Source organism: Aeromicrobium sp. WCS2018Hpa-31 (genome assembly GCF_031843905.1).
GTDB lineage: Bacteria > Actinomycetota > Actinomycetes > Propionibacteriales > Nocardioidaceae > Aeromicrobium.
Genome location: NZ_JAVTJF010000002.1, coordinates 216711 through 272815 on the forward strand (window position 1 = coordinate 216711; position 56105 = coordinate 272815).

Below are 56105 nucleotides of genomic sequence, written 5' to 3' on the forward strand. Positions count from 1 at the left end.
GCGCGGCGACGTCGGGCAGCATCGCCATGGGGAACACCTGGGCACCGGCGTAGCCGATGCCGACCAAGGCCGCGGCGGGGTAGACGACGAGGGCCGTGGCGTCGCGCGCGGCGAGCAGACCGAGCGCCCCGACGACGAGCAGCAGCGTGGCGACGGTGTACCCGGCACGCTTGCCGCGCTCGGCGAACAGGCGCTCCCAGAGCGGGGTCACGAGCAGGGCCGGGCCCACGAACGACGCGAACAGGAACGTCGAGGCGGCCGCGGAGTCGAACAGCTCGTCCGCCACGTACGCCACGCCGGCGAGCATGGCGCCGATGCCGAGCGCCTGGAGGACGAAGCAGCCGAGCAGTGCGCGGAAGTCGCGGTCGCCCGACACGAGGGCGAGCTGCTCGCGCAGACCCCCTGCCGGTGGCGCCACGTCGAGCTGGGGCGCCTCGCGGGTGCCGCGCCACGCACCGACGACACCGAGCACCAGCAGCACCGCCACGTAGACGCCCATGACGCGGTACCCGGCAGCGTCGGAGTCGCCGTCGCCCACGGCGTCGACCACCATCGGCGCCGTGGCGCCCGAGAGCAGGATCGCGAGCGCCAGCACCGCGACCCGCCACGTCATCAGGCGCGTGCGCTCGGCGTAGTCCGACGTCATCTCCGCCGGCATCGCCACGTACGGCACCTGGAAGAACGCGTACGCGCTCGCGCAGCCCAGGAACATCACCACGACCCAGGCGCCCGCCAGCGCCGTCGGCTCGGTGGGCCCGGCGAACATCAGCGCGAAGAACACCGCCAGCAGCAGCCCGCCCCGCAGCAGGAAGGGCCGGCGTCGGCCCTGGGGGTGGGACGACGCGTCGCTGATGCGCCCCGCGATGGGGTTGAGCACCACGTCCCACGCCTTCGGCAGGAAGACGATCACCGCGGCGACGACGGCGGCGATGCCGAGCGTGTCGGTGAGGTACGGCAGGAGGAGCAGCCCCGGGACCGTGCCGAAGGTGCCCGTCGCCACGCTGCCGAGCGCGTAGCCGCGCCGGACCCGCGGGGGCAGCGGCGTCGACGTCATGGCGGTCAGGCTAGGCGAGGCCGGGGCCACCGGCGGCCCCACGCGTCTGGACGATTCCCAGGTCGACCTGGGAATCTCCCGCCCCGCACGGATTCCTCACCCCTGCACGGATTGCTCTCCGTGCGGGGGTGAGATCTCCGTACCTCCGATCACCCGTGCAGGGTGGGCGGACTCGGCCCGCACGGCGGGACGGTGGGCGAGATGACGTGACGCGATGTGATGTGGCACGGTCGGCGTGGGGCGCGCGACGTGGCGCGCGGGAGGGGGAACGCATGACGTGGGCGGAGCTCGCGGGCCTGGCTGGTCTCGCGCTGGTGGACAGCACCAGCTTCGGCACGCTGCTCATCCCGCTCTGGATGCTGCTCGCGCCGCGAGTGCGGCCGGGTCGGGTGCTGCTGTTCCTCGGGACCGTCGTGGTCTTCTACTACGCGGTCGGCGTCCTGCTGCTCCTCGGCATCGACGTCGCCGTGGAGGCGGCGTCCGACGTCGGCGGAGCACTCGCCGACAACCGGCCGCTCACGATCGCCCAGCTCGTGGTGGGCGTGGGGCTGTTCCTCTGGAGCTTCCGCGTCGAGAAGAAGGCCAAGGAGCAGCCCGGACCGAGTCCGCGCGCTCGACGCTGGCGGGCGGCGCTGCAGGGTGACGGCGTCCCCGCGCGGACCACCATAGGCATCGCGCTGGTGGCCACCGTGCTCGAGGTCGCGACGATGCTGCCGTACCTGGCCGCCATGGGCCTGCTCTCGCGTGCCGACGTCGACCGTCCGGTCCAGCTGGTCGTGCTCGTGGGCTACGTGCTCGTCATGGTGCTGCCGGCACTCGTCCTGCTGGTGCTGCGGCTCGCGGCCGCCCGGCTCGTGGAGCCGTGGCTCGAGCGGGTCGACGCCTGGATGTCGGCGCGCACCGGCTCGATGATGAGCTGGGTGATCGGCATCGTCGGCTTCTTCGTGGCGGCCGACGCGCTGCAGCGGCTCACCGGCGGGTAGACCGCCGGACCGTCAGCGCCGACGTGTGCTGGTCTCCGGGTTGCTGCGCGCCGGTCGGGGCGTCTTGTCGTGCGTGCGCCTGACGTTGCGCAGGTCGTCGAGGAAGCTGTTGGCCCAGGTGTCGATGTCGTTCTCGACCACCTGCTTGCGCATGGCCTTCATGCGGCGGTGGCGTTCCTTCTCGGGCGCCTGCATGGCCTCGACCAGGGCCTCCTTGAGGCCGTTGATGTCGTACGGGTTCACCCGGTAGGCGTGGCGCAGCTCGGCCGCCGCGCCGGCGAACTCGCTGAGCACCAGCGCGCCGTCGTCGTCGTAGCGGCAGGCCACGTACTCCTTGGCGACCAGGTTCATGCCGTCGCGCAGCGGCGTGACGACCATGACGTCGGCGGCCCGGTAGAGCGCGGCCATCTCCTCGCGCGGGTACGACGCGTGCAGGTAGGTGATCGGCTGGGCGCCGATGCGGCCGACGTCGCCGTTGATGCGGCCCACGAGCCGGTCGATGTCGTCGCGCAGGATCTTGTACTGGCCCACCCGCTCGCGCGACGGCGTGGCCACCTGCACGAACACCGCGTCCTCGACGTCGACGGACCCCTCGGTGATGAGCTCGCCGAAGGCGCGGAGCCGCTGCCGCAGACCCTTGGTGTAGTCGAGGCGGTCGATGCCGAGCAGCACGCAGCGCGGGTTGCCGAGGCTCTCGCGGATCTCCGCGGCGCGGGCCGCCACCTCAGGACGTCGCGCCATCTCCTCGAAGCCGGCGGAGTCGATGGAGATCGGGTAGGCGCGGGCCGTCACGATCCGGCCGTCGTCGAGGTAGACCGTGTCGCGGTGGGTCTTGTTGCCGACGCGCTGCCGCACGAGCCGCACGAAGTTCTGCGCGGCGCCGGGCAGCTGGAAGCCGACGAGGTCGGCACCGAGCAGGCCCTCGAGGATCGAGCGACGCCACGGCAGCTGCTGGAACAGCTCGTTCGGCGGGAACGGGATGTGCAGGAAGAAGCCGATGCGCAGGTCGGGGCGGAGCTCGCGGAGCATCTGCGGCACGAGCTGCAGCTGGTAGTCCTGCACCCACACCACGGCGTTCCTGCGTGCGACCTTCGCGGCCCGCTTGGCGAAGCGCCGGTTCACCTCGACGTAGGAGTCCCACCACTCGCGGTGGAACTCCGGCGGGGCGACGACGTCGTGGTAGAGCGGCCAGAGCGTGCCGTTGGAGAAGCCCTCGTAGTACTCCTCGTACTCCTGGCTCGTGAGGTGCACCGGGACGAGCGTGATGCCGTCGTGCTCGAAGGTCCGCAGCTTCTCGTCGGGAGCGCCGTGCCACCCGATCCAGGCTCCGCCGTTGCGGCGCATCACGGGCTCGAGAGCGGTCACCAGGCCGCCGGGTGAGGTGCGCCAGGTGGTGCTGCCGTCGGGCTGGACCACCCGGTCCACGGGCAGCCGGTTGGCGATCACCACGAAATCAGCCGTTGCCGCCATGGCTCCACCCTAGGCGAGCGGCGGGACCGCGCCCGTCGACCGCGCCGGTCGGGCCGGGTCGGTCAGCCCCGGCCGGTCAGCACTGCTCCGGTCAGCGATGGGCGTCCGTGCCGATCTGCTCGAGGATCGTGTCCATCAGCTCCTGGATCTGCAAGGTGGCCTCGAGCGGCAGCAGCGCCGACGCTGTCCGGCCGTCCCGCAGGCACGCTGCGACCTCCTCGGCCTCGTGGGCGTACCCGCGTCCGGTGACGGGCACGTCGATCCGCTCGCGCTCGTCGCCGCGCACGAGCGTGAAGGACGTGGGGTGGTGGAAGCGGCCGTCGATCTCGATCCGGCCGTCCGTGCCGGCGATCGAGGCCGTGCTGTCGGACTGCGCGAGCTGCGTCCACGCGATGCTCGAGACGGGCTGGTAGCCATCGGACCCCCGAGCCTCGTGCACCAGCGTGGCTCCTCCTGCCACGTCGAATCCGCGCGCGTGCAGCGCGCCGGCGGCGGTGACGGTGTGCGGGTGGCCGAGCACCAGGTGGGCGAAGGTGAGCGGGTAGATGCCGATGTCCAGCAGTGCGCTGGCCCCGAGCTCGGGGTCCCACAGGCGCGCGACGTCCGGGCTGGCCGCGAACCCGAGGGCTGCCCTGAGCTCGCCGACCTCCCCGATCGCGCCGGAGTCCACGAGTCGCTTCACCTCGCGGATGACGGGGTTCGTGCGCATCCACATGGCCTCGGCCAGGAACAGGCCCGTCTCACGTGCGCGGGCGACGAGCTCGCGCCCGCTCGCCACGTCCAGCGTCATGGCCTTCTCGCACAGCACCGGCTTGCCGGCGTCGAGGCACAGCAGCGCGTCCTCGAGGTGGCGGCTGTGCGGGCTCGCGACGTAGACGACGTCGACGTCGGGGTCGGCCACGAGCTCGTCGTAGCTCCCGTACGCGCGGGCCGTCGGCGTGCCGTGCTCGTCGAGGAAGGCCTGGGCCCGCGTCCGGTCGCGCGAGCCCGCGGCCACCACCTCGTGGTCGGGCAGCAGGGCCAGGTCCCGCGCGAAGCTGCCGGCGATGTGTCCGGTGGCGAGGATGCCCCAGCGCAGCGGCCGGTCGGCGGGGACGGCCGCGGCGGTGTGCTGGTCGGTGCTGGGCTGGATGCTGCTGGGGGACTCGGCCATGCCTCCACGCATACCAGAGCAGCAGTCCGCCGAAGCGAATGACACCACTGTCATTCCTGGGTTAGGGTGACGCCATGAGCGCAGTGGAGCAGTCGAGCCACGACCCGGCACGTCCGGGCAGCACGTTGACCGACCGCGACCTCGACATGCTGTCGATGGAGCGGCTGTGGTGGCAGTTCGCCGGGGCCAAGGAGCAGGCCATCCGCGAGAAGTTCGACATGTCCGCCACGCGGTACTACCAGCTGCTGAACGCCCTCATCGACAGCGACGACGCCCTCGCCTTCGACCCGCTGCTGGTCAAGCGCCTGCGTCGTCTGCGTGCTCAGCGCCAGCGCAGCCGCTCGGCGCGCCGCCTCGGCATCGATCTCTGAGTCGCGGTCGCGGGTGTCCGACCACCGCCGCACGGTGACCCGCCGGGCGCTCGTGCTGCCCACCTGGGCGCTGCTCGCGGTCGGCGGGGTGGTCGTGCTGGCAGGAGCCTGGCTCGCCTGGCTCCTGGTCGCCGGCCCCGGCGACGACGCCCCGGTCGCGTCGGCGAGCTCGAGCCCTGCTGCGACCGAGCCGTCCGCCACGCCCACGCCGGAGCCCACCGAGACGACCGAGCCGGAGCCCAGCGAGACGCCGGAGCCCGAGCCCACCGAGACCAGCGAGCCCGAGCCCACCGAGCCCGCGGTCGACCGGTCGTCGATCCAGGTCTCCGTCCTCAACGCGTCGCGCACCCAGGGCCTGGCCCGCACGGTGGGGCAGCGGGTCACCGCCGAGGGCTGGACCGTCGGCGCGGTGGGCAACTGGCGCGGCTACTCGGCGGCCAACACCGTGCACTACCCGCAGGGCCGCGAGGCGGAGGCGCGGCAGCTGGCCGACGACCTCGGCATCCAGGCCGTGGCCCCGATCGTCAACGGGATGAGCGGCCAGCGGCTCACGATCGTGCTGGTCGGTCCCGTCGCCTGAGCCGCGCTCCGCGGCTGCCATGATGCTCGGGTGCCCGCGGCAGACCACCCCACGCCCGACGTCCCGGCGTCGCTGCTCGTCGACCCCCGGCAGATCCTGCTCGGACTGGACTTCGACGGCACCCTCTCGCACGTCGTCGACGACCCGACCCGGGCCTTCGCGCACCCCGACGCCGTCACGGCCGTCGCCCGTCTGGGCCACGTGCTCGGGCAGGTCGCGATCGTCACCGGCCGTCCGGTCGAGCAGGCGCTGACGCTCAGCGGGTTCCGTGGGCTCGCAGGCCTCGAGCGGCTCGTCATCTGTGGGCAGTACGGCGCGGAGCGGTGGGACGCCGAGGTCGACGTGCTCGAGCGTCCCGACCGTCCGGACTCGGTGGAACGGCTCGCGTCGATGCTCCCCCAGTGGCTCGCCGACCACCACGCAGGTCACGTCCGCATCGAGGACAAGGGCCTGGCGGTCGCGATCCACACGCGGGGCCTCGACGCGGACCTGATCCACGAGCTCGAGGGCCCGCTCCGGGCGCTCGCCGCGGACCTGGACCTCGAGGTCGAGCCGGGCCGCCAGGTGCTCGAGCTGCGCGGTCACGCGATCGACAAGGGGGTCGCGCTGCGCGACCTCGTGGAGACGACCGGCCTGCGGAGGGTCGTCTACGTCGGCGACGACCTGGGCGACCTGCCGGCCTTCGAGGCGGTGGAGAACCTGCGCCGCAGCGGTGGTGACGGCGTCCTGGTGGCGTCGGCGTCGGGCGAGCAGGACGCGCTCGTGAGTCGCTCCGACGTGGTGCTGCCCGGACCCGACGGCGTCGCCGCGTGGCTCACGGCCTGGGCCGACGCCCTCGACGCCTGAGTGCCACGCCGTGAGCATCCCCGGGGAGCGCCTGCCGGCCCACACGCCGTGGACGCGGGTCCGAACGGTTCTGAACTGGGTCAACCTGAGCACCGTGGCCGGCCTCGTGCTCGCGCGGCTGGGCGGCGCCACGGTCGAGCGGAACGGGCGCGGCACCTACCTGGCGGGCGGCTACCGCTGGCGCTTCCCGGTGGCGAGTGCCTTCACGCTCGGCTCCGTGGTCGTGAGCACCCACGACCACGCCTGGCTGCGCGACCGGCCCCGGCTCCTGCAGCACGAGGACCGGCACGTCACCCAGTACGCCTGGCTGGTCGGTCCGGTCATGGTGCCCCTCTACCTGCTCGCAGCAGCCTTCTCCTGGGTGGTCGCGGGCGACCACTCGTCGTACAACCCGTTCGAGCGGCTCGCGGGCCTGGACGACGGCGGCTACCCGCCCGTGACGACGCGACGTCGGCGTCGGCACGGGTGAGCGGCACTCAGTCCAGGCTCCGGGCCGGCCGCCCCGGGACGAACAGCGCGGCGACGAGCGCCACGCCGACCGCGCCCGCGGCGGCGAGCAGCGACGGGCCGATCGCCCCGTCGTAGCCCTGGGGCGAGATGGAGCCCCCGGCGCCCTGGAAGACCGCGACGATGACCGCGATCCCGAGCGCCACGCCGAACTCGCGGACGGTGTTGTTGGCCGAGCTCGCGATCGCGAGGTCGTCGTCGGGCAGTCCGTCGAGCACGGCGGTCGACATGGGGGCGAACGTCAGGCCCATGCCCACGCCGGCCAGGACCAGGGGGACCACCAGGTCGCCGTAGCCCGACCAGCTCTCGACGACCGACGCGAACCACACGAGCGACACGGTCTGCAGGGAGAGCCCCACGACCAGCAGCGACCGGGCGCCCAGGCGGGGGACGAGCGCTCCGGCGATCGGCGCGACCACCATCGGGGCGGCGGTCCAGGGGAGCGTGCGCAGGCCGGCCTCGAGCGGGGAGTAGCCCTGCACGACCTGGAGGTACTGCGACAGCAGGAACACGCTGCCGAACATGCCGAGGCTGAACATGAGGCCGATGACGTTCGCCGCGCTGAACGCCCGGCGGCGGAACAGGCGGAGCGGGAGGACGGCGTCGTCACCCGGGCGGGTGGATCGGTCGAGCCGTGCGGCCCACGTCAGGTACCCGAGCGCGAGGGCCGAGGCGGCCACGAGGGTGCCGACGACGCCCGCGGAGGACCATCCGTCGTCGTTGCCGTGGACGATGCCCCAGACGCCCGCGAAGACCGTGCCGCCGAGCAGGAACGTGCCGACCACGTCGGCGCGCCCGGGCGCGGAGCTGCGCGACTCCGGGGTGGCGAGCAGGAGCAGCGGCACGGCGGCCAGGGCCACGGGCACGTTGATCCAGAAGATGGCCTGCCAGCTGAGTCCCTCGACCACCGCCCCTCCGATCACGGGCCCGACGGCGACACCCAGCCCGGCCACGCCGCTCCAGATGCCGATCGCCGCGGCTCGCGCCGCGGGGGGCACGGCGGCGACGAGGAGGGTCAGCGACAGCGGGACGATCGCCGCGGCACCGACGCCCTGGAGGGCCCGCGCCGCGATGAGGGCCTCGGCCGACCCGCTCAGCGCGGCGGCCACGGACCCGAGCGTGAAGACGCCGATGCCGGCGAGCATCACGCGTCGGCGTCCGAGCCGGTCGCCCACGGCGGCCAGCGCGAGCATGAACGTCGCGAACGGCAGCGTGTAGGCGTTCATGAACCACGACAGCTGGGTGTCGGTGGCGCCCAGGTCGGACTGCACGACCGGCAGGGCGCTCGTCATGACCAGGTTGTCGAGCGTGGCCATGAACATCGGCAACGACGCCGCCGTGAGGGCGAGCGCCGTGCGTCGGCGCGCGGAGGTCGCGGTCGCCGTCGGCGTGCTCGTGGGCGGTGGGGCCGAGGCGGGGGAGTCGAGGGTGTCGGTGGTCATGGGAGTGCTCCTGGGGGGGCGAACATGGAAGGCATCGAATGATTACTTAAAGGTCGACTCTAAGTAATCGAGTGATAACCTGTCAACCATGACGACCCGCATGAGCGCCGACGCCCGCCGCGAGCTCGTGCTCGAGGCCGCCACCCGCGCCTTCGCCCGGACGGGCTACGCCGGCACGAGCACCGACGCGGTGGCCAAGGAGGCCGGTGTCTCGCAGCCCTACGTCGTGCGGATCTTCGGCACGAAGCTCGAGCTGTTCGTGGAGGTCTTCGACCGCGCGACCCGTCGCATCATCGACGCCTTCGAGCACGTCATCGCCACGCAGGTGATCGACCCCGACTCCGAGGAGGGCCTCTCGCCGCTCGGCCAGGCCTACGCCGACCTGGTCCTGCGCGACCGCGACGCCCTGCAGCTCATGGTCCACGGGTTCGCCGCCGCCACCGACCCCGAGATCGGGGCGTTCGCGCGGTCGCGCATGACCGAGATCTTCCAGGTCGTCCGCGGGACCGGGATCGACGACGACCGGGCCCGTGACTTCGTGGCCCACGGCATGCTCATCAACGTGATGCTGGCCATCGGCGCCCCGGAGCACGTGGCGGGCGACCCCGCGCTGCTGGCCCTCACCGACTGCGTGTTCGGCGACGTCGCCGACTCGCTCACCGAGGCCTCGTAGGCCTGCCGCGGGAGCCGGGGTCGGGTCCCGTGCGTCACGCGCGCGCCCGGTTCACCGGGGGCCTGGACCCCCGCGACGCCCCGCTGCCCAGCGCAGGCTGAGCTGCACGTCGGCGAGCCCCTCGAAGCGGGTCTCGACCTCGGCCACGCACACCGCGACGTCGGTGGGGTCGTCGTACTCGTGGCACTCCGCCGTCGACTCCGAGAGCGTCGGCGGGTGCTCGCTGCTGCCGTCCAGCCGGAACGCGCTGAAGCCGTTCTCGGCATCGCCCTCCACGGCCACGATCGTGTGCCCCGGCAGGCGGTGCCGGCTGGACGGCGGGTCGGCGAGGACGGCACTGCTCAGCAGCCCGGCGGTGACGGCGAGCGCGGGCGCAGCCATGAGCGTGGCGGCACGGGTGGGGAGTGAACGGATGGTGAGCGGCATGGTGAAGACCTCCGACATCGGCACCGGTCGGTCCGGTGCGGTCGACGGGACATGGCCCTCGTGGCCGGCGCGACGCCCAGGCACGCCGAAGGCTGTGGACGACCACGGGCGGCGCGCTCGCCTGCGGCTCGATCTGTGGACGCCCGCTCCGTGGACAGTCGCGTCTCGCATCGCGGACCAATTGGACACATGGTGAGACGCCTGCCTACGCTGGACCTGCTCATCCAGAGGGGTACAGGGACACGGCCCGACGACGCCCCAGCAACCAGCTCCACCGTCCACCCAGGACGCCGGAGCCAGGTGCTCATTCCGTCCCGACCAGAGAGGTCGGGAAAGATGACCAGGAGGCTTTCGTGAGCATCACCACCGCCCCGTCCACCACGTCCGCGGCATCCGACGCCGTCCCGTCCGACGTCGACCAGGCCGAGGTCGCCCAGCGCGGCTCGCTGCGCGACGGCGCCTTCGGGTCCGCCACCGGGCTCGTCTGCCGCGAGTGCGGCGCCACGCGACCGCTCGGCCCGCACTACGCGTGCGACGACTGCTTCGGCCCGCTCGAGGTCGACTACGACTTCGGGACGGTCACGCGCGAGCAGATCGAGAGCGGCCCGCGCAACATCTGGCGCTACAAGGCGCTCCTTCCGGTCCCCGACGACATCGAGTCCAGCCCCAACACCGAGCCCGGCTTCACGCGGCTGCTCGAGGCGCGCAACCTCGCCGCCGAGCTGGGCCTGACCAGGCTCTGGGTCAAGGACGACAGCACCAACCCCACCAACTCCTTCAAGGACCGCGTCGTCGCGTGCGCCCTGAGCGCCGCCACCGAGCTGGGCGCGAAGGTCTTCGCGTGCCCGTCGACCGGCAACCTCGCGAACGCCGTGGCCGCCGCCGGGGCGCGCGCCGGCATCCGCACCGTCGTGTTCATCCCGAGCAACCTCGAGACGCCCAAGCAGGTGAACTCGGCCGTCTTCACCGACAACCTCGTCGCCGTCGAGGGCAACTACGACGACGTCAACAAGCTCGCCAGCGAGATCGCCGGCGAGGAGGACGGGTGGGCGTTCGTCAACGTCAACGTCCGACCGTTCTACGCCGAGGGCTCCAAGACGCTGGGCTACGAGATCGCCGAGCAGCTGGGCTGGCGCCTGCCCGACCAGATCGTCATCCCGGTGGCCTCCGGCTCGCAGCTGACCAAGGTGCACAAGGCGTTCAAGGAGCTCATCGACCTCGGCCTCGTCGAGGACAAGCCCTACAAGGTCTTCGGCGCCCAGGCGCAGGGCTGCAACCCGGTGGCCACGGCGTTCGCCGAGGGTCACGACGCGATCCGCCCGGTCAAGCCCGACACGATCGCCAAGTCCCTCGCCATCGGCAACCCCGCCGACGGCATCTACGTGCTCGACATCGCGCGCGCCACCGGCGGCGCCGTCGAGCAGGTCAGCGACGACGAGATCCGCGACGCGATCGTGCTCCTGGCGCGCACCGAGGGCATCTTCACCGAGACCGCCGGCGGCACGACGCTGGCCGTCCTGAAGAAGCTCGTCGAGACCGGTCAGCTCGACCCGGACCTCGAGACGGTGTTCATCAACACCGGCCACGGGCTCAAGACCCTCGACGCCGTCTCGGGCCGCGTCGGCCCGGCCGCGACGATCGCCCCCACGTACGACGCGTTCGTCGCCTCCGGCCTCGCCTGAGCCGACGACCGCTCCCGCCCCTCACCCCTCGATCGACTGGAGACCACCGTGTCCGTGTCCGTCCGCATCCCCACCATCCTGCGCAGCTACACCGGCGACTCCTCCAAGGTCGAGGCCGACGGCGCGACGCTCGCCGAGGTGCTCGACTCGCTCGAGTCGTCCTACGCCGGCATCAAGGCCCGCATCGTCGACGAGGACGGCAAGCTCCGCCGCTTCGTCAACGTGTACGTGGCCGAGGAGGACGTGCGCTTCGCCCAGGGCCTCGAGACCCCCGTCAAGGACGGCGCGCAGATCAGCATCATCCCCGCCGTCGCCGGCGGCTGATCCCTCCGCCTCGTCCTGAGGCTGCGCTGCTGTGGCGCGGTCCCTTCCTGCGGCTGCGTCGCACGGCGGGTCAGAGGTAGGTGACGCACGTGTCGAAGCCGTCGGAGGTAGGTCTCGTACCTTCCGGGCCGCGGACAGGTGCGTCACCCACCTCGACGGCCCGGGCCGATGCGGCGTCGACGCAGCGCACAGGCGCACGGATTCCTCACGCCCGCACGGGGAGCAACCCGTGCAGGCGTGAGGAAGCCGTGCGTGGCGGGAGATTCCCAGGTCGACCTGGGAATCTCCGAGCTGCGTCAGCGGACGAAGCGGGGGGTGAGCGGCGGGTTCCACCACTCGCCGTTGCTGGCGCGGACCGCGCCGACGACGTGCAGCACGACGGCCCAGACGATGACGATCCCGTACGTGACGAAGCCGATGAGCACGAGCATGAGCGGGACCGAGAGCAGCAGCAGGATGCCCGTGGTGATCTGGACGTTGAGGGAGTTGGCCGCCTGGCGGCGGGCGTACTCGCCACGGTCCTTGTAGACGAGGTAGATCACGAGGGACGCCACGAAGCCGAGGGTGCCCGCGCTCAGCACGAGGGCGGCCGCCGGCACGGCGTGCACGACGACGCCGATGCTGCGCTGGGTGTCGTCGGACAGGGGCTCGCCCTGCCCGGTGCCCTGGCCGGGCGCGGGCTCGTGGGGGTAGGCGGTCATGAGAGTCCAGCTCCTCGATCGGGTGTACGTGTGCCTCCACTGAAGCACGCCGACCGAGCGTCCCACCCTGTTCCCGGGGTGCGGCCAGGGTGTGGTCAGGGTCGATCGGGGTCGATCCCGAGGGCCTGCCCGGGGGCTGGGTCGAGGGCCGGGTGGCGCGTTGGGTGACCAGCGGGTGAACCGCGCTCTTCTGCGCCGCGACCGGCGCGTATAGGCTCGGCGTCAGATCGGTCCGGGCAGGTGGTTCGATCGCGTCACCAGGTGGGAGTTCGTCATGGTGCAGGGCACCGTCAAGTGGTTCAACGCCGACAAGGGCTACGGCTTCATCGAGGTCGAGGGCCAGGGTGACGTCTTCGTCCACTGGTCCAAGATCAAGTCCGACGGCTACAAGACGCTCGAGGACGGCCAGGCGGTCGAGCTCGAGGTGGTCGACGGCCCCAAGGGCCGGGAGGCCCAGGAAGTCATCGGGCACTGACCCGGTGACGGGCGCCGTCGCTGCCCGTCGTGACCACGCGCACCGCTCGCTCGTCGACGTCGAGCAGCCGGGTGTGACGCACCTCATCTGACACTTGCGGTGTCACATGGCGCGCTGACATACTCCCGGAATGTTCCCCGCCATCCTCGTCGCCGCAGAGCCTGCCCCCGTGGGCGGAGCGGCCCTCGACCAGGTCATCGGACTGAGCGTCGGGGCCGGACTCGTGACCGCGGTCCTCGTCGCCATCGCCTGGGCCCACCGCACCCACCGCATCGAGTGGTTCCAGACCCTCGGTGACCGACTGCACGAGCGCACCGGCGAGCCCGGCTGGGCGTCCATCCCCTCGCTGTTCGTGGCCAGCTCCCTCGTCGTCGCGCTGCTCGGGTTCCTGTGGGACGTGAGCCTGCACGCCGGTCGCGGACGTGACGAGGGCCCGCTCGCGAACCCCGCCCACTACCTGATCCTCTACGGGCTCTTCGCCCTGTTCATCGCCGGCATGAGCGCGATCGTGTTCCCGCGCGACGGGCAGCGTCCCGGCATCGCGTCGGTGCGGATCACCCGCAGCTGGTACGCCCCCGTCGCCGGCATCTTCATCGCCGCGTGCGGGCTCTACGCCCTCATCGGCTTCCCGCTCGACGACGTGTGGCACCGCCTGTTCGGCCAGGACGTCACGCTCTGGGGCCCGACGCACCTCATGCTGATCGGCGGCGCCGGCCTCTCGACGGCCGGCATCATCCTGCTGCACCGCGAGGCCGAGTTCTCCGAGGAGTGGAAGCGCTCGGCCGACAACCACGGCGCGCGCACGCTGCACAAGCTGACCCTCTCGATGGCGTTCGGCGGCCTCCTCATCGGCCTGTCGGTCTTCCAGGCCGAGTTCGACTTCGGCATCGCGCAGTTCCGCATGGTCTTCGCGCCGCTGATGATCGCTGCGGCCGCCGCACTGACCCTCGTGGCCGCGCGGCTGTACGCCGGTCCGGGGGCGGCCCTGTTCGCGGCGTTCTTCTTCGTCATCACGCGCGGCGTCGTCTCGTTCATCGTGGGCGACGTCTTCGGCCAGGCGTCGCACGTGTTCCCGCTCTACCTCGGCAGCGCCCTGATCATCGAGCTGCTGGCGCTCAGCCGGCTGAAGGACAAGCCGCTCGTGTTCGGCGCCGTCGGCGGGCTGCTGATCGGCACGGTCGGCACCGTCATCGAGAAGTTCTGGAACGACGCCGTCTTCCAGTTCCCGTGGCCGCAGGACATCTGGCTCGAGAGCCTGGTGACCGTGGTGCCCGTGGCTCTGGGCGCCGGTCTGTGCGGTGCCCTGTTCGCGATGGGCCTCGACGGCCGCCTGCCGAGCAACCGGTGGGTGGGTCGCTCGATCGTGGTCGGGTCGATCGTCGTCACGTCGGTGGCCGTCGGCAACGGGCTCAACGCCACGGTGCCCGAGAACGCCGAGGCCACGTTCGCCGTCCAGCAGGTCGGCACGGAGGCCCAGCCCGAGATCATGGTCGAGGTCACCACCACCGAGGGCCTCGTCGACGAGAACCCGACGTGGGTGCAGATCACCGCGTGGCAGGGCGGCGGCGCTGGCGTCGTCACGCAGTCGCTGAGGCGCACCGGCCCGGACTCGTGGGAGACCACCGAGCCCATGCCGATCGGCGGCACCTGGAAGACGCTGCTGCGCGTTCAGGACGGCCGCATGCTCACCGCCGCGCCGATCTTCCTCCCGGCCGACGAGGCGCTCGGGGCCGAGGAGGTCCCGGTCGAGTCGCAGATGACCCGCGAGTTCGTCCCGGAGATCGAGATCCTGCAGCGTGAGCGCGAGCTCGACACCTCGCCGTGGATGTGGGGGGTGGCGAACCTCGTGGTCCTGATCTGCAGCCTCGCGATCCTGGCCGGCATCAGCGCGGCCGTGGCGCGCGTCTCCGGGGCCATCGCCCGTGAGGGTCGTCGTCGGCGCGACGAGCTGGAGCACGGCCCGGGCGGCGGCTCGGGCCTGGACCAGGGGAGCGGAGCCGGGACGGCGTGACCCCCGACCCGGCGGTCCTCGGGGTCGCCCACGGCGAGGTGCTGTGGGCGCACCACGCCGCCCTCGTCGCGATCCCGGCCTTCGTGCCGGCGATCGTGGTCGTGGGGGTGGTGCTCTACATCGCCCGCAAGGACCGCCAGGACGAGCAGCGCGAACGAGACCTGATCGACCGGGCCTTCGAGCCCGACGCCGGCGAGACCCCCGACGACGGGGAGGAGAGGAACCCGACATGAGGACGACTCCGACCGCGCGGCTGACCGCCGCCCTGGTGACGACCGTGGCTGCCGGGCTGCTGCTCGCCGGGTGCGGCGACCCGGACCCGGGCACGGACGCCCCCAGTGCTGCCCCGAGCAGCGCGAGCGCGTCGCCGTCGGCCGAGGAGAGTGCCGACGCGAGTGCCGATCCTGGCGTGGTCGTCGACGTCACCCTGTCCGCCGACGGCCCGACGCCGCAGGGCGAGCGGGTGGAGGTGAAGGTCGGGGAGCCGATCACGCTGAACGTCACGGCCGAGGTGGCCGACGAGGTGCACGTGCACTCCGACCCGGAGGTGAGCATCGATCTGGAGGCCGGTGACGAGACGTCGAGGACGTTCACGATCGACCGCCCCGGCCAGGTGGCGGTGGAGTCGCACGCCACCCACGCCGTGATCGTGCAGCTCGTCGTCCGGCCCTGACCCGTGCTCGATCCGTTCGTGGGAGCCGTGCTGCCGCTGCCGATGCACGGCGTCGGCGGCTCGACGGACCTGCCGATCCCGTTCCTGTACGCGATCGTCGGTGCGTCGTGGGCGCTCACCATCTCCTTCGCCGTGCTGGCGTTCGCGTGGAAGGAGCCGCGCCTCCAGGCCGCTCCTGCCACCGCCGGGCCGGGGGCGGCGGAAAGCTCCGGCGGGGGTGCCGGGCCGGGGGTGGCGGGGAGCCCTGGCGGGGGTGCCGGGCGGGGGGCGGCGAAGAGGGCAGAGCCGTCGCGGCGGCCGTGGCTCGCGGTGCTGGGTGCGCTGCTCGCCGCCTGGTTCCTGGGTGCCCTGTTCCTGGGGCCGGACGACGCGACCAACCCGGGCATCGCCGCCTTCTACATCCTCGTGTGGGTGGGGCTGGTGCCGTTGGGACTGCTGGCCGGGCACGTGTGGAAGGACCTGTCGCCGTGGCGATCGCTGCAGTGGCTGGTGGGTCGCGCCACCGGTCGTCCGGAGGGCTTCGTGGCCTACCGCGACGTCTGGGGCTACTGGCCGGCGGCGGTGGGGCTGTTCGCCTTCGTGTGGCTCGAGCTGGTCTCGCCCGACGCCGGCGACGTGACCACGGTGCGCACCTGGGTGGCCGCCTACGTGGGCGTCACGGTGCTGGGCGGTGTGCTGTTCGGCCCGCGCTGGTTCGACCGCGCCGACCCCTTCGACGTCTACAGCGCCTTCGTGGCGCGCCTCGCCCCGCTGGTGCGCGACCGCAGGTTCGACCCGCACGACCCGTTGCGCTCGCTGCCGCTGCTGCCCGTCGCGCCCGGCCTGGTGGCCGCGATCGCGGTGCTGCTGGGGTCCACGGCCTTCGACAGCTTCTCGGCGTCCGAGCGTTGGCAGTCGGGCTCGCACTCCACGCTCACGACGTCGCTGGTGCTGCTGTTGTTCTGCGTCGTCGTCGGCGTGGCGTTCGTCGCGGCGTCGGTGGCCACGGGCGGGGTCACGCCACGCCAGCGCCGGGCGCTGCCCGGACTCATGGCGCACTCGCTGGTGCCGATCGTCGTGGGGTACATCTTCGCCCACTACCTGACCTACCTGCTCGAGCGCGGCCAGGCCGCGGCGATCGACCTGCTCCAGCTGCTGGGGGTCGGCAACGGGCTGGAGGTCTCGTACTTCCTGTCCGAGCACCCGGACGTGCTGGCCGTCTACAAGGTCGGGTTCGTGGTGGCCGGGCACGTGGTGGCCGTCGTCGCGGCGCACGACCGGGCGCTCGCGCTGCTGCCGCGTGCGCACCGGCTCACCGGCCAGCTCGCCATGCTCGTGCTCATGGTCGGCTACACGTTCACCGGCATCTACCTGCTCTTCTCGGTCTAGGGTCGACGGATGGAGCCGACGGTCGCGGGAGAGGTGCTGACGACGCACCCGGTGGCCGTGCTGGCCATCCCCGCGTTCATCCCGGTCGTGGTGATCGTCGCGACGGTCCTGTGGATCGCGCGGAAGGACCGGCTGGCCGAGGCCGCCGAGCACGAGGCCGCCGACCCCGTCGCCCCAGTCCCGCCCGTGCCGGTCCCCGTGCCCGCCGCCGATCCCATTCCCGGTGAGACCCGCGGCCGGCCCTGGCGCGACCGCCTCCCCCGCCTCGTCATCGGCGACGAGGACTGACAGGTCGTCCCGCGGGGCGGACTGGCACTCTCGGGACCCGATTGCCAGCCGTTGGTTAGCACTCCTATAGTGAGAGTGCTAGACATCAGACCGGCCCGGTGAGGGTCACGGCCGCAGCGGGAAGGGTTCGCCGCGGCGCAGGGCTCGTCCGTCGCGGGCACCGACCGGTCACACCCACCACGTCGAACCGGAGAGTTCCACATGGCCAAGACCATTGCGTTCAACGAAGAGGCCCGTCGCGGCCTCGAGCGCGGCATGAACCAGCTTGCCGACGCAGTCAAGGTGACGCTCGGCCCCAAGGGTCGCAACGTCGTGCTCGAGAAGAAGTGGGGCGCGCCCACGATCACCAACGACGGTGTCTCCATCGCCAAGGAGATCGAGCTCGAGGACCCCTACGAGAAGATCGGCGCCGAGCTCGTCAAGGAGGTCGCCAAGAAGACCGACGACGTCGCCGGTGACGGCACCACCACGGCCACCGTGCTGGCCCAGGCGCTCGTGCGCGAGGGTCTGCGCAACGTGGCCGCCGGCGCCAACCCGATGGGCCTGAAGAAGGGCATCGAGGCCGCCGTCGAGGCCATCAGCAGCCAGCTGCTGAGCATGGCCAAGGACGTCGAGACCAAGGAGCAGATCGCCTCCACCGCGTCCATCTCGGCCGCTGACCCCACGGTCGGCGAGATCATCGCCGAGGCCATGGACAAGGTCGGCAAGGAGGGCGTCATCACGGTCGAGGAGTCGAACACGTTCGGCCTCGACCTCGAGCTCACCGAGGGCATGCGCTTCGACAAGGGTCACCTGTCGGGCTACTTCGTCACCGACCCCGAGCGCATGGAGACGGTCCTCGAGGACCCCTACATCCTCATCGTCAACAGCAAGATCAGCTCGGTCAAGGACTTCGTCCCGGTGCTCGAGAAGGTCATGCAGTCGGGCAAGCCGCTCGCGATCATCGCCGAGGACGTCGAGGGCGAGGCCCTGGCCACCCTGATCGTCAACAAGATGCGCGGCACCTTCAAGTCGGTCGCCATCAAGGCCCCCGGCTTCGGTGACCGCCGCAAGGCCATGCTGGCCGACATCGCCATCCTCACCGGTGGCGAGGTCATCAGCGAGGAGGTCGGCCTCAAGCTCGAGAACGCCGACATCTCGCTGCTCGGCACGGCCCGCAAGGTCGTCACGACCAAGGACGAGACCACGATCGTCGAGGGTGGCGGCTCGCAGGACCAGATCGCCGGACGGGTCAACCAGATCCGCGCCGAGATCGAGAACAGCGACTCCGACTACGACCGCGAGAAGCTCCAGGAGCGCCTCGCGAAGCTGGCCGGCGGCGTGGCCGTCATCAAGGTCGGCGCGGCCACGGAGGTCGAGCTCAAGGAGCGCAAGCACCGCATCGAGGACGCCGTGCGCAACGCCAAGGCGGCCGTCGAGGAGGGCATCGTCGCCGGTGGTGGCGTGGCGCTCGTCCAGGCCACCAAGGCCGCGTTCGAGAAGCTCGAGCTCGAGGGTGACGAGGCCACGGGTGCCAACATCGTGCGCACCGCTGCCTCGGCCCCGCTGAAGCAGATCGCGATCAACGCCGGCCTCGAGGGCGGCGTCGTGGCGGAGAAGGTCGCCGGCCTCGACGCCGGTCACGGCCTGAACGCCGCCACGGGCGAGTACGTCGACCTCATCGCCGCGGGCATCATCGACCCGGCCAAGGTCACGCGCTCCGCGCTGCAGAACGCCGCATCCATCGCGGCGCTGTTCCTCACCACCGAGGCCGTCGTGGCCGACAAGCCGGAGCCGGCTGCCGCCGGTGGCGGCGCGCCGGACATGGGCGACATGGGCGGCATGGGCTTCTGAGACTCGCTCTGCGAGTCCAGGTCGAGTAGACGTCGGTGGCCACGCGAGCTCTGCGAGCGTGCCGCGGACGGCGTATCGAGACCTGAGCCCCCACCCGCACCACCTCTGACGAGGGCCCCGACCGGTTCGCCGGCCGGGGCCCTTCGTCGTCCCGCCGCCCCTCTCGGCGACTAGGTTCGCGACGTGGACAGGTCGTGGACGATTCCCTTGGTGCTGGTCGGGCTGACCCTCGCGTGCACCGTGACGGGGTGGACGACGGAGGTGGCACTGCCGCTCGTCCGCGCCGCCTGCGTCACGCTGCTCGTGGTCGCCTTGGCCGGCGTCGTCGTCGCGAAGGGGTGGACGACCCGCCTCGGCATGCTCGCGGTGGTGGTGATCGCCGTGGGCGCCCTGGTCGCGACGCGAGGTGGCGAGACCGGGGAGTCCGGTGAGTTCTCGGCCGAGATCGTCCAGCTCGTGGTCGGGCCGCTCGCCTTCGTGCCCTCGTTCGTGGTGCTGCTGTGGGTCGTCACCCCTGATCGACGCTCCCACCGGGACGTCGGTGGCTCGTGAAACCCTTGGGTCGTGGCACGTGCACCGGTACCCGAGGCGTTGCTGGCGCAGGTGGCCGCCGTCCTCGCCGACCTGCCCGAGACGCGCCGCGAGCGAGCCTGGACGGGGACCCGATGGGTGGTGCGGGGACACAACGTCGCCCACCTGTTCGGGGGTGAGGACGGCCTCGTGCGGGTCACCTTCCGGGCGCCGATGGACGAGGTTGCCGCCTTCGAGCACCTCGGCCATCCCTACTTCCGTGTCGGGCGCAGCGGCGACGTCGTGGGACTGGTGCTCGATGACGCGGTCGACCCGGCGGAGCTGCGCGAGCTGCTGGTCGAGTCGTACTGCGTGCAGGCTCCGGGGGAGCTCGTCGACCGCGTGGACCGCCCGGCGACCTGATCGGCAGCCGGGCTAGGCGCCCGGCGGTCCCTCGGGCGATCCTCCGGCGCGCCGGGCCCGCAGGACCAGTGCGACAAGTGCCACCAGCGCCAGGGCGGCCGCCGTGCCGAGGATCCACGGGAACGCGCGGCTGCCCTCGTCGGTGGACTCGGACGAGCCCTGAGCGGCATCCGGGTCGGCTGCCGCCTCGGTGTACTGCGGGGCCCCGTTCGGCTCACCGACGAGACCGATGCGCACGGTCACGGGGATCAGGTAGTCCTCGCCGTCCGGATCGTCCTCCAGCCCGACCACGACCGTGTAGCGCCCGGCGAGCGCGGCCGCGCCCTTCGCCCCGCCGACCTCGCGGTTGAGGTAGGCGATCGGTGCGGTGCTGTTGCCGAGCGTCTGGCCCTCGGCGCCGACGAGCGACTGGTTCGACGGCGCACCGGACGCCTGGGCTCCCAGTCCGGCGCGAGCGCGGGCCGGATTGACGATCGAGACGGTCCCGATCTGGCCCTGGTTCCCGATCGCCTCCGCCAGACGCCCCGAGGCCTTCGGGTACTCGACCGTCGCGACGACCTGCTGGCCCCACTCCGCGTCGACCTGGTAGGTCAGGGCCTCGCCGGGGACGATCGTGTCGGTGTACGTTCCCGGCTCCAGCAGGGGGGCGTCGTCGAAGGACGCGCCGCCGACGGTCTCGCTCTCGGTCCCGGACGCCGGGTCCTCCCAGGTCACGGGCGAGGCCGGCGTCGGCAGCGAGTCGGCGTCGGTCAAGGACGGCTCCTCCACCACGCGCAGCTCGAGCGGAGTGGCGGCGACCCCGTTCTGCCGCGACACGGAGACGAGCACGTCGCCTTCGCGCAGGTGTCGGAGGCGATCGCCGAGGCCGTCAGGAGTGCGCCCTCGGTGCGCTCGGCGGTCACGCCGTCACCTCCGCAGCCCTGGCCGTCGGTGGTGCTCAGCTCGATCTTGACCACGTCGTCGGCCTGCGTGTCGCTGCGCAGGGTCGCGCCGACGTGGATGGTGGAGTCGGCGATCTCCCGCCTCACGCGGTAGGTGCGGGTCGACGACGGTGGAAGGGCGTCCACCCAGTCCCCGGCCCGTACCTCGGGTGCGTCGACTGCCGACTCGGTCCCGGCGACCGGCGTGCCGATCGCGGTGTAGTCGCGCGAGGCGCGAGTGGCCAGCTTCTCGAGGCTGGACGAGAGCTCGTCGGAGGAGTCGACGTCGTAGTACGAGCCGTTGCCCTGGCGGGCGATGCACTGCAGCGCGTCACGTGCCGGCCCCGACACGTCGAGCCCCACGACGTCGATGCGGACGTCGACGCCGTCCTCGGTGAGCTCCGCGGCCACCTCGCACGGGTCGGGGTCGCACGTCGGCTCGCCGTCGGAGACGAGGACGATGCTGCGCCTGCCCTCGTCGCCGAGGTCCTGTCCCGCCTGCTGGAGGGCATACCCGATGGGCGTCTCGCCGTAGGGCTCGTAGTCGTCGATCGCGGCGCGCAGGTCGTCGCGGTTGCCCGTCTCCACCGGGACCACCAGCTGGGAGTCCTCGCAGGCGCCGGGCTCGTCGCGGGAGAACACCTCGGCGCCGTAGACCCGCAGGCCGACCGGCTGCGCCTCCGGCAGCGAGGCGACGACGTCGGCGAGCGCGGTCGTGGCTGCCTCGATGCGCGTCTCGCCGCCGGGCGTCCGTTCCTTCATCGACCCCGACGAGTCGAGCACCAGCACGAGCCGGCCGGTGTCGTTCCCGGACTCGGACCCGTCGGTGGCCGCGGCCGCCGACGGGAGGCAGAGCGACACCACGGCCGCGAGCAGGAGCGTGATGGTCCGACTCCGGCGTCCCGGTTCCCCCGTCATGGCGGCGAGGGTAGCGGCGCTGGCCCTTCGGGGTCCACCCGCGCGACTGCGTACGGTGGGGTCGTGCCGGACCTCGCCCTGCCCCTCGTGCTCGGGATCGTCGCCGTGCTCGCCGTCGTCGGCGTGGGACGCGAACGACGTCGGGCCCGACGCTGGCGCACCTGGCCGCGCGTCGACGGCGTCATCGAGGAGCGTCGTGCCGACCGTTCACGCGACCACGCCTTCCGGGTGCGGGTCAGGTTCCGCACGGCACGGGGCGAGGAGGTGGTCGCGTGGTCCGCCAACGCCATCGGGATCGAGGTCTCGCCGACCGTCGGCAGCAGCGTCGTCGTGGTGCACGACCCGGACCGGCCGACGCTCCTCGAGGCCCGCCCGACGGCGCCACCTCCGCCGGTGTCGGTGTGGTGGTGGGTCCTGGTCGCTGGCATCGTGGGGTTCCTGGCGCTGATGCTGTGGGCGTCCTGGGGCTGAGCGGCCCGGGTGCACTGCGGGGAACGGGGGGACACGACCATGATCGGACGACACCGACTGACGGCGGTCTGCGCGACCGGGCTGCTCGTGCTGCTCGGCGCGTGCAGCGGCGGCGACGACGGTGGTGATCCGCCCTCGGACGAGCCCACGGCGAGCAGCGAGGCGTCGCAGCCCGGGGCCGACCTTCCGTCGGGGTGGACGGAGCAGCAGCTCGAAGATCTGCGCCTCGGCATCCCCGGCGGGTTCGAGGGGGCGCCGGCGCAGCGGACCGACGAGGGCAGCCAGACGACCTTCACCGCCACCGACGGGTCCGAGGTGCCGGCCAGGATCGACGTGTTCGTCGAGTCCGGCCGGGTGGGCACGCTCGAGATCCGTGGCGGTCTGCTGAGGTCGCGGGCGGAGGCCGAGCTGGGTGCGGACGTCGAGGACCCGACACCCATCGACGTGCGAGGTGCGTCCGAGGCGGAGCAGTTCTTCTACACCTACGACATCGAGGCGTCCGAGGGCAGCACGTCGATCCGGCAGGTCGACCTCCTCGTCGACCCGCCCGGCCTGCCGAAGTACGGCGTCCGGTACGCGGCACCGGCCGACGCCTTCGACGACGACCTGTGGGAGCAGCTGCGTTCCAGCGTGTTCGTGGAGGACGCCCCGGACGCGTGAGCCGACCGCACGCCCTCGGTCCTGCGTGATCCTGGCAGGATGCACGGGTGGACACCCGGGACGACATGGCGCCCGAGCACCGTGAGCGCCTGCGCACCGCGGGCGCCGAGGCCGACGCGATCGACGCCCTCACCTGGCACCGTGCGACCGAGGGTGTCCCGCAGTGGTGGCACGACTGCGACAACGCCCTCTACCTCGCCGACGGTGCCTTCCTGCCCGAGAAGGTCCTCGCGCAGCTGACGCTGTTCCCCGTCCGCGACGTCGTGATCGCCGTCGGGTCCGCCCTGCGCACCGTCTCGACCCTGCTCGTCGGCGGCGACGGGGCCACCGTGTTCGTCGACGCCGGCTGCGAGATCACCGCCGGCGAGCTGTTCTGCGGCGGCGGGTCCAGCATCGTGCTGCACGGCCCGCTCATCGCCACGCGGTGCGCCGTGGTCGACGCCCGCAACGGGGGGAGCATCGTGGCCGGCCCCGAGCAGCTGTGGGCCTCCGACGTGTACGTCGCGACGGACGACATGCACCGGCTCGAGGACCGCGGCACGGGCGAGCGGATCAACCCGTTCGGCGCCGACATCCGCCTCGGCCGGCACGTGTGGCTGTGCAAGGACGCCGTGGTGACCGGTCACGCCGACGTCGGCGACGGCGCCGTCGTGGCGATGCGGTCGGTGGTGCGTGGCCAGAAGGTCCCGGCCCACAGCGTGGTCGCCGGGGTGCCGGCGCGGGTGGTCCGCGACGACGTCGCGTGGTCCTACGACGACCAGCCCTGAGGTCGAACCACCGCGAACCCGCCCGATCGGCCGGCTGCGTCGGCGCAGCGGGGTCCGGCGGCGGCCTCCGAGAGGCCTCGACGGAGCAGGGGCGCCGGGCCGCCCGAGCTCCCCGGGCCCGGCCTCCGCGGTTTGACGCGTTGATGTCGATCTCTGCGCCGGAAATCGACCTCAACGCGTCAGAACGCCGGCGACCGCCGTTTCGGACAGTTCCGGGGCACTCTGGTCGCACGAAACGCCCCGGAAGTGTCCAAGAACTATGCCGAAGCCCGGCAAGGCCCGCCAGCCCGCTGGTCCCGCTCCGGTCGAGGCCCTTTCGGAGGCCGCCACGACGAGGACCGCAGCCGACGCAGCCGCAGGGCACCCCTGCAGCCGACGCAGCCGAAGGGCACCCCCGCCGCCGCTCGGTCAGAGCGCGGTGCGGACGTCCTGCAGCTCGGGGAAGAACGTGAGCTCGAGCGCGCGCTGCAGGAAGGACGTGCCGCTCGATCCTCCGGTGCCGCGCTTGTGGCCGATGATCCGCTGCACCGTCTTGAGGTGGCGGAACCGCCAGAGGTGGAACCCCTCCTCGACGTCGACGAGCTCCTCGCACGTCTCGTAGACCTCCCAGTGGCGCTCGGGGTCGGCGTAGACGCGACGGAACACCTCCACGACGCCGGGGTGCGGCTCGTAGGGCTGCGCGAGGTCGCGCTCGAGCACCGCGGCCGGCACGTCGTGGCCCTGGCGGGCCAGGTGGGCCAGGAAGGCGTCGTAGAGGCTCGGCGCGGCGAGGTCGGCGGCCAGCTCCGCCTGGGTCTCGGGCTCGTGGTCGAACACCTTGACCATCGCCGGTGTCTTGTTGCCGAGCAGGAACTCCACCGTCCGGTACTGCGCCGACTGGAACCCCGACGCCTTGCCGAGCGCGTCGCGGAACTGCAGGTACTCGACCGGCGTCAGGGTCTCGAGCACGCCCCACTGCTCGAACATCTGCCGCTGGACGGCCTTCACGCGAGCCAGCCGCTTGAGCGCGTGGGCGAGCTCGTCGGCGTCGATCAGCGCGATGGCCGAGCGCAGCTCGTGCACCAGCTGCTTGAGCCACAGCTCGGTCACCTGGTGCTGGACGACGAAGAGCATCTCGTCGTGGTGGTCGGTGACCGGCTGCTGTGCGGCGAGCAGCAGGTCCAGGCGCAGGTAGGAGCCGTACGTCGACTCGCCCGCCAGGTCGGTGGCGACGCCGTCCTCGACGGGTCGGTGGGTGGGCCTCATGCCCTCGATGGTGCCCCAGACGCGGGTCGGGCCGCGCCGCGGTCAGGGCAGGGTGTGCCGGCGGAAGCGCACGGTCTCGCCCGGGCGCACCTGCGCGAGGCGGTCGAGGCCACGGCCGGTGACCACCCCGATGACCGGGTAGCCGCCGGTGACGGGATGGTCGGGCCCGAGCACGACCGGGAGCCCGGCCGACGTCACCTGCACGCTGCCGCGCACGCACGGCTCGCTGGGCAGCTCCCCGTCGACGGCCCGCTCGAGGCCGGTGCGGCCGGGAGCACGGTGGTCCAGCCGGACGCCGATGCGGTCCGACCGCTCGGACACGACCCAGCCGGTGCCGAGGAACGCGGCCAGGGCGTCGGGCGTGAACCAGTCGTCGCGCGGCCCGAGCACCACGTCGACCGTGGTGGTGCCGGGGGTCAGCAGGCTCGGGACGGGGGCGACGTCGGGCGGGTCCTGGAGCGGTTCCCCGACGGCGAGCTCGTCACCGGCGGACAGCGCCGGTGGTCCGAGCCGGCTGAGGGTGTCGGCGCTGCGCGAACCCAGGGTCGAAGGCACGTCGATGCCACCGGCGACCGCCACGTAGCCGCGCAGGCCGTGGCCGAACGGGGCGACCGCCAGGTGCCGCCCGGCGCCCAGGCGCACCGCACGACCGTGCTCGACCGGAGCACCGTCGACCAGCACCGGCCCGACCGCCCCCGTCACGGCGACGACGTGCTCGGACGTGGCCCGCAGCTCGAGGCCGCCTCCGAGCGCCTCCAGGACGGCGGTGCCGGACGCGTCGCCGACGAGGGTGCGCGCCTGGTGGAGGGCGCGCCGGTCGAAGGCTCCCGCGGCGCCGACTCCCTGCGCCGCCATCCCGGGTCGGCCGTCGTCCTGCACGAGCGTGAGAGGCCCGGGGTGCACGACGACCAGGCTCACGGCGGACTCCCGGGACCGACGGCGCGGAAGCGGACGGTGTCGCCCGGTGCGAGCAGTGCTGCAGGGGAGCGCTCGACGTCGAACAGCACCACGTCGGTGCGTCCGACCAGCTGCCAGCCGCCGGGCGACTCCCTCGGGTAGACGCCGCTGAACCCGCCGGCCAGGGCCACGGCACCGGCGGGAACCCGTGGCCGTGGCGTGTCCTTGCGGGGGACGGTGAGCCTCGGGTCGCCGTCGACGAGGTAGGCGAACCCGGGCGCGAACCCGCCGAACGCGACGGTCCAGGGTGTCGCGGTGTGCGCGCCCACCACGGCCTCGACGCTCATCTGAGTCGCCTCGGCCACGGCGTCGAGGTCCGGCCCGTCGTAGACGACGTCGACCACGTGCTCACGCGCGCCGGACGTCGCCGTCGTGGGCGCCGGAGGGACGCTGCGGGCCAGCGCTCGCATCGTCGACGGCCGACCGCGCAGGAGCACGGTGCGCGCCCCCAGCACGGCCTCCACGACGTCGGGGTGGTCGACCAGCGCCGCATGGCGACGGCGTGCCTCGTCGAGGTCGTCGCAGTCCAGGACCACGGCGTCCTCCCCGCACGCGAGCACCCTCACACGAACGGTCCGACCTCGTGCCCGGCCTCCGCCAGGGCGGCGCGCACGGCCCGGACGAGGGCGAGCGCATCGGGGGAGTCGCCGTGCACGCACAGCGAGTCGACCTGGCCGGCGAGGCGCAGCGCCTGGGACACGACCTCGTCGACGTCGCCCAGCACCGCGCCCGGCTGGTCACGCGGGACGAGGGTCCCGGCGGCGGTGTACGCGCGGTCGGCGAAGCCCTCGGCGACGGTCGGGAGCCCCTCGGTGGCGGCGAGCCGCAGCGAGACGGCGCCGGGCAGCCCGAGGAGCGGAAGTCCGTACGGTCCCACGGCCTCGACCACGGCCGTCGCCTGCCGCTCGTCGTGCACGACGGTGTTGTACAGCGCGCCGTGCGGCTTGACGTAGGCCACGCGGCCGCCCACGGCGTCGGCCACCTCGGCGAGCAGGTCGATCTGGGCTCGCAGCTCGTCGACGAGCTCGTCCGTGGCCGGCTCCTGGGGGCGTCGGCCGAAGCCCTCGCGATCGAGGTAGCCCACCTGCGCACCGATCGCGACGCCACGCTCGACCGCGCGCTCGCACGCATCGAGCATGAGCTCCTCGCCGCCGGCGTAGGCGCCGCAGCACACGTTCGCGCTCGTGACGACGTCGAGCAGGGCCAGGTCGTCGGCCGACTCCGCGACGTCGGCGTTCAGGTCGATCCGCACGCCTCCACCCTAGGACCCGCGCGGGGTGCCGGACGGCTCAGCGGGGGAGCGGGTCGACCAGCAGGGCGACGGCCTTGTCGTCCACCCGGGTCAGCACCACGGTGGCGCGCACGGACCCCTTGAGCCGCAGGCGGCGGACCAGCTGCTCGGGCACCACGTCGACGCCGCGCTTCTTGATCGTCAGGGTGCCGACGTCGAGCGCCACGAGCGCGGCCTTGAGCTGCTTCTCGCGGTAGGGCAGTTCCTGCAGCACGCGGAACGAGCGGGCGAGCGGGTGGCGCACGTCGACGTCCGTGGTCACCCACGCGATGCGCGGGTCCACCAGCTGGCCGTCGATCCGCTCCGCCAGGCCTCCGACGAGACCGGCGCGGATCACCGCGTCGTCCGGCTCGTGCAGCCAGCCTCCCAGCTCGCCGACGTCGCCGGGTGCGCCGTCGCCGGCCAGGTCGTCTCCGCCGGGCAGGGCCGTGGCGCGACGCGGAGCGCGGTCGGCCAGGTCGAGGCCGGCGCCCCACAGGCACGCCTCCACCAGGTCGCCGCCGTCGCTGACCCACTGCGCCTCCACGCCGGTGGGGACCAGCGCGTGCGGGATGCCCGGGAGGGTCTTCACGACCGCGTGACCGGCCAGGTGCGCCGCCACGACCGACCACGGCGGGCTCATCGCCTCGGGGTCGAACACCCGGCCCCGGTCGTCGCGTCGGGCGGGGTCGAGGAACACCACCTCGTCGTCCATCGGGTCCACGTCGGCGGCGTCGGCGCAGAGCACCTCGCCGTCGAGGTCGAGGGCGGCCAGGTTGGCGCGGGCGATGGCGGCACGCACCGGGTCACGCTCCACGCCCCGGACCCGCAGGCCGGCGCGAGCGAGCGCGAGCAGGTCCGAGCCGATGCCGCAGCCCAGGTCGAGTGCCGCCGGGGCACCCGTGCCGGCGAGGCGCTCGGCACGCAGCCGGGCCACCGAGCCGCGGGTGGCCTGCTGCAGCGCCTCGTGGGTGAAGAACATCCGAGCCGCGTCGTCGCCCAGCTTGGTGCGCGCGAGCCCGCGCAGGTGGTTCTGCGTCACGGCGGCCGCCACCAGCTCGACGTCGTGGGTGCGGCGCAACCGCGTGCCCAGGGCGAGGTCGGACTCGACCCCGGCCCGCTCGTGCACCTCGGCCACCAGCGCCCGTCCCTCGTCGGTCTGCAGCCGCTCGAACGTCGCCAGGTCCACGCGCCCATCCAACCAGCCGCGACGAACGGCGCTCCCTCGTCGCAGGTCGGCGGAGGAACGAGCGTCCGCCGACGGCGAACACCCTTTAGCACTCAGTAGGGGTGAGTGCTAGATTCGGAACTGGCACTCGGGTACCGAGACTGCCAACCGTGCACGACCCCCGCGACGGCGTGCACACCCATCACGTTCCATCCGTCATTCCACCAACGTTGAAGGGGAGGTCGACCAGTGTCGGTCACCATCAAGCCGCTCGAGGATCGTCTCGTCATCAAGGCCGTCGAGGCCGAGCAGACCACCGCATCCGGACTCGTCATCCCGGACACCGCCCAGGAGAAGCCGCAGGAGGGTGAGGTCGTGGCCGTGGGCCCCGGTCGCATCGACGACTCCGGCAACCGCGTCCCGCTCGACGTCAACGTCGGCGACAAGGTCATCTTCAGCAAGTACGGCGGAACCGAGGTCAAGTACTCGGGCGAGGAGTTCCTCATCCTCTCGGCCCGCGACGTCCTCGCCGTCGTCTCCTAAGGTGCCTGGGCTCCCGACCGGCGGCGTTGCTGCTCGCTCGGCGACCAAGAACGGGTCGCCGTCGCTCGCGCGCCTTGCCGGTCGGGTCCCATCCACCTCAGGACCGTGGCTGCTGAGCCCCGGTCGCTGACTCTCTGTCCGGCACTCGCCGGGCACCCCATCTGATCCATGCGTAGGAAGGCATCACATGCCCAAGATCCTCGAGTTCGACGAGGACGCACGCCGCGCCCTCGAGCGGGGCGTCGACGCCCTCGCGAACACCGTCAAGGTCACCCTCGGCCCCAAGGGCCGCTACGTCGTGCTCGACAAGAAGTGGGGCGCCCCCACGATCACGAACGACGGTGTCACCGTCGCCCGTGAGGTCGAGCTCGACGACCCGTTCGAGAACCTCGGAGCCCAGCTGGCCAAGGAGGTCGCCACCAAGACGAACGACGTCGCCGGTGACGGCACCACCACGGCCACCGTGCTCGCCCAGGCGATGGTCCACGAGGGCCTGCGCGCCGTGGCCGCCGGCGCCAACCCGGTCGGCCTGAAGAAGGGCATCGAGGCCGCGGTCAAGGCCGTCAGCGAGAAGCTGCACGAGATCGCCCGCGACGTCGACGACATCAAGGACATGACCGACGTCGCCACCGTCTCCTCGCGCGACGCGCACATCGGCGAGCTCATCGCCGAGGCGTTCGACAAGGTCGGCAAGGACGGCGTCATCACCGTCGAGGAGTCCAACACGCTCGGCACGCAGCTCGACTTCACCGAGGGCATGCAGTTCGACAAGGGCTACCTCTCGCCGTACATGGTCACCGACACCGAGCGCATGGAGTCCGTCCTCGACGACCCGTACGTGCTCGTCAACCAGGGCAAGATCAGCTCGGTCGCCGAGCTGCTCCCGCTCCTGGAGAAGGTCATCGGCGCGGGCAAGAGCCTGTTCATCATCGCCGAGGACGTCGAGGGCGAGGCGCTCAGCACGCTGGTCGTCAACAAGATCCGCGGCACCTTCACCTCGGTCGCCGTCAAGGCGCCCGCGTTCGGTGACCGCCGCAAGGCCATGCTGCAGGACATCGCGACGCTCACCGGCGCCACGGTCGTCACGCCCGACGTCGGCCTCAAGCTCGACCAGGTCGGCCTCGAGGTGCTCGGCACCGCCCGTCGCGTCGTCGTCACCAAGGACGACACGACGATCATCGACGGCGGCGGCGAGACCGCCGAGGTCGAGGGCCGGGTCAACCAGATCAAGGCCGAGATCGAGCTCACCGACTCCGACTGGGACCGCGAGAAGCTCCAGGAGCGTCTCGCGAAGCTGGCCGGCGGCGTGTGCGTGATCCAGGTCGGCGCGGCCACCGAGGTCGAGCTCAAGGAGAAGAAGCACCGCATCGAGGACGCCGTCTCGGCGACCCGCGCGGCCATCGAGGAGGGCATCGTCGCCGGTGGCGGCTCCGCCCTCGTCCACGCCGTCTCGGTGCTCGAGGGCGACCTCGGGCTCACCGGTGACGAGGCCGTCGGCGTGCGCATCGTGCGCAAGGGTGCCGACGCCCCGCTGGAGTGGATCGCCCGCAACGGCGGCGTCTCCGGCGAGGTCGTCGTGTCGAAGGTCCGCGAGTCCGGTGAGGGCTACAACGCCGCCACCGACCAGTACGGCGACCTCATCGCGCAGGGCATCCTCGACCCGGTCAAGGTCACGCGCTCCGCGCTGGCCAACGCCGCGTCCATCACCGCCATGCTGCTCACCACCGAGACCCTGGTGGCCGAGAAGCCGGCCGACGACGAGGGTGACGCCCACGCCGGGCACAACCACTGAGTCGTCGCACCGACGCGCTGTCGACGGCGCCCGCCCCCTCGGGGGTGGGCGCCGTCGTCGTTCCCGCCCGTGCTTGACGCGCCGCCGGCCAACCCGCACCGTGATCGCATGGCCACCGTCGAGGACGTCGAGCGTCTGTGCCTGGCACTTCCGGAGGTCGCCGAGCGCACCAGCTGGGGCAACCGCGCCTGGTTCGTCGAGAAGGCGATGTTCTGCTGGGTGCGACCGTTCAGCAAGGCCGACCTGAGGCGGTTCGGCGACGACCCGGTGCCGCAGGGCGAGATCGTCGGGCTGCGCACCGAGGACCTCGCCGACCGCGACGCGATCCTCGGCGAGGGCGTGCCGGGCTTCTTCACCATCGAGCACCTGGCGAACCACCCCGGCTTCCTGGTCGAGCTCGACCTGGTGGACCCCGCCCGGCTGGAAACCGCGGTCGAGGACGCCTGGCTCGCACGCGCACCCGCCCGCCTGGCCGAGTCCTGGCTCGCCGAGCGCCCCTGACCCGTGCCGCGGATTCCCAGGTCGACCTGGGAATCTCCCGCCGCGCACGGGGATTCCCCGCACGCCCGGAAAGCTCGCCGTGCCCGGGTGAGGTTCCCGTGCGCGGTCCCGGTCCGCCCTGCCGATCGCGATGAAGGGTGACGGGCATCTCTTGCGGAGCGAGCGCGCTCCACATACCGTGGGTACGGATATGACATTCCCGATGTCACATCATGTCTGTCCCATAGTCGAGGAGCCCCGCCATGACGATCACCGAGACCCGCCCCACCACCCCCGACGCCGCCGCGTTCCGCGCGGAGGTCGAGCGTGACGGCGTGCTCGAGCGACTCCTGTCGTCGTCGGCCCAGCTGTCCTACGACCCCGAGAAGGAGGTCGACTGGGACGCCCCGCTCGACCCGCTGCACGACGGCGTGAACCCCGAGTGGTGCACGCTCTTCGGCACCGACCTGTGGGAGCGCATGACGCCGGAGCAGCGCGCCACGCTCACGCGCCACGAGGCGGCCAGCGTCGCGAGCATCGGCATCTGGTTCGAGATGCTCCTGCAGCAGATGCTGCTCGTCGACATCTACGACAAGGACTACGCGAGCAGCGAGTTCCGGTTCGCGCTCACCGAGATCGCCGACGAGTGCCGCCACTCGATCATGTTCGCCAAGGGCGCCCAGCACATCGCCGGTCGCTCCTACCTGCCCCACCCGCTGCTGCACAAGGCCGCCAAGCTGCTCAAGCTGACCGCGCGCGGCGAGGTCGCCTACACGTCGATCCTGGTGGCCGAGGAGGTCCTCGACGTCATGCAGCGTGACTGGATGCGCGGCGCCTCCGTCTCGCCGCAGGTCAAGACGATCTGCAAGATCCACGTGGTCGAGGAGTCGCGGCACATGAAGTTCGCGCGCCACGAGACCCTCGAGGCGATGAAGGGCATCTCCGAGGCCCGCCGCCGCGCCAGCGCCCTGCAGATCGCGAGCGTCGGCTACTTCATCGTCAAGAGCCTCGTCCGCCCCGAGGTGTACGCCGAGGCCGGGCTCGACGTGAAGGAGGCCGTCGAGGCGGCCAGGAACAACGAGCACCACCACGCCCTCATGCGTCTGTCGTGCGTGCACCTGATGGACTTCCTGGCCGAGGCCGGGCTGCTGACGCCGACGGCCAAGCGGCTGTACCGCCGCGTGCACATGCTCTGAGGCCGCCATGCCCTTCGCCATCACCCAGAGCTGCTGCTCCGACGCCTCCTGCGTGGAGGTGTGCCCGGTCGACTGCATCCACCCGACGCCGGGGGAGCCCGACTTCGGCACGACCGACATCCTCTACGTCGACCCGCGCTCGTGCATCGACTGCGGTGCCTGTGCCGACGCCTGCCCGGCGTCGGCGATCAAGCCGATCGAGATCCTGCGCGGCGGCGAGGCCGTGTTCGCCGAGCTGAACGCGGCCTACTACGAGCAGCGGCCCGAGCGCGAGGTCGCGAAGCAGCAGACCCACGCCCGCGTGCGCCCCGGTGTGCCCACGGGCCTGCGCGTCGCCGTCGTCGGGACCGGCCCGGCCGCGACCTACACCGCGCGTGAGCTGCTCGCGGCCTCCGACGCGCACGTGTCGTTCTTCGACCGGCTACCGGTCCCGGGCGGTCTGCTGCGCGGCGGGGTGGCGCCGGACCACCCGGAGACCAAGCGGGTGCAGGACACCTTCGGCTGGACCTACGACCACCCCCGCGCGCGCCTGTTCATGAACGTGGAGGTCGGTCGGCACCTCTCGCACGAGGAGCTGCTCGAGCACCACGACGCGGTGGTCTACGGCATCGGGGCTCCCGAGGACCGACGGCTCGGCATCGAGGGGGAGGACCTCGACGGTGTCCACGGGTCCACCGAGGTCGTCTCCTGGTACAACGGCGATCCCGACGTCCCCGGCGACGCCGTCGGCGTGCAGGGGTCGAGGGTGTTCGTCGTGGGCAACGGCAACGTCGCGCTCGACGTCGCGCGCCTGCTGCTCAGCGATCCCGGTCGACTGGCCGGCACGGAGATCGCCGACCACGCCCTGGAGGCGCTGCGTCGGGCCGACGTGCGCGAGGTCGTGCTGCTGGGGCGTCGCGGCCCCGAGCACGCCGCCTTCACCCGGCCCGAGCTGCTGACGCTGCCCGACGGCATCGAGCTGTGCGTCGAGGACGACGAGGCGACCGCGACGACCCTGGCCGCCCCGGAGACGGGGACGAACGCCGCGCTGCTGGCCGGGTTCCCGCGCGTGCGGAGCGACTGGACGTCCGAGCCCGGCGGGGGTGCCGGCGCAGGCAAGCGGCTCGTGCTGGCCTTCGGCCGCCGGGTCACGGCCGCGCACGGGGACGGGGTGTTGACGTCGGTGACCGTCGCGGGCCCCGACGGCGAGGTCGAGGCGCCTACGCAGCTGCTGGTCAGCTCGATCGGCCGGCGCGGACGCATGGTCCCCGGGCTGCCGTTCGACGAGGAGCGAGGCCTGATCCCGAACCACGACGGCCGGGTCGTCGACCCGGCGACCGGCGAGCCCGTCGCCGGCGCCTACGTCGTCGGCTGGGCCAAGCGCGGGTCGACCGGCGGCATCGGTGCCAATCGGGTGTGCGCGGGCGAGACCGTCACGACGCTGCTGGGCGATGCGGCCGACGGCCGGCTCCGGTCCCCGTCGCGGTCGGAGCGGGCACTGTCCCGGCTGGTGCAGCGGCGTCAGCCGCAGCTCGTCCGCGGTGCGGGGGTGCGGGCCATCGAGCGCCGCGAGATCGACGCCGGCCTCGCGAGCGGACGGCCGCGGGTCAAGCTGACCACCGTCGAGGACCTGCTCGCCGCCGGACGGTGAGGGCGTGGGACCGCCTCAGGCGACCGCGGCCGCTAGGTTGGCCAGGGTCGACTCGAGCGCCTCGTGCGGCACGACGGGGAAGTGCAGCCGCTTCAGGACGGCCGGGTCGGAGACCTTCGACCAGTCGTAGGTGACGCTGACCTCGGTCGAGTCGCGCCCGAGAGGGGTCAACCGCCACACCCACTCCCAGCCGGCCGGGTCGGCGTCGACCGCTCCGGTCTGCCACGCCAGCAGGGAGCCCTGCTCGAAGCCGGTCACGTGGTTGTCGGTCTGGTAGTCGCCGGCCCTCGGGTGGTGCATGTTCATCCTGAACGACTGGCCCGCGGCGGTGATGCGGTCCGAGCGGTCGTCGCTGCGCACCATGTCGGAGCCGTCGATCTCGTGGTGCCGCTGGGGGTCGGACAGGATCGCGAAGACCTCGCCGGCCGGTGCGTCGATGGCGCGGGTGGCGGTGATGTGCGTGTCCATGCCTCCACCTTGCCTTCCACGGAGGTCGGCGCAACCGGGTCGGTGCGGTGCGCTGGTAGCGTCGCGGACGTGTTCGAGACGCTGCGCCGAGAGCTCGACCTGCCACCTGCCGAGCGTTCCGACGACTTCCCCGACGACGTGCTCGTCGAGGCCGACGAGGTCGCGGCCCGCGGCCCGCTCGCGACGACCGATCGCACCGACCTGCCCTTCGTCACCATCGACCCGCCGGGGGCCATGGACCTCGACCAGGCGGTTCACCTCGAGCGTCGCGACGGCGGGTTCCGGGTGCACTACGCCATCGCCGACCTGGGCGTGATCCCGCTGGGGAGCGCGATCGACACGGAGGCCCGCCGACGCGGGCAGACCATCTACCTGCCCGACGGTCGCGTGCCGCTGCACCCGCCGGTGCTCTCGGAAGGTGCGCTGAGCCTGCTGCCCGACCAGGTGCGGGGCGCCGTGCTGTGGAGCATCGACCTCGACGCAGACGGCACCGTCGTGGACCATCACGTCGAGCGTGCGCTGGTGCGGTCCGTCGCCCGCTTCGACTACGAGACCGTGCAGGCCGACGCCGACGCCGGCCGACTGCACCCGAGCATCAGCGCGCTGCCCGACGTCGGCCGGCTGCGGCGCGCGGCCCGCGTGGCCGCGGGTGCGCTCGAGCTGGGCCTGCCCGACCAGGAGGTCGTGCCCGACGAGGCGACCTCGGGCGGGTGGCGCGCGGTCTGGCGTGTCCGGCGCGAGGCCGACGACTGGAACGCGGAGATCTCGCTGCTCACCGGCACCGTGGCCGCGTCGATCATGCTCGAGGCGCGGGTGGGGCTGCTGCGCACCCTGCCCGACCCCGACCCGCGCGACGTGCAGCGGTTCCTCGACCGCGCCCGCGCTCTCGGCGTGGACGCAGGCGACGACCCGGCGGCGCTGCTCGACCGCCTCGACGCCGACGACGTCACCCACCTGGCGGTCATGACCGACGCCACCCGTCTGCTGCGCGGAGCCTCGTTCACCGCCTTCGACGGAGAGCCGCCCGCGGCCCCGGGTCACGCGGGCGTCGGGGCGCCGTACGCCCAGGTCACCGCACCGCTGAGGCGGCTCGCCGACCGTTTCGCGAGCGAGGTCTGCCTGGCGGTGTCGAGCGGGGGTGAGGTCCCGAGGGCGCTGCGCGAGGCGCTGCCGTCGGTCCCCGACGCGATGCGAGCCTCCGACGCCCTCGCGTCCCGTGCCACCCGCGGCGTGCTGGACCGGGTGGAGGCGTCGATGCTCGCCCCGCTCGTCGGCCAGGAGGTCGCGGCGCTGGTGGTCGACGTCGACGGAGAGGATGCGGACGTCATGCTGCTCGAGCCCGCCGTGCTGGTCGCGACCGACGCCGGCGCGGGGTCGGCCCGGCTGCGCGAGGGCGAGCGGCGCCAGGTCCGGGTGGTTACTGCCGACCCTGCGGCGGGCGTGGTGCACCTCACGCCGACCGAGTGATCTGACCTCTTGCTCAGGTAAGGCAACCTTAAGTTAGGCTGCCCTGCATGACACGACGTTCCCCCCTGCTCCGCCGCACGGTGGCTGCTGCCGCCCTGGCCCTCGCGCTCCCGCTCGCCGCCTGCGGCTCGTCCGACGACGACTCCGGCTCCGACCAGGCCTGGACCTACACCGACGACCTCGGCACGAAGCTCGAGCTCGACGCCGCGCCCGAGCGCCTCGTCGTGCAGTCGTCGGTCGCGGCCGCCCTCACCGACCTCGGCCTCGGCGACAAGATCGTCGGAGTCTTCGGACCGGTGAAGAACGCCGACGGCGAGCTCGACTCCCAGGCCGCCGGACTCGACGCCGACGCCGTCGAGGACGTCACCGGTGGCGGCGAGTACGGCGACATCGACCTCGAGAAGCTGGCCGGTCTCGAGCCGGACCTGGTCGTCACCAGCAGCTACCTCGAGCCCGACCTCTGGTACGTCAACGCCGACGTCAAGAAGAAGCTCGACGCGCAGTTCCAGACGCTCGTCATCAGCTTCGACGGCAAGACGCTCCCGCAGATCATCGACTCCACCGAGAAGGCCGCCACGGCGCTGGGTGCCGACGAGGCCGACTTCGCCGAGGGCCGTGAGGCCTTCGAGACCGCGCAGGCGCGGCTCGAGAAGGTCGCGCAGGACGCGAAGCCGTCGATCCTCGCGGTCTCGTACTCGCCCGACCTGTTCTACGTCTCCAACCCCGAGGTCAGCCCCGACCTCAAGTACTACCGCGACGAGATCGGCCTCGACATCGTGACGCCGAAGAACCCCGACGAGGGCGGCTACTTCGAGTCGCTCAGCTGGGAGAAGGCCGACACGTACGACGCCGACGTCGCCTACTGGGACGACCGCATCGGCAGTGCCGGCCTGGCCGCGCTGAAGAAGGAGCCGGTCTGGGGCAAGACCACGGCCGCCGAGAACGACGCCTACATCCCGTGGACGTCCGTGGCGCCGCCGTCGGCGCAGGCCTACGCCGACGTCTTCGGCCGCTTCGCCGACGGTCTCGAGACGTTCACGTCCTGACACCTCGGGCAGCGACGGCCCCGACCCAGGGGTCGGGGCCGTCGTCGCCCGACCCGGCCGACCTGGAGCACACCGTGTCGAAGACGCCCACCCTGCTCGCGAACTACGTCGAGGCCCAGGCCCACGGGGCCACCGTCGGCGCGAACAAGGTGATCTCGCCGGGCCTGCGCCGTCTCGTCCTGCGCTGCCCCGACTTCGCGTCCGCCACGATCGAGCCGTGCGACGTGACCGCGTTCCGCGTGTCCCGCAACGAGTTCCGTCACTACACGCCGGCACTGATCGAGGGTGACGCCCTGACGATCATCGTGCAGCGCCACGACCATCCCGGGCCGACGCCCGGTCACGACCTGGTCGAGGGGTGGGCCGAGGGTGACGCCGTGAAGGTCTGCCGGTGGTCGTCCGCGCGGGCCTTCACGTGGGACCCGGCGGGGGTGCCGGGCCGTGGGCGGCAGACGGCGACCGGTGACGGACGACCCGCCGTGCTGCTCGGCGACGCGACCGTGATCAGCCTCGCGCTGTGCATGGCCGAGCGTGCGGCCCGCGACGGACGCGACCTGGTCACCGTGCTCGAGGTGCCCGAGCTCGACGTGGACGCGACCCGGGCGCTCGTGCCGGAGGCCACCGTGCTCCCGGCGGTGGAGACGCCAGGTGCGGTCCTGGACGCCTGGATCCGCGCGAACGTCGAGGCGCTGCGCGTGCTGCCCGACCCGGTGGCCTACCTGGCCGGCAACGGTCCGGCCATCCAGCGCCAGCGCACCCTCCTGCGCGACGTCGTGGGGCTGGACCGCAAGGCCGTGAGGACGCAGCCCTACTGGGCCGAGGGGAAGTCCGGTCTCTAGACCCGGGGCCGCCGGTCAGTGACCAGCCGGCGCCGTGGTCGGGGGTCGCAGCACCAGCACGACCACGACGGCCACGAGCACGATCGCGGTGACGGCGAACGGGATCGGCAGGACCGGGTCGAGCAGCACCAGCAGCGCGCCGAGCGGCACGACCGTGTTGACCACGCGGTCGGCGTGGTCGCGCAGCGCGATCCACCAGATCCCGAGCACGAAGAGCGCCACCGGCACCGTCACGGTGAACGCCGCGGCGAGGTCGGACAGCTTCGAGTGGTCGGTGAGCACGTCGATCTCCACCTCGATGCCCGCCGACAGGGCGCCGGCGGCGGCGAAGACGACGTAGTGGACGTAGCCGTAGCGCAACGAGCTCGCGAGCGAGGTGATCGCGCGGTGGTGCGGCGGCCAGAAGTAGATCCACCACAGCGCCGCGGTGACCACGAAGGCCAGGGTGGCGACGGCCAGCAGTGGACCGAGGTCGGCCTCGTCGTGGAGCGCCTCGAGCACGGCGTTGGCCGATCCCAGCAGGCTCTCACCGAGCAGGATCAGCGTGAACAGGCCGTACCGCTCGGTGATGTGGTGCGGGTGCCACGGAGTCGTGCTGCTGCGTTCGGCGACGACAGGCACGGCCAGCTCGGCCAGCACGAGCACCACGAAGGCGACCGGCAGGACCGACTCGGGCAGGGCGAGCATCGCGATCCACAGGACCTGGACGAGCGCGATGCCCGCGGCGTAGGTGAGGCAGGTCCGGCGCGCGTCGCCGGCCTGGCGGGAGGCGCGCAGCCACTGCGCCACCATCGCGACACGCATGATCACGTAGCCGACGATCACGATGCGGAAGTCCTGGTCGGCGAAGACCGGCTCCACCCCTGCAGCCAGCACGAGCACGCCGGCCATCTGCACCAGGGTGAGCACGCGGTAGAGCCAGTCGTCGACCGCGAACGACGTGGCGAACCAGGTGAAGTTCATCCACGCCCACCAGATCGCGAAGAAGACCATCGCGTACGACACGAGCCCGTCGACGACGTGGTCCTCGGTGAGCGCGTGGTGCAGCTCGACTGACGCGGTGCTCACCGCGACGACGAAGACGAGGTCGAAGAACAGCTCCAGCGTGCTGGCCGTGCGACCCGACTCGCCCGGGTCACGAGGGCGCATCGGCAGCAGCCGCAGGCTGGACGTCGCTGGGTTGGTGCTCATGCTTTCCTCCCGAGGGCAGCCGGCACGCCCGGCCCCGGCGGACATCCTGCCAGCGCCGGCCGGCACCGGTCATCCCTGCCGGACCTCTGCCCCCGGTCGGGTGGCTCAGCCGAGTCCGGAGTACCGGTCGAAGAAGGTCCGCAGCTTCTCCAGCACCGTCCGTTTCTTCGCCGCGTGGTTGCCCGCCTTCGCGAATCGCGAGGTGGGCGGCAGGATCCGCGTCACCGCGGTGCCCGTCTCGGTGAGGACGCCGTCGCGGAACGCCGCGTCGACGAACGTGCGCGTCTCCTCCGGCTTCAGGTTCTCGGTCTCGATAATCGCGTCGAGCTCGGACTTTCGCTTCGCCGCGACGAAGGCCTCCCACTCCTCGTCGACCTCGGCGCCGACCGTGAGGGAGTCGACGAACTGCTCGATGAGGTCGCGCTTATTCCGCAGGCTCGGGCTCGCATCGACCGCACGGGTGATCTGCGCGCGGATCTCCTGGTCGTCCGCGGGGCCGTGCTCCTCGAGGTACCGGCGCACGAGCATGAGCACGTAGTCGACGTTGACCTCGACCTGCTTGATGAGCTCGATCTCGAAGACGAGGTCGTCCTCGATGGCCTCCATCTCGGCGGCCTGCTCCTGGCGGAACGAGCGGTAGAGGTCGAGGTAGACGCTCTGGTGGTTCTGCAGGTCTCTCGCGGACAGGATCTCCTGGCCTGCGAACTCGTCGAAGGAGACGAGGATGTTGCGCAGCCGCAGGATGGCGCCGAGCAGGGCGATGAAGTCCTTCTGCGCCTCCTCGCCGATCGGCGTGACGCCTGGTTCGAAGTGGGCCTGCAGCTCGGCGACCTTCGCGGCGTACTCGGCGTGGTACTCCGCGAATGGCGCCATGAGCACGATGCCCTGGGCGTCCTTGTTGCCGAACAGGGCGAGGGCGTCGTTGGTGGCGTCCTCGAGGTCGCGGAAGCAGACGATCGTGCCGTACGTCTTGACTGAGTTGAGGATGCGGTTGGTGCGGGAGAAGGCCTGGATGAGTCCGTGCTGGCGCAGGAACTTGTCGACCCACAGGGTGTTCAGGGTGGTGGCGTCGAAGCCGGTGAGGAACATGTTGACGACGATCACGAGGTCGATCTCTCGGTTCTTCAGCCGTTGCGAGAGGTCCTTGTAGTACCCCTGGAACCCGTCGGCGGACGTGTCGAAGGAGGTGGCGAACAGGTCGTTGTAGTCGGCCACCGCGTCCTCGAGGAAGTCGCGGGAGCCCTGGTCGAGCGCGTCGGTCTCGAAGTCCTCCTCGGCCAGCAGGCCTCCGCCGACCTCCTGGTTGGCGGCGTAGCTGTAGATGATGCCGATGCGCAGCCGCTGGTAGCCGGGGTCGGTCTCCTCGCGTCGGCGCTGCTCGGCCTCGAAGGTCGTGTAGTACCGCTTGGCCGCGTCGATGGAGGCGGCGGCGAACAGGGAGTTGAAGCCAGAGACGCGCTTGTCGCCGAGCTTGTAGTGCTGGGCGCGTCGGGTCTTCTGGTCGAAGTGGTCGAGCACGTAGTCGACGACCTGGCTGATGCGCTGCGGTGACAGCAGCGCCCGTTCGGTGTCGATGGCGGAGACCTGCTTGTCGACCACGCCGTCGCCCACCCTGACGGTATTGACGTAGTCGATCCGGAAGGGAAGCACGTTCTTGTCGTGGATCGCGTCGACGATCGTGTAGGTGTGCAGCCGGTCGCCGAAGGCCTGCTCTGTGGTGCGCAGGCCGGGTGAGCCGCTGGTGCCGGCGTTGTCGGCGAAGATCGGCGTGCCGGTGAAGCCGAACAGGTGGTAGCGGCGGAACGCCTTCGTGATCGCGGTGTGCATGTCGCCGAACTGGCTGCGGTGGCACTCGTCGAACACGATCACGACGTGCTGGTCGTAGACCGGGTGCTGGGGGTTGCGCTCGATGAACCGGGCGAGCTTCTGGATGGTGGTGACGAGGATCCTCGAGTCGGGGTTGCCGAGCCGCTCCTTGAGGTGGTTCGTGTTGCGGGTGCCGTCGACCGCACCCTTCTCGAACCGGTCGTACTCGCGCATCGTCTGGTAGTCGAGGTCCTTGCGGTCGACGACGAACAACACCTTCTCGACGCCGGCGAGTCCGCTGGCGAGCTGCGCGGTCTTGAAGCTGGTGAGGGTCTTGCCCGAGCCGGTGGTGTGCCACACGTACCCGCCGGCGGAGACCGATCCCCAGCGCTTGGCGTGGCTCGACGTCTCGATGCGCTGCAGGATCCGTTCGGTGGCCACCACCTGGTACGGCCGCATGACGAGGAGCTTGTGGTCAGAGTCGAGCACGCAGTAGCGGGTGAGCAGGTTGAGAAGCGTGTGCTTGGCGAAGAACGTCTTGGTGAAGCCGGTGAGGTCGCCGATGCGGGTGTTGGTGGCGTCGGTCCACCAGCTGGTGAACTCGAAGCTGTGCGACGTCTGCCGGCGTCCCTTGCGGCCGGCGGCCTTGGCCACCTCGCCGACGTGGGACTCACGCGTGGTGTTGCTGTAGTACTTGGTGAGGGTGCCGTTGCTGATGACGAAGAGCTGCACGTACCCGAACAGTCCGGAGTCGGCCCAGAAGCTGTCGCGCTGGTAGCGGGCGATCTGGTTGAAGGCCTCGCGGATGTCGACGCCACGTCGCTTGAGCTCGACGTGAACGAGCGGCAGTCCGTTGACGAGGATGGTCACGTCGTAACGGGTAGCCTTGGCGCCTTCGGCCTCGTACTGGTTGATGACCTGCAGGCGGTTGCGGTGGATCTTCCGCTTGTCGAGCAGGCTGATGTTCTTCGCGGTGCCGTCGTCGCGGGTGAGCACCTGTACGTGATCGGTCTGGATGCGGACGGTCTTCTCGACGATCCCGTCGCCGGCGGCGGCGATCTTCTCGGTGAAGAACCGCTTCCACTCGGTGTCGGTGAACGTGTAATCGTTGAGCCGGGCGAGCTGCTCGCGCAGGTTGGCGACGAGGTCGGCGTCGCTGGTCAGAGGTAGGTACGCGTAGGCCTGGCGCTGCAGTTGGTCGACGAGTGCCTTCTCGAGAGAGGCTTCGCTCTGGTAGCCGGCGTCGTCGCTCGCGTCGGCGAGGTACTCGGCGACGACGGTGCTCTCGTCGCTGACGGCGACGGGCGCGTAGGCCGGGGGAGTGCCGGGGGTCTGGGTGCCGCTCACCGTTCGACCCTAGAGGCTGCGAGGGACGGAACTCGGCTGATCGTACCGGTTCACTGCTCTCGCGCTTCGGCCGTGATCACGCGTTCCGCTACTGCGATCAGGTCGGCGAGGGCGGCACTCCAGGCGGGGACGTCGCGGGTGAGCGTGGTCCAGGCGATGGAGCGGTCGATGGTGTCCTACTGGTGGATGGGCCAGTTGCGGGTGGCCACGGCGTCGGGCCAGCGCACGCCGTCGGGCGCCTCGAGTCCTGCACGGCTGAGCCGGTTGGCCGTCTCGCCGATCTTCATGAGCAGCGAGTCGCCTGCTTCCTGGAGCAGGGCGTCGTCGAGGTAGGCGTCCCGTCCGGCCGCGACGACGGTCTGGGCGCGGGTGAACCAGTCGCGCAGGTGCAACAGCTCCTTCGCCGTGCGCCGGTCCATCACAGTGCCTTCGCGTCGGTGAGGATGTCGGCGTCGCGGGCAGGGTGGAGTCCGCCGTAGGTGACGAGGTCGACGGGCCTCCCGAGCACGGTCTCGAACGTCCCTCGGAGACGCATGACGTCGGCGATGCTCGCGTCGATGGGTGGGTCGACGAGGAGGTCGATGTCGGAGTCGGACGTGGCATCGCCCCGTGCCACGGAGCCGGAGACCGCGAGACGGGTGAAGCCGCGGTCGTGGGCGACCAGGACGAGGACGGGCGCAGCGGCTTCGACGAGTGTCTCGACGTCGATGTCGTCGAGACGTCGAGCGACGGACAGCTGCTGACTGACGGCCGGCTGGCTGATGCCGAGCGCGGCGGCGATCTCCCGCTGGCTCGTCCCACCGGCCACCAGTGCCCGCAGGGCGAGGGCGCGACGGAGTCGCGCGACGTCCTCGTCGCGCCGCGCAGCGCGGTAGTCGTCCAGTAGAGTCATAAGGCCACCTTATTGCGCGTGATCAGGGTCGCCAGCGGGTGTTGCGGATCCAGGGGTCGGCGCCGGCGACCTTCCACTCGACGTGTCCGTCGTCGGGGTTGATGCGGCCGGTCCAGCCCTGGTCGTGGACCCGGTGGTGGTGGAACGAGCACAGCAGCGCCCCGTCGCGGATGTCGGTGGTCTTGCTGATGGCGTAGGGGGTGAGGTGGTGGGCCTCGCACCCTCTGCTCTCGCGGTCGCAGCCGGGTGCGGTGCAGCCTCCGTTCCCGCGTTCGAGGGCTCGTCGGGATGACCGGTTGAAGAGCCGATTCGTCGACCCGAGGTCAAGCGGCAGTGACGTGCCGTTCAGGACCATCGACACGACCTGCGCGCTGCACGCGAGCCGCCTGGCCTCGCCGGCGCTGATCCGGGTCCCGTTGGACAGGCCCGCGGCCTTCAGGCCGTCCATGAGGGTCTCGTAGTCGAGGTTGACTGTCACGACCGCGTTCACGCCGCCGTTGGACGGGAGCTCGTCGGCGGTCAGGTGCTCGATCAGGCTGGCGAACGCGTGGCCGGACCTTCGGCGGAACAGGTCGGCACCACTGGCCGGAGCCTTCCGCCGATCTCCTGCTGAGGTGCCGGTTTAGGCAGGCTTGAACGAGAGCAGCCGGTCGCGATAGTGCTCGTACTGCGTCCTTCGAGCCGCGATCTCGGCCGGCAGTCCGGAGCCGAGGTCGTTCACCAGCGCGTCGAGGGCGTCCAGCGTCGAGGCGATGCGCTGCTGGTCGGCGATCGACGGAACGGGGATCTCGAGGCGCCGAAAGCGATCCTTCGAGATGTTGAATCGCGTGACCCCGCTGGCGGTCTTCGCGATCGCCCACCGTATTGGCGTGGATCGGAAGAGGTGCCGTGCGAATCGAGGATCGATGTTGATGTCGTCGTTGAAGCGCAGGCCGAAGCAGAAGCTGTTCAAGTAGAGGGGTTCGTCCGGTTCGATCATCACGACCGACGACATGCCGACCTCTGCTGCGCTCTCGGAGGAGGCGGTGAACAGGACGTCGCCGCGTACGACGCGGTTCTGTCGTTCGCCGGGCTCCACCCGGACGAGGTTCGATGGAAGCGCTCGGAGGGTCGGTAGAGCGAAGACGTCGGTGTAGGAGACGAATCGACTGTCGCCGCCGGAGAAGTCCTGCTTCGATTTCCCGGTCAGTCCCCCGTAGAGGACGGCGACGTCACTCAGTCGGATCCTTCGGGGGGGGTCTCCGTCTGGAAGCTCAGCAGCGAGTCACGGTAGAACTCGTATTGGCGACGTCTCGCTTCCAGCTCCGCTTCCAGCTCCGCTTCCAGCTCCGCTTCCAGCCGTTCCATTTGCTTCAAGACCTGCGCGATCGCGACCTGGGTCTCCACCGCTGGGATGGGGGTCAGAATAGTCGCGAGGTTCGCGCCCGAAATGCGAGCCAGCTTGGACTCGGAGGCCAGCCGCGTTTTTTGTTCATGGAAGTGGGTCGACTGGAAGAAGTAAGAGAGGAACTCGGGATCCATGCCGTGATCCGTGAGGATGAAGCAGTCGTCGTGCACCGCGACCGGCTCATCTCCCATCCAGGCGACGGCCTTGCCGACTTCGGAAACGTTTTCACCCGTGCCGGCGATAACGATGTCGCCTTTGCCTGCCAGCCGCAGGGTACTCCGAAGCTCCGGACGAACGAAACGCCGCGCTCCAAACGCCACGGTCCCGTAGGTCGTGTAGATCTCGCCGTAGTGGATCGACGGCAACCCGACCTCGACATAGTCAGCCTTCGTGAACCGCCGACCTCGGATGAACGTCCCGATCTCCCCGAGCGGTTTGCGGTCGACGTCTTCGGGGGTGAGGTCCCGGAGGAATGTGCCAGCATCTGTCATTCGAAGAAGTCCTCATCCACCTCGACCAGCTGATAGGTCTGTTTCACCTGCACGCCTACGCCGTACCTGACCATGAGGGAAGTCATCCGTTCGCCGTCGACGAGGATCAGTCGGCTGGGGACGATCTCGGCGTAGTCGACCGCATCACGACTGAAGCGGCTCGTGGTGAAGAAGACCCCGCCATCGGCCTTGCCACTCAGTGCACCCACGAAGGCCTGAAGCTCGGGTCGACCTACGGCTCGATCCGTATATCGCTTCGCCTGCACGTAGACACGCGCGACGCCAAGTGCGTCCTGGTCGATGAAGCCGTCGATGCCTTCATCGTTCGACTGCTTCGTGAGAGTCGCTCGCCCCTCAGCACCTCCGTAGCCCATCGCGATCAGAAGATCGAGCACGGCCTGTTCGAAGAATGCCGGATCGTTCCCGACGAGCCGTGTCCGCAAATCGGCTGTGACGTCGTCGTGGATCCGCTTGAGGCCGATCTCGATCTGCTCCACTGGATCGACGCTCTGCGAAATCTCGTCCTGGTCTCCCGTGCTCGCGGCTATGGGGCGAGCCGGTTCGTCGCGGGAACTGACGCGCTTGTTGATCCACCATTCGTCGCCTGGCCGCGCCAAGGGCCGAAGATCCGCCTCGGTGATGCCGCTCGGATGTGAAGCGATCAGCTCGTGGCCGCGATCTGCGATCACGTAGTGCCCCCGACGGGGCCGGGAGATCGCGTCCACCCGTTGGAGATAGGAGGTCGCCCATCCGATCCTGTTGAGTGCTTTCCGGTTGCCGGAGCCCAGTTCCTCGGCTCGCTCTTCGGAAGTGAGCCCAATGAAGTCCGAGACCTCGGTTGCCAGGTCCCTGAGGCTCCGCACCTCGCCGTCGCGCAGCACCAGCAGAACTGGAAGACAAAAGCCGTCCCATGTCGGCATGCTCACGCAGTCCCCTCCAACTCCGCCACGATCGCGTCGATCTTCTCCCGCAGCACCGACTGCCGGGCGACGATCTCCTTGATCTCGGCGTTGAGGGCGACGATGTCGACGACCTGGCGGGTGTCCTCGGCCTCGACGTACGACGAGACGGAGAGGTTGTAGCCGTTGGCGGCCAGCTCGGCGGCGGGGACGAGGCGGGCGAAGTGGGGCACGCCCTCGCGGGCAGTGAAGGCGTCGAGGATCTTGCCCTGGTGCAGCTCGGTGATCTTGTTCTTGTTGCCGATGCGGGTGAACTCGGCGCTCGCGTCGACGAACAGCACCGCGTCGTCGGCCTTGCTCTTCTTGAGCACGAGGATGCAGGTGGCGATGGTGGTGCCGAAGAACAGGTCGGGCGGCAGCTGGATGACGGCGTCGACGTAGTTGTTGTCGACGAGGTACTTCCGGATCTTCTGCTCGGCTCCGCTGCGGTACATGACGCCGGGGAACTCGACGATCGCGGCCGTGCCGTCGACCGCCAGCCACCGCAGAATGTGCATGGTGAAGGCGAGGTCGGCCTTGCTCTTGGGCGCCAGCACGCCCGCGGCGGAGAAGCGCTCGTCGTTGATGAGGAGAGGGTCGGCGTCGCCCGGCCACTTCGTGGAGTAGGGGGGGTTCGACACGATCGCCTCGAACGGCTCGTCGTCCCAGTGCGCCGGCTCGAGCAGCGTGTCGCCGTGGGCGATGTCGAACTTCTCGTAGTTCACGTCGTGCAGGAGCATGTTGATGCGGCAAAGGTTGAAGGTGGTCAGGTTGATCTCCTGCCCGAAGTAGCCCTGGCGCACCCCGTTCGGCAGCACCTTCGCGAACTTCAGGAGCAGCGAGCCCGACCCGCAGGCCGGGTCGTACACCCGGTTCACCTCAGTCTTGCCGACCACGGTGATGCGCGCGAGCAGCTCGGATACCTCCTGCGGCGTGTAGTACTCACCGCCCGACTTGCCGGCGCTCGAGGCGTACATCTGCATGAGGTACTCGTAGGCGTCGCCGAAGGCGTCGATCGTGTTGTCGGTGTAGCTGCCGAGGCCCAGGTCGCCGATCGCGTCGAGCAGCTTGACCAGCTTCTCGTTGCGCTTCGCCACGGTGGGCCCGAGCTTGCTGCTGTTGACGTCGAGGTCGTCGAACAGGCCCTTGAGGTCGTCCTCGCTGGGCGTGCCCACGGCCGAGCCCTCGATGTCGCGGAACACGCGCGCGAGGGTCTCGTTGAGGTTCTCGTCGTCTCGAGCACCCTTGCGGACATTGACGAAGAGGTCGGACGGGAGGATGTAGAAGCCCTTCTCGGCCACCACCTCATCCCGGGCGAACTCGGCGTCGGCGTCGGTGAGGTCGGCGTACCGGAACGTCGGGTCGCCGGCCTCGTGCTCGGCCCGGTCGAGATAGTTCTGCAGGTTCTCGGAGATGTATCGGTAGAGCAGCATGCCGAGCACGTAGGTCTTGAAGTCCCAGCCGTCGACCGCCCCGCGCAGGTCGTTGGCGATCCGCCAGATGGTCTTGTGCAGCTCCGTGCGCTCGGTCTCCTTGGTGGTCACGCGCCTGAGTCTCTCCCACGAAGCAGGGAGGTCTCTACCCGCCTCCTCGAGGGGTGCTCACTTTCGCGGCGCAGGTCACGTCCGACGCGGTCGGAACCGCTGGCGCGCGGCCGTACCATGGCTGCATGGAGCAGGGCATCCCCGACAAGTTCGCCAGCCTCGGCCTCACGTACGACGACGTCCTGCTGCTTCCCGGCGAGACCGACGTCGTCCCGAGTGACGTCGACACCACCGCACGGCTCACGCGCGACCTGACGCTGCGGATCCCGCTGCTGTCGAGCGCGATGGACACCGTCACCGAGTCGCGCATGGCCATCGCCATGGCGCGCGAGGGCGGCATCGGCATCCTGCACCGCAACCTCTCCATCGAGGACCAGAGCTACCAGGTCGACCTGGTCAAGCGCACCCAGACTGGCATGATCCCGAACCCCGTCACGATCGGCCCGAAGGCCACGCTCGAGGAGCTCGACGAGATCTGCGGCGAGTACCGCGTCTCGGGCCTGCCCGTCGTCGACCCCGACAACCGGCTCCTCGGCATCATCACCAACCGCGACCTGCGCTTCACGCCCGTCGCGGAGTGGTCCACCACGATCGTCGGCGACGTCATGACGCCCATGCCGCTCGTCACCGGGCCGGTCGGCATCAGTCGTGAGGACGCCTCGTCGCTGCTGCGCCAGCACAAGCGCGAGCGGCTCCCGATCATCGACGCCGACGACCGCCTCGCCGGTCTGATCACCGTCAAGGACTTCGTGAAGTCCGAGCAGTACCCGCTCGCCAGCAAGGACGACGAGGGTCGTCTGCTCGTCGGTGCCGCGGTCGGCTTCTTCGGCGACTCCTGGGACCGTGCCAACGCGCTGCGCGAGGCCGGGGTCGACGTGCTCGTCGTCGACACCGCCCACGGTCACGCCCGTCTGCTGCTCGACATGGTGCGCCGCATCAAGGCCGACCGGAACTTCGACGGCATCCAGGTCATCGGCGGCAACATCGCCACCCGCGCCGGCAGCCAGGCGCTCGTCGACGCCGGTGTCGACGCGGTCAAGGTCGGCGTCGGACCGGGCTCCATCTGCACCACACGCGTGGTGGCCGGTGTCGGCGTCCCGCAGGTCTCGGCCGTGTACGAGGCCTCGCTCGCCGCCAAGCCGGCCGGCATCCCCGTCATCGCCGACGGCGGGCTGCAGTACTCCGGCGACATCGCCAAGGCGCTCGTCGCGGGTGCGGACTCGGTCATGGTCGGTTCGCTGCTCGCCGGCTGTGAGGAGAGCCCCGGGGACCTGATCTTCATGAACGGCAAGCAGTACAAGACCTACCGCGGCATGGGCTCCATCGGCGCCATGGCCTCGCGCGGCAAGAAGTCCTACTCCAAGGACCGCTACTTCCAGGCCGACGTGGTCAGCGACGACAAGATCGTCCCCGAGGGCATCGAGGGCCAGGTGGCCTACCGCGGTCCGCTCGGTGCCGTCGCCCACCAGCTCGTCGGTGGCCTGCACCAGTCGATGTTCTACGTCGGCTCGCGCACCATCCCCGAGCTGCAGGAGCGCGGTCGCTTCGTGCGCATCACGTCGGCGGGGCTCAAGGAGAGCCACCCGCACGACATCCAGATGACCGTCGAGGCCCCCAACTACGCCGGACGCTGACGACGTCGTGAGGCCCCGTCGCGTCCTGGCCGACCGGTGGGGCGTCACCGACGCCGAGGTCGCGCTGGAGTACGGCTGCGACGACGTGCTTTCGGACGCGCCGATGCAGGCGTGGCGGGGCGTCACCGTCGACGCGCCGGCCGACGTGGTGTGGGCGTGGGTGCGCCAGCTGAGGCTGGCCCCGTACTCCTACGACTGGGTCGACAACCTCGGCCGACGCTCGCCGCGGGTGCGCGCCGACCTGCCCGACCCCGTCGTCGGCGCGGTGTTCATGACGGCGATGGGACGCCAGGTCGGGCGCGTGCTCGCGGTGGAGCCCGGCCGTGAGCTCACGGCCCGGATCGGCCCCGCCGTCATGAGCTACCGCGTCGAGCCCGTGGGGCAGGGGCGCACCCGGCTGCTGCTCAAGCTCGTCTCCCGGGGCAGTCGGCCTTTCGTCGACCTGCTGTCGCTCGGCGACCTCCCGATGGCGCGCCGCCAGCTGCTCAACCTCAAGGCGCTCGCCGAGGGCGAGGCGCACGGACGAGGACTCGGGGTGGGACCCGCGACGACGCCCGACGAGACGTGACGTCCGTCGCCACTAGGGTGGGACGCATGCCTGAGCTCGACATCGGCGCCGCCAAGCGCGGCCGCCGCGCCTACTCCTTCGACGACATCGCGATCGTGCCCAGCCGGCGCACCCGCGACCCCGAGGAGGTCTCGACGGCCTGGCAGATCGACGCCTACCGCTTCGAGCTCCCGGTCATCGCCGCACCGATGGACTCGGTGATGAGCCCCGAGACCGTGATCGCGCTCGGTCGCCACGGTGGGCTCGGCGTGCTCGACCTGGAGGGTCTGTGGACCCGCTACGAGGACCCCACCCCCCTGCTCGCCGAGATCGCGTCCCTCGACGCCGTCGCCGCGACCGCACGGCTGCAGGAGATCTACGGCGAGCCGATCAAGGCCGAGCTGATCAAGGACCGCCTCCGCGAGATCCGCGACGCCGGCGTCACGGTGGCCGCCGCCCTCTCGCCGCAGCGCACCAAGCAGTTCTCCGACGTGGTCGTGGAGGCCGGGGTCGACCTCTTCGTCATCCGCGGCACCACCGTCTCTGCCGAGCACGTCTCGAGCCAGACGGAGCCGCTCAACCTCAAGGAGTTCATCTACGAGCTCGACGTCCCCGTCATCGTCGGCGGCTGCGCCACCTACCAGGCCGCCCTGCACCTCATGCGCACCGGCGCGGCGGGCGTCCTCGTCGGCTTCGGCGGCGGCGCTGCGCACACCACGCGGTCGGTGCTCGGCGTCGCGGTGCCCATGGCGTCCGCCGTCGCCGACGTCGCCGCAGCCCGCCGCGACTACCTCGACGAGTCGGGCGGCCGCTACGTGCACGTCATCGCCGACGGCTCGATCGGCCGCAGCGGCGACATCGCCAAGGCCGTCGCCTGCGGTGCCGACGCCGTCATGATCGGCTCCCCGTTCGCCCGTGCCACCGAGGCCCCGGGCCGCGGCTTCCACTGGGGTGCCGAGGCGTGGCACGCCGAGCTGCCGCGCGGCAAGCGCGTCGAGATCGGCACCGTCGGCTCGCTCGAGTCGGTGCTCTTCGGCCCCTCGTCGGTGCCCGACGGCACGATGAACCTCATCGGGGCGCTCCGCCGCGCGATGGCCACCACGGGCTACACCGAGCTCAAGGAGTTCCAGCGGGTCGAGGTCGTCGTCGCGTGAGCGCCGGGTCGGCGTCCGGCGACACCGGGAGCCGGCTGCCGTCGCTGCCGGCCGACCTCGGCCCCGTGCGCGTCGCCGACGTCGTCGTCGCGACCGTCCTGTGGCTCGGGCTCTCCGCCCTGTCCGCCGTCGCCGGTGTCATGGCGCTGCTGCTGGTCATGGCGGCCGACGGCTGCGGAACCTCCTCCGACGACGGCGCACTGCTGTGCGGCGACGGGGGAGGACTGCTGTTCTTCCTGGGCATCGCCGTCCTCTGGCTGGTGCTGGCGACCGTCGTCCTCGGCTCGGCGCTGCTCATCGTCCGTGGGGCGATCCGGCGCAGACGCACGTGGCACTGGCCTCTCGTGGGCCTGGTCGTCGGTGTCGCGGGTTGTGCCGCGATGGTCGGCTGGATGGTCGTCCTCACCCGCTGACCTCACTCACGCGCGATGGTGAGGCACGACCCGTCGGACGGGACCGCGGCCACCTCGGCCCGTGCCCGGTCGGCGCGCTCCCGTCCCAGGTTCCAGGACCAGGCGCCGCCGTCGTCGGTCTCCGTCGGGCCGTACGGATCGTCCAGGACGCACGCGGCAGTCCGCTCGGGCAGGCCGGCCACGATCGACGGCACGGCGTCGTCGCCGAGCGAGCGCAGGTAGTCGACGTCGAGGGTCCCGGTCTCGGCGAAGCGCTCCACGTTGTGGGTGGCCACCCAGCCGGCGGGATTCATCAGGCCGAGGACCAGCAGGACGCCGGCGCCGGACAGCAGCGCGGCGCGCGGCAGCCAGGTCCCGGTGAGCCGGCCGACGGCAACCAGGGTGAGTGCCACGAGCAGCCCGAGCCACAGCTCGAAGCCCACGACGGCGAGGCGGAGCACGGTGTAGCCGTAGGCCTCCTGGTACAGATCCATCCGGTACAGGGCGGACACGACGACGGCGAGCGTCAGCACGCACAGCAGCCCCAGCACCAGTCGCAGCACGAGCCTGTCCCGCTCGTCGGTGCGCGGGGCCTTGCGGGCGGCGACCCCGATGACGACGAGGGTCAGGAACGTCACCGTCGTCAGCTGGCCGAAGCCCTGGTGCACGTACTCGGCGTAGGTCAGGCCGGTGGTGCGCTGCAGGTAGTCGCGGCCACCCCACATGGCAGCCGACTGCGCCACGAGGAAGGCGACGAACAGGGCGACGACGGTGCCGAGCGGCACGAGCCACTCCCACCGGTGCCGCACCGGTCGTCCGGTGGGGAGGTCCTCGGCGAGCAGGGGTGGCGGGTTGAGGGCCAGGTAGCAGCCGGCCAGGGTGACGCCGGCGACGAAGAAGCAGACGAACCCGCGAGCCACGACCGAGTCCCAGGCGAGGTCGGGCACGATGCTCGACGCCCAGGTGCCGAAGACGGCGTCGCCCGAGGCGAAGAGCCCGCCGAAGAGCACCAGGCCGGCGGCGACCAGTGCGGTCGTGCGCAGCACCGGCCACAGCAGGCGCGAGCGGCTCGTGGCCGAGAGCGTCCGCCCGAGGAGCGGCAGCCCGCGGGCGGCGGACGCGATCCACGCGACGACGGCACCGGGGATCGCGACGACCGACCGGGCTCGGGTGACGGCGACGGCCACCGTGGTGCCGGCCACGACCACCCCGAGGAGCCCGACCCACTCACTCGCGCGCAGCACCGTCATCGAGGCGAGGGCGACCCCGAGAGCCACGCCCACGACCGTGAACGGGTCGGCGGCACTGCGGGAGCGACCGCGTGCCGCCGTCAGCACGACGGCAGCGACGGAGAGGGCGAGCAGCAGGGAGCCGACGCCGATCGGCTGGTCGACGATCAGCAGGGAGCCGAGCACGCCCACGCCGGCCGAGGCGAGCAGCAGCGGCACCTGCGGGGGCAGCGCGCGCTCGGGCCACAGGCGGGCCAGCAGGTCGTCGGCTCGGCCGGTGGAGGGTGGTGGCGCGACGTCCGGCACCGTTGCGGTGGCGCCGGGGTTCTGTGGTGGGGTGCTCGCGGTCATGGGGGTGCTCCTCGGGTCGATCGTCGGGAGGGTCGATGCCTGGGCGGCGGCCGGACGGGGTGTCGGACGGGGGTCGCGCGGCAGGGTGGCGCGCAGGTGCGCTCCCGCGGTGGAGGGCACGACGTCGACGGTGCCGCCGTGCAGCTCGCAGACCCAGCGGGTGATCGCGAGTCCGAGGCCGGTGCCACCCCCTGCGTCGGGGCCGGTGCCGAACCGCTCGAAGACGCGGTCCTCGAGGTCGGACGGGATGCCCGGACCCTCGTCGCGGACGTCGAGGTGCCACCGGCCGTCCTCGGCCGAGGCGCTCACCCGGACCGAGCGCCCGGTCGGGCTGTGCCGGACGGCGTTGTCGACCAGGTTCGCCACCACCTGGGCGAGTCGACCGGGATCGGCGCGGACGGCGAGATCGGGTGGCGACACCTCCACGGTCACGGACGTGTCGCGCCCACGGTCGGGGCTCTCGTCGACGACGGACCGCACGAGCGACTCGACGTCGACGTCCTCGAGGCGCAGCGGCGCCACACCCGCGTCGATGCGCGACAGGTCGAGCAGGTCGGCCACCAGGTCGCTCAGGCGCTCCGCCTGGTGCAGCGCGGCGCCGAGCGCCGCGTCGTCGGGCTGGACGACGCCGTCGGCCAGGTTCTCCAGCAGCGCCCGCTGCGCGGTGAGCGGGGTGCGCAGCTCGTGCGCGACGGTCGCGACCAGCTGGCGGCGCTCGCGGTCGGTCGACTCCAGCGCGGCGGCCATGGCGTCGAACGCGCGGGCGAGCCGGCCGACCTCGTCGTCGGATGTCACGCCGACACGGACGCCGTAGTCGCCCGCCGACATGCGCGCGGTGGCGTCGGTCATGGTGCGAAGCGGCGAGGTCATGCCGCGGGCGAGCCACTGCGTCACGAGCAGCGCGGCCCCCACCGTGACCGGCAGGGAGACCCAGACGGGCAGGCCGGCCCGGTCGCCGATCTGGGCGAGGAGTGCGGCGACCACGGTGCTCGCGCCGACGAGCAGGCCCAGCTTGGCCTTGATCGAGCCGACCGCGTCGAGCGGACGCCCGCCGCCCGTCGGTCCAGTGCCCGTCGGTCGAGCGCCCGTCGGTCCAGTGCTGGTCGGTCTCGTGCTGGTCGGTCGGGGGCTCATCGTTCCTCCAGGGCGTACCCGACGCCGTGCACCGTGCGCACGCGGTCGGCGCCGATCTTCGCGCGCAGGGCCTTCACGTGGCTGTCGAGCGTGCGGGTGCCCGAGGCGTCGGACCAGCCCCACACCTCCTGCATCAGCTCCTCGCGGCTGCGCACCGACCCGGGCTCGGCGGCGAGTGCCGTGAGGAGGTCGAACTCCAGCGGCGTGAGGTGCACGTCGGCACCGTCGACCCTCACCCGACGGGTGGCGCCGTCGACGGCGAGCGAGCCGACGGTGCGCGTCGGCGCTGCCTGCGCGGCCAGCTCGGCGGCCCGGTCGACGCGGCGCAGCAGGGCGTGGACGCGGGCCACCAGCTCACGCTGGCGGAACGGCTTGGTCACGTAGTCGTCGGCGCCGACGCCGAAGCCGACCAGCACGTCGGTCTCGTCGTCGCGTGCGGTGAGCATCAGCACGGGGACCGGACGCAGGGCCTGCACGCGTCGGCACACCTCCAGCCCGTCGAACCCGGGGAGCATGAGGTCCAGCACGACCAGGTCGGGGTCGTGCTCCTCGAACGCGACCACGGCCCCCGGCCCGTCGTGCGCCTGGACCACGTCGTGGCCCTCGGCGCGCAGGCGGTCGGTCACCATCTGGTTGATGAGCGGCTCGTCCTCGACGACGAGGATGGTGCGACGGGCTTCGGCGGTCATGGACCCGACCCTAGGTTCGCTGCGCGTCCCGGCGTGGGGGAGCGACCTGGAGATCGTGTGAAGATCCGTCGGCCGCGTGCCCCCGCCCCCTGCCCCCATCGGTGGATCCTCAACCGCAGCAGCGGCCCTGCGGTTGAGGATCCACCGATGGGGGGCGGGTCGAGGGGGCGGGTCGAGGGGGCGGGTCGAAGGGCCGGCGCACGTCACACGCCGGATCGTTGCGTGGGGGAACCGGTGCGGGACTACCATGGTGAGGCTTTCCTCACCTGGACGCCCGCTCCCGAAGGATCTCCATGCACCGCAGTCTCGCCGCCACCGGCCTGGTGGCCGTCTCCCTCTCCCTGCTCGGCGCCTGCGCCGAGAAGCCGGCCGCGGGTGACGGGACCGTCGCCGTCGCCGCATCGGACTCCTCGTGCGAGGTGTCCGCCACGAAGCTCGACGCCGGCCCGACCACCTTCCAGGTGACCAACAAGGGCTCCAAGGTCACCGAGTTCTACGTCTACGCCGAGGGCGACCGCATCATGGGCGAGGTCGAGAACGTCGGCCCCGGCCTGTCACGGGACCTGGTCGTCGACCTGCCGAAGGGCTCCTACGAGGGCGCCTGCAAGCCGGGCATGGTCGGTGACGGCATCCGCCAGACGCTGTCCGTGACGGGCGCGCCGGCGAAGGACCTGTCGGACTCCGAGGAGCTCAAGGCCGCCGCCGCGAGCTACGAGCGCTACGTCGAGAGCCAGACCGGCGCGCTCATCGACAAGACCACCGAGTTCGTCGACGCCGTCAAGGCCGGCGAGGTCGACGAGGCCAAGGCGCTGTTCCCGCGGGCCCGCACCTACTGGGAGCGCATCGAGCCCGTCGCCGAGATCTTCGGCGACCTCGACCCCATCACCGACGGCCGTGAGCCCGACGCGAAGGCCGAGGGCCGCGACTTCACCGGCTGGCACCGCATCGAGAAGCAGCTGTGGGTCGAGGGCGACACCAAGGGCATGGACCCCTACGCCGACGAGCTGCTCGCCAACGTGAAGAAGGTCGTCGAGCTCAGCAAGGAGCAGCCGCTCACCGCGCTGCAGCTGGCCCAGGGCTCGAAGGGTCTGCTCGACGAGGTCGCCACCGGCAAGATCACCGGCGAGGAGGACGAGTTCAGCCACACCGACCTCTGGGACTTCAAGGCCAACATCGAGGGGTCCCAGGCGGCCATCGCGGCCCTGCGCCCCGTGCTGGAGAAGGCCGACCCCGAGCTGGTGACGCTCATCGACCAGCGCTTCGAGGCGCTCGACACCGAGCTCGACCAGCACCAGGACGCCGACACCGGCGAGTGGGTCGGCTACGACACGCTCACGAAGGCACAGGTCAAGAAGCTCTCCGACGCCGTCGCCGCCCTGAGCGAGCCGATCAGCAAGGTCGCGGCCGTCGTGGCCGCCTCGGCGTGACCACCTGCCCCACGGGCTCGAGCACGGCAGGATGGCCGTCGTGACCGAGCGCAGCGGCGTCTCCCGTCGTTCCCTGCTGGGGGCGGCCGGGGTCGGCGCGCTCGCTGCGGGGGCCGCCGGTGGCTACGCGGTGGCCGCCACCCGCGACGAGCCGGTCGCGCCGGACCCCGACGCGGTCCCGGTCGCGTTCGAGGGCCGGCACCAGGCGGGGATCCTCACCCCGGCCCAGGACCGTCTGCACTTCGTGGTGCTCGACGTGACCACCGAGAGCCGTGACGAGCTGGTGTCGCTGCTGAAGGAGTGGACGCAGGCCGCGCGCCGC

The 56105-nt window shown here is 71.4% G+C and carries 59 protein-coding genes and 1 riboswitch (2 of these 60 cut by a window edge); of the genes, 34 read left to right on the top strand and 25 right to left on the bottom strand.

Annotation, left to right across the window (positions count from 1 at the left end; genetic code table 11):
- Nucleotides 1–1054: the 5' portion of an MFS transporter gene (locus RQG84_RS03195; protein ID WP_311208827.1), read on the bottom strand. Its footprint begins 278 nt before the window's first position; 1054 of the gene's 1332 nt are visible here — the first part of the coding sequence; its start codon is at nucleotides 1052–1054; the stop codon falls past the left edge of the window.
- Nucleotides 1055–1326: 272 nt separating this feature from the next.
- On the opposite strand from RQG84_RS03195, the gene RQG84_RS03200 reads away from it, so the two are divergent.
- Nucleotides 1327–2037: a GAP family protein gene (locus RQG84_RS03200; protein WP_311208828.1), complete on the top strand. Its 711-nt coding sequence runs from the start codon at nucleotides 1327–1329 to the stop codon at nucleotides 2035–2037.
- 12 nt (nucleotides 2038–2049) lie between these two features.
- Here RQG84_RS03200 and RQG84_RS03205 read toward each other — a convergent pair whose 3' ends face one another.
- On the bottom strand, nucleotides 2050–3507 hold the full coding sequence (locus tag RQG84_RS03205; RefSeq protein ID WP_056556226.1) for a trehalose-6-phosphate synthase: 1458 nt from the start codon (nucleotides 3505–3507) through the stop codon (nucleotides 2050–2052).
- A 91-nt stretch (nucleotides 3508–3598) separates the two neighbouring features.
- Nucleotides 3599–4660 (bottom strand): Gfo/Idh/MocA family oxidoreductase, encoded by a 1062-nt coding sequence (locus RQG84_RS03210; protein ID WP_311208829.1) that lies wholly within the window; start codon nucleotides 4658–4660, stop codon nucleotides 3599–3601.
- A gap of 74 nt (nucleotides 4661–4734) precedes the next feature.
- Here RQG84_RS03210 and RQG84_RS03215 point away from each other — a divergent pair, with 74 nt between their 5' ends.
- Genes RQG84_RS03215 through RQG84_RS03230 form a run of 4 tightly spaced genes read left to right on the top strand, consistent with a single transcriptional unit; the run spans nucleotide 4735 to nucleotide 6926 of the window.
- A complete protein-coding gene (locus tag RQG84_RS03215) occupies nucleotides 4735–5031 on the top strand; it encodes a DUF3263 domain-containing protein (RefSeq protein WP_055963545.1) in 297 nt (98 codons plus the stop codon).
- Between the two features lie 13 nt (nucleotides 5032–5044).
- Nucleotides 5045–5611, top strand: a complete 567-nt coding sequence (locus RQG84_RS03220) for a LytR C-terminal domain-containing protein (RefSeq protein ID WP_311208830.1) — start codon at nucleotides 5045–5047, stop codon at nucleotides 5609–5611.
- A gap of 30 nt (nucleotides 5612–5641) precedes the next feature.
- On the top strand, nucleotides 5642–6457 hold the full coding sequence (gene otsB, locus RQG84_RS03225) for a trehalose-phosphatase (RefSeq protein ID WP_311208831.1): 816 nt from the start codon (nucleotides 5642–5644) through the stop codon (nucleotides 6455–6457).
- Between the two features lie 10 nt (nucleotides 6458–6467).
- Nucleotides 6468–6926, top strand: coding sequence for a hypothetical protein (locus RQG84_RS03230; protein ID WP_311208832.1), 459 nt, complete (start codon nucleotides 6468–6470; stop codon nucleotides 6924–6926).
- Nucleotides 6927–6933: 7 nt separating this feature from the next.
- Here RQG84_RS03230 and RQG84_RS03235 read toward each other — a convergent pair whose 3' ends face one another.
- Nucleotides 6934–8406, bottom strand: a complete 1473-nt coding sequence (locus tag RQG84_RS03235; protein WP_311208833.1) for an MFS transporter — start codon at nucleotides 8404–8406, stop codon at nucleotides 6934–6936.
- Between the two features lie 88 nt (nucleotides 8407–8494).
- Here RQG84_RS03235 and RQG84_RS03240 point away from each other — a divergent pair, with 88 nt between their 5' ends.
- Entirely contained in the window at nucleotides 8495–9079 is a 585-nt protein-coding gene (locus RQG84_RS03240; RefSeq protein WP_311208834.1) for a TetR/AcrR family transcriptional regulator, read from the top strand.
- Between the two features lie 51 nt (nucleotides 9080–9130).
- Here RQG84_RS03240 and RQG84_RS03245 read toward each other — a convergent pair whose 3' ends face one another.
- Nucleotides 9131–9505 (bottom strand): hypothetical protein, encoded by a 375-nt coding sequence (locus RQG84_RS03245; protein WP_311208835.1) that lies wholly within the window; start codon nucleotides 9503–9505, stop codon nucleotides 9131–9133.
- A gap of 217 nt (nucleotides 9506–9722) precedes the next feature.
- Nucleotides 9723–9848: riboswitch (SAM riboswitch) on the top strand.
- A gap of 103 nt (nucleotides 9849–9951) precedes the next feature.
- Between RQG84_RS03245 and thrC the strand changes: the two genes are divergently transcribed.
- Together thrC and RQG84_RS03255 are read left to right on the top strand one after the other, a co-directional pair.
- Entirely contained in the window at nucleotides 9952–11187 is a 1236-nt protein-coding gene (gene thrC, locus RQG84_RS03250; protein WP_055966169.1) for a threonine synthase, read from the top strand.
- A gap of 48 nt (nucleotides 11188–11235) precedes the next feature.
- A complete protein-coding gene (locus RQG84_RS03255; protein ID WP_311208836.1) occupies nucleotides 11236–11511 on the top strand; it encodes a ubiquitin-like small modifier protein 1 in 276 nt (91 codons plus the stop codon).
- Between the two features lie 296 nt (nucleotides 11512–11807).
- On the opposite strand, the gene RQG84_RS03260 is transcribed toward RQG84_RS03255, so the two are convergent.
- Complete coding sequence (locus RQG84_RS03260; RefSeq protein WP_311208837.1) at nucleotides 11808–12212, bottom strand: DUF4870 domain-containing protein; 405 nt, start codon at nucleotides 12210–12212, stop codon at nucleotides 11808–11810.
- Between the two features lie 274 nt (nucleotides 12213–12486).
- Here RQG84_RS03260 and RQG84_RS03265 point away from each other — a divergent pair, with 274 nt between their 5' ends.
- The 9 genes from RQG84_RS03265 (at nucleotide 12487) to RQG84_RS03305 (ending at nucleotide 19793) form a co-directional block, all read left to right on the top strand.
- Nucleotides 12487–12687, top strand: coding sequence for a cold shock domain-containing protein (locus tag RQG84_RS03265; RefSeq protein WP_311208838.1), 201 nt, complete (start codon nucleotides 12487–12489; stop codon nucleotides 12685–12687).
- 130 nt (nucleotides 12688–12817) lie between these two features.
- Nucleotides 12818–14698 carry a hypothetical protein gene (locus RQG84_RS03270; protein ID WP_311208839.1) on the top strand — a complete coding sequence of 627 codons (1881 nt, stop codon included), beginning with the start codon at nucleotides 12818–12820 and terminating at the stop codon, nucleotides 14696–14698.
- Nucleotides 14695–14931 carry a hypothetical protein gene (locus tag RQG84_RS03275; protein WP_055963573.1) on the top strand — a complete coding sequence of 79 codons (237 nt, stop codon included), beginning with the start codon at nucleotides 14695–14697 and terminating at the stop codon, nucleotides 14929–14931. Before RQG84_RS03270 ends, RQG84_RS03275 begins: the two co-directional genes overlap by 4 nt.
- A complete protein-coding gene (locus tag RQG84_RS03280) occupies nucleotides 14928–15371 on the top strand; it encodes a hypothetical protein (protein ID WP_311208840.1) in 444 nt (147 codons plus the stop codon). Before RQG84_RS03275 ends, RQG84_RS03280 begins: the two co-directional genes overlap by 4 nt.
- Nucleotides 15372–15389: 18 nt before the next feature.
- Nucleotides 15390–16739, top strand: coding sequence for a hypothetical protein (locus RQG84_RS03285; RefSeq protein WP_311208841.1), 1350 nt, complete (start codon nucleotides 15390–15392; stop codon nucleotides 16737–16739).
- Nucleotides 16740–16748: 9 nt separating this feature from the next.
- Nucleotides 16749–17027 (top strand): hypothetical protein, encoded by a 279-nt coding sequence (locus RQG84_RS03290; protein ID WP_311208842.1) that lies wholly within the window; start codon nucleotides 16749–16751, stop codon nucleotides 17025–17027.
- 201 nt (nucleotides 17028–17228) lie between these two features.
- Entirely contained in the window at nucleotides 17229–18860 is a 1632-nt protein-coding gene (gene groL, locus RQG84_RS03295) for a chaperonin GroEL (RefSeq protein ID WP_311208843.1), read from the top strand.
- A gap of 210 nt (nucleotides 18861–19070) precedes the next feature.
- Entirely contained in the window at nucleotides 19071–19412 is a 342-nt protein-coding gene (locus RQG84_RS03300; RefSeq protein WP_311208844.1) for a hypothetical protein, read from the top strand.
- A 12-nt stretch (nucleotides 19413–19424) separates the two neighbouring features.
- Nucleotides 19425–19793, top strand: coding sequence for an MmcQ/YjbR family DNA-binding protein (locus tag RQG84_RS03305; RefSeq protein ID WP_311208845.1), 369 nt, complete (start codon nucleotides 19425–19427; stop codon nucleotides 19791–19793).
- A gap of 12 nt (nucleotides 19794–19805) precedes the next feature.
- Here the strand turns inward: RQG84_RS03305 and RQG84_RS03310 are convergent, their stop codons facing one another.
- The gene (locus tag RQG84_RS03310) at nucleotides 19806–20546 is read right to left on the bottom strand and encodes a hypothetical protein (RefSeq protein ID WP_311208846.1); all 741 of its coding nucleotides are present in this window, start codon (nucleotides 20544–20546) and stop codon (nucleotides 19806–19808) included.
- Nucleotides 20543–21631, bottom strand: a complete 1089-nt coding sequence (locus tag RQG84_RS03315; RefSeq protein WP_311208847.1) for a VWA domain-containing protein — start codon at nucleotides 21629–21631, stop codon at nucleotides 20543–20545. Before RQG84_RS03315 ends, RQG84_RS03310 begins: the two co-directional genes overlap by 4 nt.
- Nucleotides 21632–21694: 63 nt before the next feature.
- Here RQG84_RS03315 and RQG84_RS03320 point away from each other — a divergent pair, with 63 nt between their 5' ends.
- From RQG84_RS03320 to RQG84_RS03330, 3 genes are read left to right on the top strand one after another with little or no spacing between them, the layout of a single operon-like run.
- The gene (locus RQG84_RS03320) at nucleotides 21695–22102 is read left to right on the top strand and encodes a DUF3592 domain-containing protein (protein ID WP_311208848.1); all 408 of its coding nucleotides are present in this window, start codon (nucleotides 21695–21697) and stop codon (nucleotides 22100–22102) included.
- A gap of 39 nt (nucleotides 22103–22141) precedes the next feature.
- The gene (locus RQG84_RS03325; RefSeq protein WP_311208849.1) at nucleotides 22142–22762 is read left to right on the top strand and encodes a hypothetical protein; all 621 of its coding nucleotides are present in this window, start codon (nucleotides 22142–22144) and stop codon (nucleotides 22760–22762) included.
- 47 nt (nucleotides 22763–22809) lie between these two features.
- Nucleotides 22810–23529, top strand: a complete 720-nt coding sequence (locus RQG84_RS03330; RefSeq protein ID WP_311208850.1) for a hypothetical protein — start codon at nucleotides 22810–22812, stop codon at nucleotides 23527–23529.
- A 408-nt stretch (nucleotides 23530–23937) separates the two neighbouring features.
- Here the strand turns inward: RQG84_RS03330 and RQG84_RS03335 are convergent, their stop codons facing one another.
- From RQG84_RS03335 to RQG84_RS03355, 5 genes are read right to left on the bottom strand one after another with little or no spacing between them, the layout of a single operon-like run.
- Entirely contained in the window at nucleotides 23938–24774 is an 837-nt protein-coding gene (locus RQG84_RS03335; protein ID WP_311208851.1) for a tryptophan 2,3-dioxygenase family protein, read from the bottom strand.
- A 42-nt stretch (nucleotides 24775–24816) separates the two neighbouring features.
- Entirely contained in the window at nucleotides 24817–25692 is an 876-nt protein-coding gene (locus tag RQG84_RS03340) for a biotin-dependent carboxyltransferase family protein (RefSeq protein ID WP_311208852.1), read from the bottom strand.
- Complete coding sequence (locus RQG84_RS03345) at nucleotides 25689–26297, bottom strand: allophanate hydrolase subunit 1 (protein ID WP_311208853.1); 609 nt, start codon at nucleotides 26295–26297, stop codon at nucleotides 25689–25691. The genes RQG84_RS03340 and RQG84_RS03345 overlap by 4 nt, the downstream gene beginning before the upstream one ends.
- Nucleotides 26294–26983, bottom strand: coding sequence for a 5-oxoprolinase subunit PxpA (locus RQG84_RS03350; protein WP_311208854.1), 690 nt, complete (start codon nucleotides 26981–26983; stop codon nucleotides 26294–26296). The genes RQG84_RS03345 and RQG84_RS03350 overlap by 4 nt, the downstream gene beginning before the upstream one ends.
- A gap of 37 nt (nucleotides 26984–27020) precedes the next feature.
- Nucleotides 27021–28190: a THUMP-like domain-containing protein gene (locus RQG84_RS03355; RefSeq protein WP_311208855.1), complete on the bottom strand. Its 1170-nt coding sequence runs from the start codon at nucleotides 28188–28190 to the stop codon at nucleotides 27021–27023.
- A gap of 228 nt (nucleotides 28191–28418) precedes the next feature.
- On the opposite strand from RQG84_RS03355, the gene groES reads away from it, so the two are divergent.
- The 5 genes from groES (at nucleotide 28419) to RQG84_RS03380 (ending at nucleotide 33810) form a co-directional block, all read left to right on the top strand.
- Nucleotides 28419–28712: a co-chaperone GroES gene (gene groES / locus RQG84_RS03360; RefSeq protein WP_055963614.1), complete on the top strand. Its 294-nt coding sequence runs from the start codon at nucleotides 28419–28421 to the stop codon at nucleotides 28710–28712.
- 187 nt (nucleotides 28713–28899) lie between these two features.
- Nucleotides 28900–30504 carry a chaperonin GroEL gene (gene groL / locus RQG84_RS03365; RefSeq protein WP_311208856.1) on the top strand — a complete coding sequence of 535 codons (1605 nt, stop codon included), beginning with the start codon at nucleotides 28900–28902 and terminating at the stop codon, nucleotides 30502–30504.
- 108 nt (nucleotides 30505–30612) lie between these two features.
- On the top strand, nucleotides 30613–31005 hold the full coding sequence (locus RQG84_RS03370) for a hypothetical protein (protein ID WP_311208857.1): 393 nt from the start codon (nucleotides 30613–30615) through the stop codon (nucleotides 31003–31005).
- Nucleotides 31006–31247: 242 nt separating this feature from the next.
- Nucleotides 31248–32180 (top strand): diiron oxygenase, encoded by a 933-nt coding sequence (locus RQG84_RS03375; protein WP_311208858.1) that lies wholly within the window; start codon nucleotides 31248–31250, stop codon nucleotides 32178–32180.
- Nucleotides 32181–32187: 7 nt separating this feature from the next.
- Nucleotides 32188–33810, top strand: coding sequence for a 4Fe-4S binding protein (locus RQG84_RS03380; protein ID WP_311208859.1), 1623 nt, complete (start codon nucleotides 32188–32190; stop codon nucleotides 33808–33810).
- 15 nt (nucleotides 33811–33825) lie between these two features.
- On the opposite strand, the gene RQG84_RS03385 is transcribed toward RQG84_RS03380, so the two are convergent.
- Nucleotides 33826–34278, bottom strand: a complete 453-nt coding sequence (locus tag RQG84_RS03385) for an SRPBCC family protein (RefSeq protein WP_311208860.1) — start codon at nucleotides 34276–34278, stop codon at nucleotides 33826–33828.
- A 69-nt stretch (nucleotides 34279–34347) separates the two neighbouring features.
- On the opposite strand from RQG84_RS03385, the gene RQG84_RS03390 reads away from it, so the two are divergent.
- From RQG84_RS03390 to RQG84_RS03400, 3 genes are all read left to right on the top strand, one after another.
- Nucleotides 34348–35745: an RNB domain-containing ribonuclease gene (locus RQG84_RS03390; protein ID WP_311208861.1), complete on the top strand. Its 1398-nt coding sequence runs from the start codon at nucleotides 34348–34350 to the stop codon at nucleotides 35743–35745.
- Nucleotides 35746–35792: 47 nt separating this feature from the next.
- A complete protein-coding gene (locus tag RQG84_RS03395; RefSeq protein WP_311208862.1) occupies nucleotides 35793–36791 on the top strand; it encodes an ABC transporter substrate-binding protein in 999 nt (332 codons plus the stop codon).
- Nucleotides 36792–36865: 74 nt separating this feature from the next.
- A complete protein-coding gene (locus RQG84_RS03400) occupies nucleotides 36866–37630 on the top strand; it encodes an SIP domain-containing protein (RefSeq protein WP_311208863.1) in 765 nt (254 codons plus the stop codon).
- 15 nt (nucleotides 37631–37645) lie between these two features.
- On the opposite strand, the gene RQG84_RS03405 is transcribed toward RQG84_RS03400, so the two are convergent.
- The 9 genes from RQG84_RS03405 to RQG84_RS03445 all read right to left on the bottom strand — a co-directional run bounded on the left by RQG84_RS03405 (nucleotide 37646) and on the right by RQG84_RS03445 (nucleotide 47226).
- A complete protein-coding gene (locus RQG84_RS03405) occupies nucleotides 37646–38821 on the bottom strand; it encodes a low temperature requirement protein A (RefSeq protein WP_311208864.1) in 1176 nt (391 codons plus the stop codon).
- Nucleotides 38822–38926: 105 nt separating this feature from the next.
- A complete protein-coding gene (locus RQG84_RS03410; RefSeq protein ID WP_311208865.1) occupies nucleotides 38927–41974 on the bottom strand; it encodes a type I restriction endonuclease subunit R in 3048 nt (1015 codons plus the stop codon).
- A 176-nt stretch (nucleotides 41975–42150) separates the two neighbouring features.
- Nucleotides 42151–42393: a hypothetical protein gene (locus tag RQG84_RS03415; RefSeq protein ID WP_311208866.1), complete on the bottom strand. Its 243-nt coding sequence runs from the start codon at nucleotides 42391–42393 to the stop codon at nucleotides 42151–42153.
- The gene (locus RQG84_RS03420) at nucleotides 42393–42866 is read right to left on the bottom strand and encodes a nucleotidyltransferase domain-containing protein (RefSeq protein ID WP_311208867.1); all 474 of its coding nucleotides are present in this window, start codon (nucleotides 42864–42866) and stop codon (nucleotides 42393–42395) included. Before RQG84_RS03420 ends, RQG84_RS03415 begins: the two co-directional genes overlap by 1 nt.
- Before the next feature lie 22 nt (nucleotides 42867–42888).
- On the bottom strand, nucleotides 42889–43437 hold the full coding sequence (locus tag RQG84_RS03425; protein WP_311208938.1) for a DUF222 domain-containing protein: 549 nt from the start codon (nucleotides 43435–43437) through the stop codon (nucleotides 42889–42891).
- A 51-nt stretch (nucleotides 43438–43488) separates the two neighbouring features.
- Nucleotides 43489–44091, bottom strand: a complete 603-nt coding sequence (locus RQG84_RS03430; RefSeq protein ID WP_311208939.1) for a restriction endonuclease subunit S — start codon at nucleotides 44089–44091, stop codon at nucleotides 43489–43491.
- The gene (locus tag RQG84_RS03435; protein ID WP_311208868.1) at nucleotides 44082–44744 is read right to left on the bottom strand and encodes a restriction endonuclease subunit S; all 663 of its coding nucleotides are present in this window, start codon (nucleotides 44742–44744) and stop codon (nucleotides 44082–44084) included. Before RQG84_RS03435 ends, RQG84_RS03430 begins: the two co-directional genes overlap by 10 nt.
- Entirely contained in the window at nucleotides 44741–45664 is a 924-nt protein-coding gene (locus RQG84_RS03440) for a restriction endonuclease (RefSeq protein ID WP_311208940.1), read from the bottom strand. The genes RQG84_RS03435 and RQG84_RS03440 overlap by 4 nt, the downstream gene beginning before the upstream one ends.
- Nucleotides 45665–45666: 2 nt before the next feature.
- Nucleotides 45667–47226, bottom strand: a complete 1560-nt coding sequence (locus tag RQG84_RS03445; RefSeq protein ID WP_311208869.1) for a type I restriction-modification system subunit M — start codon at nucleotides 47224–47226, stop codon at nucleotides 45667–45669.
- A gap of 125 nt (nucleotides 47227–47351) precedes the next feature.
- Here RQG84_RS03445 and guaB point away from each other — a divergent pair, with 125 nt between their 5' ends.
- From guaB to RQG84_RS03465, 4 genes are read left to right on the top strand one after another with little or no spacing between them, the layout of a single operon-like run.
- Nucleotides 47352–48860 carry an IMP dehydrogenase gene (gene guaB, locus RQG84_RS03450; protein WP_311208870.1) on the top strand — a complete coding sequence of 503 codons (1509 nt, stop codon included), beginning with the start codon at nucleotides 47352–47354 and terminating at the stop codon, nucleotides 48858–48860.
- Nucleotides 48861–48867: 7 nt separating this feature from the next.
- Nucleotides 48868–49428 carry an SRPBCC family protein gene (locus RQG84_RS03455; RefSeq protein WP_311208871.1) on the top strand — a complete coding sequence of 187 codons (561 nt, stop codon included), beginning with the start codon at nucleotides 48868–48870 and terminating at the stop codon, nucleotides 49426–49428.
- A 26-nt stretch (nucleotides 49429–49454) separates the two neighbouring features.
- Nucleotides 49455–50561, top strand: coding sequence for a GuaB3 family IMP dehydrogenase-related protein (locus RQG84_RS03460; RefSeq protein WP_055966179.1), 1107 nt, complete (start codon nucleotides 49455–49457; stop codon nucleotides 50559–50561).
- Entirely contained in the window at nucleotides 50558–50974 is a 417-nt protein-coding gene (locus tag RQG84_RS03465) for a hypothetical protein (protein WP_311208872.1), read from the top strand. Before RQG84_RS03460 ends, RQG84_RS03465 begins: the two co-directional genes overlap by 4 nt.
- Nucleotides 50975–50976: 2 nt before the next feature.
- On the opposite strand, the gene RQG84_RS03470 is transcribed toward RQG84_RS03465, so the two are convergent.
- Together RQG84_RS03470 and RQG84_RS03475 are read right to left on the bottom strand one after the other, a co-directional pair.
- Nucleotides 50977–53667, bottom strand: coding sequence for a DUF4153 domain-containing protein (locus tag RQG84_RS03470; protein ID WP_311208873.1), 2691 nt, complete (start codon nucleotides 53665–53667; stop codon nucleotides 50977–50979).
- Entirely contained in the window at nucleotides 53664–54356 is a 693-nt protein-coding gene (locus RQG84_RS03475; protein WP_311208874.1) for a response regulator transcription factor, read from the bottom strand. Before RQG84_RS03475 ends, RQG84_RS03470 begins: the two co-directional genes overlap by 4 nt.
- 293 nt (nucleotides 54357–54649) lie before the next feature.
- Between RQG84_RS03475 and efeO the strand changes: the two genes are divergently transcribed.
- On the top strand, nucleotides 54650–55783 hold the full coding sequence (gene efeO, locus RQG84_RS03480; protein ID WP_056573499.1) for an iron uptake system protein EfeO: 1134 nt from the start codon (nucleotides 54650–54652) through the stop codon (nucleotides 55781–55783).
- A 31-nt stretch (nucleotides 55784–55814) separates the two neighbouring features.
- Nucleotides 55815–56105: the beginning of an iron uptake transporter deferrochelatase/peroxidase subunit gene (efeB, locus tag RQG84_RS03485; protein ID WP_311208875.1), read on the top strand. It continues 984 nt past the right edge of the window; the window shows 291 of its 1275 coding nt (coding positions 1–291); the start codon lies at nucleotides 55815–55817; its stop codon lies beyond the right edge, outside the window.

Coding starts and splice junctions, on each gene's coding strand:
- RQG84_RS03375 (WP_311208858.1), top strand. CDS start 31,248: ATGACGATCACCGAGACCCGCCCCACCACCCCCGACGCCGCCGCGTTC.
- RQG84_RS03405 (WP_311208864.1), bottom strand. CDS start 38,821: ATGAGCACCAACCCAGCGACGTCCAGCCTGCGGCTGCTGCCGATGCGC.
- RQG84_RS03475 (WP_311208874.1), bottom strand. CDS start 54,356: ATGACCGCCGAAGCCCGTCGCACCATCCTCGTCGTCGAGGACGAGCCG.
- RQG84_RS03210 (WP_311208829.1), bottom strand. CDS start 4,660: ATGGCCGAGTCCCCCAGCAGCATCCAGCCCAGCACCGACCAGCACACC.
- RQG84_RS03240 (WP_311208834.1), top strand. CDS start 8,495: ATGACGACCCGCATGAGCGCCGACGCCCGCCGCGAGCTCGTGCTCGAG.
- RQG84_RS03460 (WP_055966179.1), top strand. CDS start 49,455: ATGCCTGAGCTCGACATCGGCGCCGCCAAGCGCGGCCGCCGCGCCTAC.
- RQG84_RS03470 (WP_311208873.1), bottom strand. CDS start 53,667: ATGAGCCCCCGACCGACCAGCACGAGACCGACCAGCACTGGACCGACG.
- RQG84_RS03215 (WP_055963545.1), top strand. CDS start 4,735: ATGAGCGCAGTGGAGCAGTCGAGCCACGACCCGGCACGTCCGGGCAGC.
- RQG84_RS03265 (WP_311208838.1), top strand. CDS start 12,487: ATGGTGCAGGGCACCGTCAAGTGGTTCAACGCCGACAAGGGCTACGGC.
- groL (WP_311208843.1), top strand. CDS start 17,229: ATGGCCAAGACCATTGCGTTCAACGAAGAGGCCCGTCGCGGCCTCGAG.
- RQG84_RS03370 (WP_311208857.1), top strand. CDS start 30,613: ATGGCCACCGTCGAGGACGTCGAGCGTCTGTGCCTGGCACTTCCGGAG.
- RQG84_RS03200 (WP_311208828.1), top strand. CDS start 1,327: ATGACGTGGGCGGAGCTCGCGGGCCTGGCTGGTCTCGCGCTGGTGGAC.
- RQG84_RS03315 (WP_311208847.1), bottom strand. CDS start 21,631: ATGACGGGGGAACCGGGACGCCGGAGTCGGACCATCACGCTCCTGCTC.
- RQG84_RS03415 (WP_311208866.1), bottom strand. CDS start 42,393: ATGGACCGGCGCACGGCGAAGGAGCTGTTGCACCTGCGCGACTGGTTC.
- RQG84_RS03395 (WP_311208862.1), top strand. CDS start 35,793: ATGACACGACGTTCCCCCCTGCTCCGCCGCACGGTGGCTGCTGCCGCC.
- RQG84_RS03380 (WP_311208859.1), top strand. CDS start 32,188: ATGCCCTTCGCCATCACCCAGAGCTGCTGCTCCGACGCCTCCTGCGTG.
- RQG84_RS03205 (WP_056556226.1), bottom strand. CDS start 3,507: ATGGCGGCAACGGCTGATTTCGTGGTGATCGCCAACCGGCTGCCCGTG.
- RQG84_RS03245 (WP_311208835.1), bottom strand. CDS start 9,505: ATGCCGCTCACCATCCGTTCACTCCCCACCCGTGCCGCCACGCTCATG.
- efeO (WP_056573499.1), top strand. CDS start 54,650: ATGCACCGCAGTCTCGCCGCCACCGGCCTGGTGGCCGTCTCCCTCTCC.
- RQG84_RS03335 (WP_311208851.1), bottom strand. CDS start 24,774: ATGAGGCCCACCCACCGACCCGTCGAGGACGGCGTCGCCACCGACCTG.
- RQG84_RS03420 (WP_311208867.1), bottom strand. CDS start 42,866: ATGACTCTACTGGACGACTACCGCGCTGCGCGGCGCGACGAGGACGTC.
- RQG84_RS03435 (WP_311208868.1), bottom strand. CDS start 44,744: ATGACAGATGCTGGCACATTCCTCCGGGACCTCACCCCCGAAGACGTC.
- groL (WP_311208856.1), top strand. CDS start 28,900: ATGCCCAAGATCCTCGAGTTCGACGAGGACGCACGCCGCGCCCTCGAG.
- RQG84_RS03440 (WP_311208940.1), bottom strand. CDS start 45,664: ATGCCGACATGGGACGGCTTTTGTCTTCCAGTTCTGCTGGTGCTGCGC.
- RQG84_RS03235 (WP_311208833.1), bottom strand. CDS start 8,406: ATGACCACCGACACCCTCGACTCCCCCGCCTCGGCCCCACCGCCCACG.
- RQG84_RS03260 (WP_311208837.1), bottom strand. CDS start 12,212: ATGACCGCCTACCCCCACGAGCCCGCGCCCGGCCAGGGCACCGGGCAG.
- guaB (WP_311208870.1), top strand. CDS start 47,352: ATGGAGCAGGGCATCCCCGACAAGTTCGCCAGCCTCGGCCTCACGTAC.
- RQG84_RS03325 (WP_311208849.1), top strand. CDS start 22,142: ATGATCGGACGACACCGACTGACGGCGGTCTGCGCGACCGGGCTGCTC.
- RQG84_RS03385 (WP_311208860.1), bottom strand. CDS start 34,278: ATGGACACGCACATCACCGCCACCCGCGCCATCGACGCACCGGCCGGC.
- RQG84_RS03290 (WP_311208842.1), top strand. CDS start 16,749: ATGGAGCCGACGGTCGCGGGAGAGGTGCTGACGACGCACCCGGTGGCC.
- RQG84_RS03280 (WP_311208840.1), top strand. CDS start 14,928: ATGAGGACGACTCCGACCGCGCGGCTGACCGCCGCCCTGGTGACGACC.
- RQG84_RS03270 (WP_311208839.1), top strand. CDS start 12,818: ATGTTCCCCGCCATCCTCGTCGCCGCAGAGCCTGCCCCCGTGGGCGGA.